Here is a 57671-nt window from a genome sequence, read left to right on the forward strand (position 1 = left end):
ACTTCAAAGCCTCCCACCTATCCTACACATGCTATTCCAAAATTCAATATCAAGCTGTAGTAAAGGTGCCGGGGTCTTTCCGTCTTTCCGCGGGTAAACGGTATCTTCACCGCTGCTTCAATTTCGCCGAGCTCTTCCAGGAGACAGCGCCCAAATCGTTACACCATTCGTGCAGGTCGGAACTTACCCGACAAGGAATTTCGCTACCTTAGGACCGTTATAGTTACGGCCGCCGTTTACCGGGGCTTCGGTTCAGAGCTTCGCCTTGCGGCTAACCCCTCCCCTTAACCTTCCGGCACCGGGCAGGTGTCAGACCCTATACATCGCCTCATCGGCTTGGCAGAGTCCTGTGTTTTTAGTAAACAGTCGCTTGGGCCTCTTCACTGCGGCCCCCTCCGCTCCACCCGCGAGGGGTTTCACTTCAGGGGCATCCCTTATTCCGAAGTTACGGGATAATTTTGCCGAGTTCCTTCCCGAGGAATCACTCGAGCACCTTAGGATACTCACCCCACCTACCTGTGTCGGTTTACGGTACGGTCACCCTACAGATTCACATAGAGGGTTTTCTTGGCAGCATGATTAGGGCCAGTTTATGTCCTAATGGACTCCCCATAACCTCTCAGGCTGCGGATTAAACCGCGGCTGTCCGGATTTACCTAGACAACCACCCTACTGGCTTAGACCGGCACTTCCAATCGCCGGCTGGCCTTTCACTTCTGCGTCACCCCATAGCTCAAACACCTGCAAAGTGGTACAGGAATATTAACCTGTTTCCCATCGCCTACGCCTTTTGGCCTCGGCTAAGGGGCCGACTAACCCTGAGCGGATTAACCTTCCTCAGGAAACCTTAGGTTTACGGTGAACGGGTTTCTCACCCGTTTTATCGCTACTCGTGCCGGCATTCTCACTTCTGGTTCGTCCACCGGTTCTTATCGAACCGACTTCAGCCTACGCCAGAACGCTCCCCTACCAATCCAGATCCCCCGCAGGGTATCTAGAGTCCACAGTTTCGGCACCAGGCTTGAGCCCCGCAAATTATCGGCGCGGAATCACTTGACTAGTGAGCAGTTACGCACTCTTTAAATGATGGCTGCTTCTAAGCCAACATCCTAGCTGTTTAGGCAATTCCACATCCTTTGATACACTTAGCCTGGATTTTGGGGCCTTAACTGATGATCTGGGTTGTTTCCCTCTCGGCCACGGAGCTTATCCCTCGTGGCCTCACTCCCGCGATACATGTGAGCGGCATTCGGAGTTTGACTGGGGTCGGTAACCTGGTGGGGCCCCTAACCCAATCAGTGCTCTACCTCCGCCACAAATTTACGCGAGGCTGCCCCTAAAGACATTTCGGGGAGAACCAGCTATCTCCGAGTTTGATTGGTCTTTCGCCCCTACCCACAGCTCATCCCCTAACTTTTCAACGTTAGTGGGTTCGGACCTCCACGCGTTTTTACACGCGCTTCATCCTGGCCATGGGTAGATCACTCGGCTTCGGGTCTACTAAATACGACTCAACGCCCTATTAGGACTCGCTTTCGCTTCGGCTCCGTGTCTTAGACACTTAACCTTGCCGCACTCAGTAACTCGCCGGCTCATTATGCAAAAGGCACGCCGTCAGCATTCCCGGATCCGAAGATCCAGTTCAGCCTCCGACAGCTTGTAGGCAGATGGTTTCAGGTACTTTTCACTCCCCGCCAGGGGTGCTTTTCACCTTTCCCTCACGGTACTGGTTCACTATCGGTCGTCAGAGAGTATTTAGCCTTGGGAGGTGGTCCTCCCAGATTCACACAGGGTTCCACGTGTCCCGTGCTACTCGAGAACTAATTAAGGAGCTACTTTTCTTTCACCTACAGGCCTATCACCTTCTTTGGGAGACCTTTCCAGGTCTTTCGATTAGAAAAGTAGTTTATAACTCCTTGTCGGATCCGCGTCCCCAACACAACTAGTCTCACAACCCCGCCGGCACAACGCACACGGGCTTTAACATGACGACGGTTTAGGCTCTTTCCCTTTCGCTCGCCGCTACTCAGGAAATCGAGATTTCTTTCTCTTCCTGGAGGTACTTAGATGTTTCAGTTCCCTCCGTTCGCCTCACCCAAACTATATATTCATCTGGGTGATGACGGGGTATGACCCCCGCCGGGTTGCCCCATTCGGAAATCTCCGGGTCAAAGCTTGTTTGCAGCTATCCGGAGCTTTTCGCAGCTTGCCACGTCCTTCATCGCCTTCTGACGCCAAGGCATCCTCCATCTGCCCTTAGTAGCTTGACCGAACTCCTAGATGCATGATATGGTCTTTGACCAAGCACACAGACCCAATAACATTGAATCTGTGACGCTCAGCAAAACCTCAGAGCAACTTAAGACAGATTGCAGTTGTCAAAGAACAAATATTGCTGCTTTTTTCGGGTTTCAGGCTGAAACCCAACAGCTAAATCCGAAAGAAAACCCACCACCCTCACAAGGTCATGATATTAATCTGTGGAGATAACCGGGCTCGAACCGGTAACCTCCGCCGTGCAAGGGCGGCGCTCTCCCAGTTGAGCTATATCCCCCTCAGATTACTAAATCATCTCGAGGCGGTGGGCCTAGGTAGAGTTGAACTACCGACCTCACGCTTATCAGGCGTGCGCTCTAACCAACTGAGCTATAGGCCCAATCATGCATCGGAAGAAAAGCATTACTGCTTTCCTTCGTCAACACCTGAGAAACGAAGGTCGAAAACAGAAGGGAAGGCGGCGATCCGACATCGGAACGACCTGAGAGTTGCCCCTTGGTTCCCTCTCAGAGGGACCTCGGATGCTAACACTCCCTAGAAAGGAGGTGATCCAGCCGCACCTTCCGGTACGGCTACCTTGTTACGACTTAGCCCCAATCACGAGTCTTACCTTCGGCACTTTCCTCCCTTACGGGTTGGGTAAGTGACTTCGGGTACTACCCACTTTCGTGGCTTGACGGGCGGTGTGTACAAGGCCCGGGAACATATTCACCGCTGCCTGCTGATCAGCGATTACTAGCGATTCCGGCTTCATGCAGTCGAGTTGCAGACTGCAATCCGAACTGGGGCCGGCTTTTTGGGATTGGCTCCACCTCGCGGCATTGCAACCCATTGTACCGGCCATTGTAGCACGTGTGTAGCCCGGGGCATAAGGACCATGAGGACTTGACGTCATCCCCGCCTTCCTCCGCCTTATCGGCGGCAGTCCCCTTAGAGTGCCCAGCTTTACCTGATGGCAACTAAGAGCGAGGGTTGCGCTCGTTGCGGGACTTAACCCAACATCTCACGACACGAGCTGACGACAGCCATGCAGCACCTGTGCACAGACCCCGAAGGGAAGAAATATTTCTAAATCTGTCCTGTACATGTCAAACCCCGGTAAGGTTCTTCGCGTTGCATCGAATTAAACCACATGCTCCACCGCTTGTGCGGGCCCCCGTCAATTCCTTTGAGTTTCAACCTTGCGATCGTACTCCCCAGGCGGAACACTTAATGCGTTAGCTGCGGCACAGGAGGGGTCGATGCCTCCCACACCTAGTGTTCACCGTTTACGGCTAGGACTACCAGGGTATCTAATCCTGTTTGCTCCCCTAGCTTTCGCGCCTCAGCGTCAGGAGCAGGCCAGAAACGCGCCTTCGCCACTGGTGTTCCTCCCGATATCAGTGCATTTCACCGCTACACCGGGAATTCCCGTTTCCTCTCCTGCCCTCAAGTCCGGCAGTTTGAAGCGCAGTTCCCTGGTTGAGCCAGGGGCTTTCACACCTCACTTGCCGAGCCGCCTACGCGCCCTTTACGCCCAGTGATTCCGAACAACGTTTGCTCCCCCCGTGTTACCGCGGCTGCTGGCACGGAGTTGGCCGGAGCTTCTTCTGCAGGTACCGTCAAACACTGGGGGTGTTAACCCCGGTGCATTTCTTCCCTACTGAAAGGGGTTTACAATCTAAAGATCTTCATCCCCCACGCGGCGTCGCTCGGTCAGGGTTGCCCCCATTGCCGAAGCCTCTCGACTGCTGCCTCCCGTAGGAGTCTGGGCCGTATCTCAGTCCCAGTGTGGCTGACCATCCTCTCAGACCAGCTACCCATCGTCGCCTTGGTAGGCCGTTACCCTGCCAACAAGCTAATGGGACGCGGGACCACCCTCAAGTGACAGCTTACAAGTAGAGGCCATCTTTGATGACTCGACCATGCGATCAAATCATATCATTCGGTATTAGCCCTCCGTTAGGAGGGTTATCCCCAACTCAAGGACAGGTTTCCCACGCGTTACTCACCCGTTCGCCGCTTTCCACAGACCCGAAGGTCCGCTTCACGCACGACTTGCATGCCTAATCCACGCCGCCAACGTTCGTTCTGAGCCAGGATCAAACTCTCCATGGCTATTAAACTCGACGATGCAACAACAACCCCTAAAAGAGGTCATCGTGCATCAAAGACTCAATTAGGTTTCAGGGCTCGAGTTACTCTCCCCAAAACCCACCGAGTCGGGCTCGCACGCCTTACCCTTCTGTTTTCAAAGAACAAAAATCGCGCAACACTGCGCGTCCTGCAAAATTTTATAAAAGACAATCCTCCCCGTCAACTTCCCTGCCGGAACGGGCAGATGAAGTTCCCGTGAGGCGTTGCTAACACTATGCAAACCCCGGATAAGAGTCAACACACTTTCTTCGACAAAAAGCAAAAAATCTTTAGCTTCACTTATTCTATTGAATAACAACAAGTTAGAATCAAAAATTCCTCGCTGATTGACCCTCAGCTCCTCTCATGGTTTGCTCTTTTCTATGAAAGCCTTCCTGATTTCAGCTGTGGCGACCCCTCTTCTCTTGGGGGCCATCCTCTTTGGATTATTCCAATGGGCGGGGGATGATCTCCCACGCCCCCAATCGTTCCGAGAAGTTGAGGCCAGTCTCAAAAGTCGGGTTTTGGATACCCATGGCCAATTAATTCGGGAATTTTACATCGAGGATCGCTCGCCGATTGCCCTTCCCCATGTTCCGAAGCCATTCCTTGATGCGATCATCGCGACGGAGGACCGCCAATTCAGCCGGCACTGGGGAATCGATCTTATCGGCATCCTTCGAGCCTTCAAGGCCGATGTCATGTCCGGCAGTTTCACACAGGGAGCCTCAACCCTGACACAGCAGTTGGCCCGCAATGTCTTTCTGACACATCAACGCACCGTACTCCGCAAGCTCCGCGAGGCTGTTCTGGCCATCCGCTTAGAAAGGGCTTTCGGCAAAGATGAAATCCTTGAGTTATATATTAACCAAGTCTATTTCGGCGAGGGCGCCCACGGAATTGAGGCGGCGGCCTATCGATTCTTTGGGATATCAGCAGCTGATCTCAACATTCCACAAAGCGCCCTCCTGGCGGGGATTCTCGCCGGCCCAAACGCCTTCTCACCTTTTCGCCATCCCGAAAAAGCCTTATCACGGCGCAATATAGTTCTTCGCCGGATGAGAAATATGGGTTCTCTTTCTGAAGAGAATTATCTGGTATATCGGGAGGAGCCCCTCGGATTGAACCCACCCGACCGGATCTCCCCCCTCGCACCCTATGCTACGGAGATGGTCCGCCAATATGTCATTCAGAATTACGGGCCGGAAGCCCTTTTTAGAGAGGGTTTAACAATTTGGACCACGATAGATCTTGATCTTCAGGCCGAAGCCGAAAAGAACGCGATTGAGCACATCGATTGGGTGCGAAAGACATATGGAAAACCCCAGCCTTTTACAAAAACTGGAGAGGATACCATCGGACTCGGTCCTCTTCAAGTTGCACTGGTGGCCATCGAGCCGCAGACCGGAAGCATACGAGCCCTGATCGGCGGGCGTGATTTCGCCGCCAGCCCCTTTAACCGGGCTATTCAGGGGATGGGATTCCAGCCCGGCTCCTCATTCAAACCCTTTGTTTTTGCCGCGGCGATGGAAAGAGGTTGGCATCCAAATGATTTCATTGTCGATGCACCGGTCGAATATGAAATTCCCGGTGCGTCTGGGAGTGAACGCTATTACAGTCCCAAAAACTTCAGTGAGACCTTCGCCGGACCCGTTGTTCTTCGGTACGCCCTGGCCAAATCCATAAATGTCGTCGCCGTACGCCTCCTTGAGGAAATCGGCGCGGATAATGTTATTGAAATGGCCCATCGCCTCGGCATTCGGAGCCGGCTGAATCCATTTCTCAGTCTCGCACTTGGCTCCTGCGTGGTCACGCCTATGGAATTGACGAACGCCTATGCGACACTGGCAAATCAGGGGATTCGAACTGAACCCTATATTATCGAGAAGATAGAAGATCGGTACGGTGCGACACTTGAGGATCATGAGCCCAAAAGCGAATCGGTCCTGGATGCACGCATCGCCTTCATCACGACGCATATGATGCAATCGGTCCTGGATTTTGGCACGGGTCAGATGGCACGCCAATATGGCTTCAACGCGCCGGCGGCCGGCAAGACAGGCACGACGGATGATTATACAGACGCCTGGTTCGTTGGTTTTACACCCTACATGGCTCTTGGAGTCTGGGTTGGTTATGACCGGAAAATCGCAATCGGTCACAAGGTGACCGGCGCGGTGGCCGCATTGCCCATTTGGGCTCGAACCATGTCGTTTGTGGCCGACCGCAAGGGGCCGACGCCCTTCGCGCCGCCCCGTGGCGTTTGCATTGTGAGAACCTGCATCGATTCAGGCCAGCTTGCGGGACCCAACTGCCCCCAACCGGTCGAGGATTGCTATCTCACAGGCATGGAACCCGTGGAGATCTGCGATCTCCATGGCCCGCAGGGAGTGGCAGAGAGCCAAAATGCGCCTCAGACATTTCGCGAGCAGGATCGCTGGAAACTCCACCGGGATCCCTGGTAAGAAGCCTCCCTGGATTCTTCAGATCTTGGAATGAAATGTTTTGGAAAAGCCCTCGGGAGTCACATACCCGGCGATGAGATGCGCCCTCTCGGACGGATCTGAAGATAAGGTTACTAATCGAGCCAATTCCTCCGGCACGGGCTTCTTTTCGGTTTCATAGTAAACTTCAAAGATGGGATCCCCCCTTTTTACCGGCTCACCGATGCTCTTCAGTATTCGTACGCCGACACCGGGAAAGATAGTATCATCCGCGCGGAGGCGGCCGCCACCCACACGCCCCAGAAATAATCCCATCTCCCTACCCTTAATCGCGGATACGTAACCGTCAGAATCGGCAAGAACCGTCATTGTTTCCGGTGATTGTGGGAGTTTTTGAAGAAGGGTTTTGGAATCTAATGTACAACCCTGAGCCCGGATCCACTTCTCAAAAACCTGTAAAGCCGCACCTGACTTCAATACATCCCGGATCCGGTTGCGTGCATCAGACATATCGTCCACCCGTCCCGTTTGTACAAGAAGAACACCGCCCAGAACCTCGACAAGTTCGCTCAGGTCAAATGGCATCTCCTCACCCATGAGCATGCGGATGGATTCTTCCACCTCGATGGCGTTACCCACCGTCCGCCCTAGAACGCCTTCCATGCGGCTCAAGACCGCAATGGATTTGAGTCCCAGCTTCTGCGCCGTTTTGACAAGCCGCTCCGCCAAATCTCTCGCCTTGGGGAGGGTCGTCATAAAAGCCCCTTCACCATATTTGACATCCAAGACGAGATATTGGAGGCCGGCCGCCGCCTTTTTGCTCAGAATGCTGCTCACAATAAGGGGTGGTGAGGCAACGGTCGCCGTGACATCCCGTAGGGCATAAAGCCGACGATCAGCGGGGACGAGTGAGGGTGTCTGCCCGGCGATAAAGAGACCCACTCTTTCCAGCTGACGGCCCATCTCCTCCTCGCTGAGGGCGACTCTATATCCAGGTATGGCCTGCAGCTTATCCAGGGTCCCGCCGGTATGGCCCAAACCCCTTCCGGAGATCATCGGGACTTTCAAACCCAGGGCCGCGAGCACAGGAGCAAGCACAAGAGAGATTTTATCTCCGATGCCGCCGGTGGAATGTTTATCAACGAAGGGTCCCGCGAAACCTTTCCAATCAAGCACATGGCCGCTTTCCATCATCGATCTGGACAAAGCCTCCGTCTCAGTGCTTGTCATTCCCTTGAGAAAAACAGCCATGAGGAAAGCAGTCATTTGATAATCGGTGATTTTATCAGAGAGGAAATCCGCCATGAAGAGGCCGATCGTCTCAGGTGTAAGTTCATTCCCGTCGCGTTTTTGTTCAATCACCAATCTTGGATCCACATGATGGACGGCGCGGGCACCCTCTTTAAAAGAGTTGTCATCGTTTGCCGCACCGGAGTCTTTCACAGCAGCCGGATCGGGCAATAATTCAGACAGCCGGACGCATTCAACCTCATTGGGATGTGAACCGAACATTGTGATATCGAGATCGTTCGTCACCTGCCGGAGGACTTCCCGGCAGGCGCCGCACGGGCTGACGGGGCTATTGCCGGAGGAAGCGAGGTAAAGATGTGTAAAATTCCTCAATCCCCGGCTCATCGCCCTAAAGACAGCCACCCGCTCGGCACAGAGTCCCAACCCAAAACTGGCATTCTCGACATTGCATCCCTCGGTGATGATTCCGTCCGCGGTAACCAGGCGAGCCGCGACATGAAAACCAGAATAGGGCGCATAAGCGTGATCCAACAATTGCCTTAATGCGGTGTAATGCTCTTTTGGGTTCGATTCCATATCTCCGTTCCCATTCATTCAGCCGGATCTTGCTCTGCGAGCTGAATTCACCTCGGTCAATTGATCTCGGTTTTCCAATCCTATCAATCTCACGGCCTTTACCAAAGCCATCTTGAGACAAGAAAATCATTTGTGGTAACGTCTGACTATGTCTGAAATAGAAGATAAGGGCAATGGCTACCATCTGATGGATTTGGTGCGCCGGCTAAGGGGCAAGGATGGGTGTCCGTGGGACCGGGATCAGACCCTCAGATCTTTGACACCTTATCTCTTGGAAGAAACCCACGAAGTGATGGAAGCCATTGAGATTGAGGATGACGAGAAGCTTCAAGAGGAATTGGGTGACCTTCTCTTTATCGTTCTCTTTTTTACCGCGATCGCAGAGGAAAAAAACGCCTTCTCCCTGCCTGATGTCATTCAAGGAATCCGTGAGAAAATTTTGGTTCGCCACCCGCACGTTTTTAAGAACCCCACACACCTGACCAACTCCGACGCGCATGCACAATGGGAACATATCAAGAGGACGCAACGCGCCGATAAGAAGAGGCCTCTTCTTCAGGCGGGCGCCGCGGGATTGCCGGCGCTTCTGCATGCCTTTCGGATCCAGGAAAAGGCCGCCTCTTTCGGATTTGATTGGGATGCGCTGGAACCTATCTTTAAAAAGATCCAAGAGGAACTTGATGAAGTCCGGGAGGCCATGGCCTCCGATCCCGAAGGGCCACGAACGGGGCAGGAGATTGGAGACCTACTTTTTTCAGTCGTTAATCTGGCCCGCCACCTGAAACAGGACCCGGAAAGATCCCTGAGAGGGACAGCGGATCGGTTTTGCGGCCGCTTTGACAAAATGAATTCCCTTATCCAAGCGGACGGCCTTCGGCTTGAAGAAGCATCACTCGATACACTCGATCAGTACTGGGAAAGAGTCAAATGGGCGGAAGAGTCCTGACCGGACTCAGGAATTGGAGATTTGATTCTTTCTTCCTACAATTCGTGAATATTATTAAACTCAATCTCCTCACGAATGATAAAAATAAAAATCCCAGCTCTCTTCTTTTCAGCCGAACAATGGAATCCCGGTGGTTGAAGCAGGACTTGAAGGCTATCACCTGTATTCAATCGGATCTCTTTTTCGTCCCATGATAATGTCACCGGCCCGGACTTGATATAAATACAGGCCAACCCCTCATTTTTCAGAAAATCCGCCATCCGATTCTCATTAGGGGGCAACTCAATATAATAAGCGGCCAGTCTACACCCATCTCTTTCCTCACCATATTTCCAAAGGGAATACCCTCCAATCCGGCCGGTGAGGAGTTGTTGGGACTCCAGCAAATGCTCTCCTCGATCCCTATTTTCCTGATCCCTTACAAGTTCGGCCAGAGGAAGACCGAGAGCGCCGGCAATCCTGGAAAGGGCTGGAATGGTCGGAGAGGACTTGCCACGTTCGATATCGCCGAGATAGGTCGCGGACAAACCAGTGCCCGTGCTGAGATTTCTGAGACTCCGTTTTTGTGTATGGCGGATTCTTCGAATCTTCTCTCCAATTGTCAAAGTCACTTTTTCTCTCCACTTTAATAACAATACACGGACCGAGTTGCCCAAAGGAGCTCCACAGTCCCACCTGACTTATTTGATAAGATGATCCTATCCCTCGTGCAGGCATGGAGTCCCATGCCCGTTGTGAGCTGGCGTCCATCACCATCCACCCAAGCCTGTATCTCTCCGTTTATAACGATGATGAGATCCTCTGTTGGAGGAACTTCGCCAGAGAGAATCCCCTCCGCCTTGAGATGGATCCGGTGAAGCTCGAGAGCTGAAAAGGACCAGATTTCACTCAAGCGCTCCAATGAAGCAAGGCCGTCTGGGGACTCCAGAATCCTCCGGTGGCCCGATGAATGAATGTGAGGGGAATCGAGGGGTGGAAGTTCCAGCAGGCAGGCTGTCGAAACTTGAAGGGCTTGCGCCAGCCGGTCGAGCAACTGTACCGTCGGTGCCGTTCTGGCTCGTTCGATCTCAGAAATGTGTGTGGCGCTGATACCGGAGATCTGCTCCACATCCTTGAGCACGAAACCGCGGGCTTCCCGAATCCGCCGGAGCTTCTGGCCCAAGAGACGACACATGGTTTTCGCCATCATGAATCTCCCTTATCACCTTCATGAAATCACAGTACCGGAGTTCATTGAGTTGTTGATTTGGTCAGCTTTTTTTAGGGAGGAGATTTGATCCCCCAGCAGTAGATAAAGGCCTTTGCCATGAGCCGGGCTGTAACATAATCTGCGGCGTGCGCGCCAGCTCTCGGACTGTGTTCCATAAAATCTAATCCGATGACGGTCCGGGTACGGCCGACGTGCCTTAAAATCCGAGTGATTTGACGCCAATCCAGCCCTCCCGGTTCCGGGGTCCCCGTCGAGGGAAGCAGTGAGGGGTCCAAGACATCCAGGTCGCAGGTGATATAAACCGGATCCCCGAGGATATCATCCAGCCGCCTCAGAGAGGCCCCCAAGTCTTCATGGATTTGACGGGCCCAGATGACCCGGCTCGACTCCAGACATTCCCTCTCTCCACGGCTGAGACTCCGGATCCCGACCTGAATAAAGGGGTAGATCTCCCTCACCCGGGCCATAACGCAAGCGTGGCTGAGATCCGACCCCTGATATGTTTCCCTTAGATCGGCATGAGCATCCAACTGAAGAACATGAATGTTTACGCCTGCACGCTTATATGCCCGCAACACTCCGACCGTGAGAGTATGCTCCCCTCCCAGCACCACCAGACGCCGATTTTTTCCCAAGAGCGCATAGCAGGCTTCCTCAACAACAGCCATCATCTGAGCCGGCCCGCTGACAACCGGCTCAATGGGCGGCAGGGTCGCGATGCTCAAATCGCCCAGATCGGCATCGGTCTCTTCATCATAAGATTCCAGTTGATAGGATGCCTGAAGGACGGCGCTGGGACCCCACCGAGTCCCGGGTTCATAACTGGTGGTGAGGTCGTAAGGTATTGGTAATATTAGAATTCTGGCTTCTTCAGGAGATAGGTCGAATCCCGCAAAGGAGGTGAGTCTAGGGCCCGTTTCGAACGACCGAGAGTCCACTATTGCCCCTCATGAATTGGTAAGATACTGCCGTTGATAGGATACGGGGTCAATTATAGGGCGCGCAAGGGGTATTCATCGGCACGCAGGGACCCTGAACTTGGCCCGGATTTCCAACATCCGGCCCGAGAATGGGGGTTGACTGTATTTCACGGGTGAGTCTAGCCTCTAGTTATGGAGTGATTGATGAGCCGACTCGATCGGCTGTTTTTGTTAGATACAAAATGGGAGTCCTTGTTGAAACAACCTAGACGAAAAGAGATCCTCGCTGGAATCACCGCCATGGCGGGTCTCCTCGGCCTTGCTCTCTTCTCCGTCGGGGGACCAATTCCCGTCTCAATCCCAAAGGCACAAGAAATTGCGATTTCGGAGAAAGCGCCCTGTTCCGAAGAATGGGAAGGAAGTCTTCCAATAAATGATGAGGAAATTATCCTCGGGATGACCTTTGTTCCGGTGACCATCACCGCCTATAGCTCCACCATAGATCAGACCGATAAGACACCGTGGCTCACCGCTTCACTCACACGGACACGCCCCGGTGTTTTGGCCCTCTCCCGCGACCTAATCAAGACATATGCACCGGATGCACCTTTTGATTATGGCGATCTGGTCCTGGTTTCCGGCGTCGGACTCTTCCGCGTCGAAGATACAATGAATGCCAGATGGGAAAATCGGGCTGATATTTGGTTTCCAACGAAATATCAGGCCCGGCGTTGGGGAAACCGCAAAGGACTTCTCGCCAAGATCAAAGGCCAATCCACATCCCCCCTGCTGGTGGCCAATGAAGCGCACCTCGCCACGATCCTGTATTCTCAGTAATTTGTTTGGCCCAGAAGCGCCGAGCTACCACAATTCATCACGTTCCAATGAGGCAAAGATCCTGCAGTAGCTGTCATACCGGCCGGCAAGTTCGGGTATTCCCGACCGGATGGCCCTGATAACCGCACACCCTGGTTCGCTCCGGTGCCGGCAATCCCTAAATTGACAATCCCTAATGAGGTCACGGAACTCCGGAAAATAGTGAGCGAGGTTTAATGGTTCCAGACCCCAGGGCCGGATATGCCGGAGCCCCGGTGTATCGAGCACGACACCTCCCGTTGGAAGATCCAGCCAATCGACCCGCGTTGTCGTGTGAACCCCACGGCCAGTGGAAGGGCTGATAGGAAGGGTTCGAAGACCGGCTTCGGGAACAAGCCGGTTCAGGAGCGTCGATTTGCCGACACCGGAAGGACCCACCAATAATGAAATTCGATTCCTGAGGACCGATCGGAGCTCTTCAATACCATCCCCCAATAACGCGGAGGTCCGGATGACTCTGTAACCCAACGGTTCATGAGGTATTAAAGGGGATGCGTCAGCCGCACCCACCAAATCCCATTTATTGACACAGATCGAGCCGGTTACCCCCGCCACCTCGCTGAAAAGAAGAAGACGGTCCAGGAGCCGCGAATTGAAGGGGGGTTCAGCAACGGAGACGACACAGATGACCGCGTCCACATTGGCCGCGATGATCTGCTTTATTGGTGGACGGAGGCTGCCGACCCGGGAAATTTCATTTTTGCGATCGAACAACTTGGAAAGGGTGGGTACGTTTTCATCGAGAATCAACTCCAGCCGGTCCCCGACGACGAAGGGTGTCGTCAATTGGCGGGGTCCCTTTTTAAAGCGGCCGGGAAGAGCCATCGTGTAATCCCGATCGGAGCGGATCGTGAACTTTTGCGAGTGAATGGCAATAACCACTCCCGTGATCCGTCTCTTCCGCTCTGAGGTCCCCTGTGGCATCTTTAGCTGAACACCTTCATTCTGAAGCTGGTTTCTTCCGGTGTCCGGGTTCATCACCGGCCCTGGCGATCCGCATGAGATGAAAGGATCCACCAATATCATCCAATATAAACCCAACCTTGGGAAACACCATGACCCCGCCTGAAGAAAAATGTGACGAAACGAGACCTCCCGTAGGTCGACTCGATTCGGGGGAGGCCGTTCAGCCGGATCTTGAGATGGAGGCGGAACAGCTTCCGGGGCCGGATGACGATGAGCTGCGGACGATGGCGGGATGGGTCCGCTGGGGTTGCACGCAGATCGATCCCGCGGATGCCGGGGAACGATTGGATCGTTATCTTGCCCGACGCTTCACGTACCGCTCCCGAACCGATTGGGCTCAGAAGATCCGGGAGGGAAGGATTCGAATCGATGAACGGATCATCCGACCCTCTTACCTGCTCAAGACAGGAGATATGCTGCAGTATCGTGCCCGGCTTTTACCTGAACCTGAAGTCGACGCCGATTGCCCTACAGTTTATGAAGACGACGCCCTTCTGGCCGTGAACAAATCTGGGAATATTCCGGTTCATCCAGCGGGACGGTACTTTCGCAATAGTCTCCTGCTCCAGCTGGAAGAGCACAAGTATGGGCGGGGGATTTTGCACATCGTCCATCGTTTGGATCGTGAAACAAGTGGCGTCATCCTTTTTACTAAATCGAGTGCTTGGGCGCGCGAGCTCTCCTTCCAATTTGAGAATCGCAAGATCGAAAAGACCTATTTGGCCGTTGTCTGGGGACATTTGGAAAACGAGCGGCTTATCGATCTTCCCCTGGGTCAAAACGGCCAATCAAAGGTTCGCAAGGCCGTGGGGATCGTTCCCGGAGGCCGTCCTTCCCGAACACAAGTCCGGCCGCTTTCCTACGGAGAAAAGGTGACCCTGGTCGAGGCCAGGCCGCTGACCGGCCGGCTTCACCAAATCCGGGTTCATCTTCGCGCCATCGGCCACCCGATTTTGGGTGATAAGTTATACGGGAAGGATGAGGAGTACTTCCTGAAGTTCCTCGGCGGAACACCCCTATCAGAGGAAGATTATGAAGATTTGGGGTTTCGACGGCAGGCTCTGCACGCCTGGAAAATATCGATTGAGCATCCTGTTTCGAAGGAGCTGCTTGAAATAACAGCCCCCCCAAATTCCGAATTGAAAGCATTATTCGAAAAATTCAAATTGGAATTTAAAGACGGGTCATCGTGAGCCGCTGATGGAGATGCTGCTCGTCAAGATGCTGGAGGAATCGTCGATGAACCTAATCCATCCTCTTCGAAGGGTTCCTTTGGTGAATCGGACTCACATGCGGCCGGGCCCAATCGCAAAGTCGACCTCAATGGAAAGTCGCCCTCAAAGCCATTACACCGACACACCCTACTGCAACCTAGGAAACAGAGCGCCCGTCCCCCCCACCGCCGGAATACGTTTTCATGACCTCGGCATAGCGAATAAGGGTGGAATCAACCTCCCCGAAGACCGTCTTAGGTTCCCACGATCCGTCCGGGTTTTGACTTCCGGCCGGAATGCCAGTGAGGATTTCAATTCCTTCCTCAATCGTGCTGATGGCATAGACATGAAAACGCCCCTCGCGGATGACCTCAACCAGCTCTTCTTTCAACATGAGATCCTTAATATTCAGTTTGGGGATTAGAACGCCCTGTGTACCCGTCAATCCCTTTGCCTTGCAGATATGATAGAAACCCTCAATCTTTTCATTCACACCACCGATCGGCTGAATTTCACCATGCTGATTCACTGAACCGGTGACAGCACAATCCTGGCGGATGGGGAACCCGGAGAGACTACTGAGGAGGGCATAGATTTCAGTACTGGAAGCGCTGTCCCCATCAATGCCCGAGTAGGATTGTTCAAAACAGATACTCGCAGCCAATGTCAACGGCTTGCTCTGCGCAAAACGATGGCGGAAAAATCCTTCAAGAATCAAAACACCCTTGTCATGAATCCGGCCTGATAGATCGACTTCGCGCTCAATACTGACGATCCCCCCCTGCCCGACACTGGTCTTGGTTGTGATCCGGGTCGGTCTTCCAAAGGCATAGTCTCCGAGGTCGAATACAGAAAGGCCGTTCACCTGCCCGACCTTGCATCCCTCCGTATCCCCGAGAATCGTCCCCTCCTCCATCATTTCCTGCAGTTGATCTTCGATTTTTTGAGAACGGTAGTCGCGCTCTTGAATCGCCTTCTCCACATGGGAGCCGCTGATGACCGGTACTTTCTCGTCGCCCGCCCAGAAATTGGCCTCCCGGTGTACATCCGCTACGAGACTGAAATATGTCGTGATTTTATTCTGGCGGCCGGCCCGGCGGACACCGTATTCAACGAGAGCCGCCACACCCGAGGCGTCCATTTGGCGCAGTCCTTCCTTTCTGGCCAACGTGCAGACAAAGCCGGCGTAGCGGTGGACATTCTCTTCTTCGCGCGGCATGATTGAATTGAACTCGGCTTTAACTTTGAAAATCTTGCGGAAATCTTCATCCATGGAGTAGAGAATATTATAACTATAGGAATCTCCGATCATGAGAACCTTGACATCTATATCGATTGGTTCGGGTTTTAAAGCATTTGCCGAGACAAGGTAGAAGGGATCATAGGTCTGGATATCCACCTTATTGTGCTTCAGCGTTCTTTTTAGGGCGGCCCAAACACCCGGTTCCACGATCATATCCAGCAGATTGAGAATGAGACACCCGCCGTTCGCGCGAAGGATGCTGCCTGTCTTTATCCGCGTAAAATCGCTGCTCCAAAAACCGGGTTTTTCCATAACCCTCTCTATCGTGCCAAAGAGATTTCGGTAGTTCGGGCTTGTTTCAAAGATAGCCGGTAGTCCCTTGGTATGTGAATTATCCACAACTACATTGACGCGGTAGGCCCGGAATTTATCATCATTGCCCCTTTGATTTGCTTTGGGCTCCTCTTCCCCCTGATTCGTCAATTCCTCAAGGTTGTCGAGAATCTCTTCCCGCACTTGCTCCAAATATTCCCTCACCTTTTCATTGTCAAACTCACGCTTCATATCATCCAATCCATCGTTGATGATAGGACTGGCGAATTCCTTTTGAGTCTTCAACAATTCATTGCGAAGTTCCTTTTTGATATCCCTTGTCTTGCGGAGTGTTTCCTCAAGTTCCGATGCGAGCTCCTTGTATTTTTCTTTTAACCGGTCGAATTCCTCTTGCTTGAACTGCCCCTGGTGCGTCATGGAATCCAGTCGTTCCATTGTGACGGCTTCTTCGGCGATGACCGGCGCAATCTCTGGTTTTGAATAGGGGCCGATCTGAACTTGCACAAGCGCAAAATTTTCAGCCTGGATTTTTTCCTCAAAAGAACGGATAATCGTCTTCTCGCGTTCCTTGTACTCTTCCACAATCGCTTTTGTTCGCTCTTTGAACCGATCACTTTCAAAGATCTGCGCCAGATTGGGCCTAAGCTGGCTGACCAGGTCGTCCATTCCCCGCCGAAGCGCTACACCTTTCCCCGCCGGCAATATGACAGCCGTTGGGTTATCCGGGTCATTGAAGTTATTCAAGTAGCAGATATCCGGCGGGGTGGGTCCTTCCTTTCCGACTTTCTGCAGAAGACGTCGGATCGCTGTTGTTTTTCCGGTTCCAGGAGGACCTGCTACATAAATATTATACCCCTTGGATCGAAGATTCAGCCCCAGAACAACCGCTTTGACCGCCCGATCCTGCCCGATGATTTCCTTTTTCTCTTCAAGCTCCTCAGTTGTGGAAAAACCAAGAGTCGATGGATTGCATTGCCACCGGACCTCTTCCGGTTTAAGAGCCAAATCCTCTGGACGGATCATCCCTCTCTCCTCCTATTCCTGAGAAAATCATTTAACGCTGTTTTGGCATCGGTCGAAGCGCGGCGTTCACCAATGATCAATGCGCACGGCATTGAATAGATCCCGGCTCGAAAGGTTCGCGGCTGGCTTCCCGGCACAACGACGGCTCTAGGTGGTACGAAACCCCGCATCGTTTTCGGTTCCTTCCCTCGAACATCGACAATCGGCGTCGACGCTGTCAGCACAACTCCGGCCCCGAGAACGGCCTCCCTACCAATTCGGACCCCTTCCACCAGCACACAGCGGGAACCTAGAAAGACACCGTCCTCAATGATGACCGGATCAGCTTGTATCGGTTCAAGGACGCCGCCAATACCTACCCCTCCGGAAACATGAACATAACGGCCCACTTGAGCGCAGCTTCCCACGGTGGCCCACGTATCGATCATCGATCCGGTTCCGACATAAGCCCCGATATTGACATACCCTGGCATCAGGACGACATCCGGCTCGAGATGAGCGCCGTACCGTACCGTTCCCGGCGGCGCCACGCGGACCCCCGCCTTCTCCAAATCGGTCTTTAGAGGTATCTTATCGCGAAACGTAAAAGGCCCCAGTTCGATCTGCTCCACTTCCTGGTGTAGAAAATAGAGGAGGATCGCTTCTTTGACCCAATGATTGACGATCCATCCCCGGCCACGGGGTGACGCTACCCGTATCTTACCGGCGTCCAATAGTGCGATTGTTTCACGGACAGCCTGTATTACATTCCGGCCTCGTCTTTGCTTCGGCTGTTCCCAGGCTCTCTCGATGATTTCTTTTAATGCGGATCGTTTCAGACTCATCTCCTGTCTTCACCCCATCTTTATCGATATTGCTATCGTTATCGCTACTGTTATTCTTTTTTCCTATCCTCCATTGATCAGCCGCGTTTCGGCGGAAATTCAGTAATCGCACCCGGCCGATTCCAGAAATCGCCTTAATAGACGGGCCGACTCATCGAGATTCGCCAGCGGAATCTGCTCATCCTTCCTGTGACAATACTCCGGCAGCCCGGGACCGAAATTTAATGCAGGAATCCCCGCCGCCGAAAAACGCGCCACATCAGTCCATCCCTGCTTTGCGCGTCGTGGGACATCGACAATATCCAGGAATTCCCGCAGTGTGGGCGCTCCGGTATCAATCCGGCCGGGGGGCGCCATATCTATTACATTCCACTCGGCTTCCTCGGGCAGGGTCGAAGAGAATTCTTCTAACACCGAATCTTCATCGCGGTCGGGGGCATACCGGATGTTGACATTCGCCTTTAACAATCCTGGGATAACATTTCGGGCCGTCCCTGATTGAAGGATTGTAATCGCCATCGTTTCTACGAAGGTCAATCCTTCTACAATCCTGTCCCGGGAGGGCCGCAGGCTCATTTCCCGGATCCAATCCACTGCCGCCGTCACAGCGCTCCTCCCCATCCACGGTCTAGCACTATGACAGGTCTCTCCCCTGAAAAGGACTTCAATATTCATTGTTCCCAGACAACCGAGTTCAATGGCGTTCGCCGTGGGTTCGAGAAGAATCGCAAGAGAGGCATCCTTGAGGTGCGGCAGTTCGTTCATGAGCCGACCCAATCCATTCTGCTCAAAAGGCCCTTCCTCACCAGTGTAATAGACAAGGGCCAGTCGCACGGGGAGAGAGCGGATATCCAGGGTCAGGCCGAGATGAGTCATCACCGCTAATCCCGACTTCATATCACTTGAACCCAGGCCGTAAAGGGTCCCGCCGATAATCTTTGGACCGATAGCCCCTTGGGGCGCGACGGTATCAACATGCCCCGCCAAAATCACAAGCGGCCGCCTGGCCTCTTTCTCACCCTCTACCCCGGATGAAACGACCAGACCGCCCGATGTTTTTTGCAGGGACCAGACACCGGCTTTGCCCGGGGACAGTGAAGCGAACCGCTCCTCAAGATTCCTTAATATCGCCGCTTCCTCGCCGGTGGCGCTGGGAATGGCAATGAGTTGCCCCAGAAGGGTTGCAAGCTGGTTCATACAGGCAACTGTGCCGTACAGTCGGAGTCGGTTTCAAGGAAGAATGGTTCCAAGGAATCGAATCCAGCGCCGAGCCTGATGTTCCCGATCATAAAAACGGAAATCTTCGCGCCGCGGTCCTCGAAGCAAATCGCCGCGGATCCAGTCATTATAGAGATTTAACAGGCAGTTCCGGATCGCGACAGCATCGTCGGGGTGAGCGATATGACAGCCATCTGAGCGTCCTGCCAGATGGGTCGTTGTGCCTGGGGGACACAGCAGCAGAACCGGACGCTCCGCGGCGAGAACTTCATAGAATTTCCCTGGAGTATGGTGATTAACTCCACCTAACTCACCCTCCAAGACCAGATTGACTGTGCTCTTCCTGAGAAGTCCCACGCTGACCCGGTGTGGAAGGTACCCCTTGGCATCTATCCGCCCGGCGAGATACCCGCCAGGAGAGAGGTGACTCAAGGCCGGTTCCACGCTGCCGGCTAGACAGAGCCGGAAACGGGCGGGATCGATCTTGCCCTCTTTCAGAAGATCCTCCAAAACAGTGAACAGGGTTCGTGGATTGCGCCAACTGAAGAATCCTCCGGTATAGGTCAACGTGAACTGCGAAGAATCTCCATTGGAAGCTGTTATGGCTGGAAAGTCATCACAGTCATAGCCATTGGGGACCCAGAGTCGTGGGATCGATTTCGGAAGAATCGGATCGAGTTGCCTCAGAACAGCCCGATGAGCCGCCACAACGCCGGAGGCGTGCGAGAGGAGCTTGCGCTCAAGGGTGGGATTCATCCACCGGCTCAATCCCTTGGGCGTTCTTGGCAGATACGTTTTTGTCCATGGATCTCGGTAGTCGATCACCAAGGGCCGCCCGGAGATGGTGGATAAGAGCCATCCGACAATAAGGGGGGTCCAGGGCGGCCCCGTCACCAGAATAAGATCGGGGCGGAACCGCCGGCAAAGAGACCAGCCCCGCCAGAATCCAGTCAGCCCCCAACCCGCGTAACTATCAGGAAAACTTAGAAAATGGCTCAGCCACTGGATGCCAACGAGAATCCGATTGATAAATGGGATCTTCCGGGCCGGCTTCCATTGCTGTCGAAGTCGGCGGATGTGCGGCCAAAGACTAGGATCGGGCGCCTCTTCACGCATTAGATCTTTGGGGATTTCCTCCAATAGAGATGAATCTTCCAGAGAGACACCTTTTGAGGCGGCGGAGAGAAGGGCGATTGGAATTCCCTGTCGCATCCAATACTTCACAGTCTTGGCGGATCGTTGAACTCCACCACCCCCCTGCGGGGGAAAACGGTAAGCTATAAAAAGAATCCGCGGTGGGGACGCATCCTTCCCTGAAGATCGGGTGCCCCTTGGCAACCATCGGTCGAGGAAGCGAGGTTTCATCCGGTCGGGTAGCATCTCATCACCGGTGGCAAGTAGTGTTATAAATGTTAAACTGATAAAAACGAAGCTGACGATTCCATCAAGGGCGAGCACGGATAATAGATCACCGCCGGGGATCCATTTCATGAGAAAGAGCGAGAAAATGCCGGCCCCGGTCAGAGGTAAGATCCCTACTCCCAGTCCCCGTCGAAGATAATGCGCGAAGGGGAGATCGATTAGGCGGCAAGCATAGACGGGGAGTATGAAGAAACGGACAATCAGCATCGGAACCGCCGTGCCCAACGCCACACCGTAAAGCCCCCATGTTTGAACCCACCACAGGCTCAATCCAAGATTCACCACGCCCTCAACCAACGTCAGCCGGGAAAGAAATTTATGCCGGCTTGTGCCATAGAGGATGGAAGCAATCGGTGTTTGACTGGAGGAAAACAAATAGGCCGGTAGCAGTAGCAGAAGAACAAATCCCGATTCTTCAAATCCTTCTCCGACCCAAAGGCGGAAGAGCCTGTTTCCCGATATCGCGAGCAAAAGACAGGTCCACGCGCTGAGCAGAGTCGTTCCACGGGTGCCAAGAATCAACAGACGCTGGAGCTTTGCCTTCCCGCCTATCGTATCGGTCCGGCTGAAAGCAGGGGTCAGAACACGGGTTACTCCGAGTACCAATCGGGATAGATATTGTAGCGGCCTATTGCCGATATTAAAGATCGTGATAGCCTGCGGGGGCATGAACGAAGCAATGACGATCGAGTCGGTGTATAACCTCAAGCGATCTCCGGCCTGAGCGAGAAAGGTGTGGATTCCATAGTTAAATATTTCTCGGATCCTGTGCCGGCGGGCCATTCGAAATGAGATCCGGATACCTGGGACCTTGCGCAGAACCACACCGGCGACACAGATCTTCTCCACTCCGGTGACGACTAATAGCACCCAGGCCATTGCGACCAAGCCGCCGCCCGAGAGTAGGGCGATGAGGAAAAAGAGATTCCGTATCGTTGCGAAGGTGATTCCCAAAATGTTCGAGAGATCAAACCTTTCCGCTGCGCTGAGAACACCTTCGAGAAGACGGCCGGGAAAACTAACCGCAAGGGAGGCACCGACAAGAATGATCAGCATCGGTGTGTCGGGATGCTTGGCCGCGGCGAAACCTTCGACGTTCGGGAGGATAAGGGCGAGCAGGGCGCTGATGACGAGAGCGGCGATACCGGTGCCTGTATAGAGGGCGAAGGCGGTATTGAGCGTCTCATTCGCCATGCGGATGTCTTTGAGAGCCAGATCACGGGAAACATAGCGGACAACCGCCGAGCGGACGCCAAGATCGAGAAGACCATAATAGCCCACAAGAGAATGAATCAAGAGCCAGATTCCATAATTGCCCTTTCCCAGAAACTTAATAAAGAGGGGGGTCATAACGAGCCCCAAGAAAACCCCCCAAACCAGGTGAACCCAGTTTGATGCAACGTTTTTGAGAAAAGCCTTACGTTTCATGGAATCCTGATAAAAAGTGACTTGGCCGGCAGCCGGCCAATGCTGCGCTTCATTGTTTAGTTTATTGTATAGATCGGCTTTGCCCTTATCCCCAGGCTAAGCCTGTCACTCCGCTTGACACTCAATTTTGCACTCAACGAGAGAATCTACCTTACTTCGGGGATCAGGGCGATCTTCGAACGCCTACCGCCAGAAAAGCCCCCTGGCGACATCTTCCGCTCCTTCCATCCCGCGGGGAAGGCTTTCTTGAACGCACTCCTTCAATAAGTTATCGACTTTCTACAACCTCCCCTTGAAGGAGATCGACCATAAGGCGAGACATGGGCATCCATGGATCCAAGTTTGGGTCGATAAGCGGATCGACCGATGGCGGCCACAGCCCCCATGAGAAAGGGCCTGATGAGAGTTGAATTTTTCTCCCCTATTTTCTCTCTTCGGGGATCTTGCCCCGAAGGACGGCTTGTCATAAGCTGTGATCCGTGGACCTAAAATCCACGACCGTAGGCGTGTAGCTCAACTGGCAGAGCAACGGTCTCCAAAACCGTAGGTTGGGGGTTCGATTCCTCCCACGCCTGCAGAAACCCCATCTTTAGCTTGGTGGGGTTTTTTTTGGTCTCGCTTTTACCGGATCCGCGGCTCGGACCAGACACCCTTCGCAAAAACGTGTTGACAGTGCGGCTCAATCCCCGTATTTGTAGAATTGTCTTGGAGTTAGCCAAAGGAGGAGATCCGCCGAATGTTTGAGAGTCGACTCAAACTTCCGTCCACAGTCGCCTTTATTCTTGCCGGGGGACGCGTGGGTGAGTTATCCGTATTGACGCTCTCACGCCCGATGGCCGCCGTCCCCTTCGGGGGTATTTACCGCATCATCGATTTCGCCCTCTCCAATCTGATGCATGCCGGGGTTTCGCAGATTGGAATCATCCCTCAATACCTGCCGTCCTCCCTCATCGATCATGTGGGTATCGGCGCAAATTGGGATCTCACCGGTCCGGGCCGAGGTGCAAAAATCCTCCCGCCCCACCTTGGTCCGAATGCATCACACTGGTATGAAGGTGGCGCCGATGCCGTGCGTCAGAACCTTAATTATGTTAAAGACATTGATCCCGAATTGGTTCTGATCATTTCCGGCGATCATGTCTATCAGATGGATTACAGGCGTTTGATCGAGTTTCATCTCGAACATGATTCTGATGTTACAATCGCTTTTCGGCCGATGGGATCACAAACCGATCGCCGCTTCGGTTACGGAGTTTTAGGCTCGGACGGGCGGCTTGAAGATTATCAAGAGAAGCCCCATGTTCTTCCCTCAGACCTTGCCAGCCTGACCGTCTATCTTTTCCGGCGTTCCGTCCTTGAAAAGGTTCTGGAAGAGGCACCGCCCGGTGAGCAGACCTTTGGACAACATGTTCTTCCCCGGATGCTGGGGACCTATAGAATGTATGGCTGGATGTTCCAGGGGTACTGGGGCTATTGTCGGACACCCTCGGCCTACTTTCGATCCAATATGGATGTTTTGAGTGGTATTGCCGATCCGGAAGCCTGGCAAATCAGGACCAACCTCTATGATCAGGGCTTGGGAAAAATGCCGCCGGTCTCCATTAATGCCTCGGCCAAGATCCAAAACAGCCTTGTTTCACCCGGATGCGTTATCAGCGGCGAGGTTCAAGATTCCATACTCAGCCCGGGGGTCTGTATTGAGAAAGGGGCCTTGGTAAACAACTGCCTTCTCTTTCACAATACAGTTGTGATGTCCGGCGCCGTCATCCATACATCCATCATCGATAAAAAGAGTCTCATCGAGCCCAACGCAGAAATCGGTGCACCCCTGCCGGCCATGGAGAGGCTGAGGGATAAAGACCTGGTTATTCTCGGAAAAGACGCCATTGTGGAGAAAGGCGTCAGGCTGCCGCCGGGTGAGAGAATGGCCGGCGGGCCGCACATGAAAAAGAAAGCCACAGAGAAATGAGCGCGACTGAGAAGCAAAGATCCAATTGGCGGACGGTCGATGTCCGGGATACATTGGCACTTCTCCTGGCCGGTGGTGTTGGAAGCCGTCTCAATGTCTTGGTTCGCCGGAGGGCTAAACCGGCGGTTCCTTTCGGGGGCATTTATCGAATTGTAGATTTTACATTATCGAATATTCAGAAATCCGGAATCGAGCGTGTGGGTATACTGACTCAATATTTGCCCTACAGCCTCAGCGATCATGTGGGACGCGGCGAGGCCTGGGGGCTCACAGGGCGTCATCGTGAGGCCCGGATACTACCACCGCATACCGGCACCAGCCATTCGGATTGGTATAAGGGAACCGCAGACGCCGTTTATCGAAATCTATCCTACATCCGTCGTCACAATCCCTCCCTTGTTGTCATTGTATCCGGGGATCACATCTATTCCATGGATTACACGCCGATGCTCGAGTATCACCTCGACCGCGGAGCCGCCGCGACCTTGGCTATCCAGAAATTCCCGCTCGAGGAATGCTCTTCTTTCGGCACGGTGCTTCTAAACGATGACATGTCGGTGCGGGGATTCGATGAAAAACCGGCCGTACCCAGAAGCCCCTGGATATCGCTTGGCATCTATGTCTTCCGCAGGGATATCTTGGAAGCCCGATTGGAAGAAGTGACCGGCGCCGGCGGTGGTGTCGATTTTGCCCGGCACATCTTTGCCAATATGCTGGAACGGGGAGACCGTCTTATCGCCTATCCATTTCAGGATTATTGGCAGGATGTGGGAACCCTGCAGGCCTATTTCGACGCCCACATGGATCTTATCAGCGATCGCCCCAGAATCGATCTCGCCAAATGGGGCGTCCGGACAAACCTGGAAGCAAAACGCTACGGCGATAGAGGGCCGGCCTACTGCGCCTCCACCGCAGACATCCACCGCGTGCGTATCGGCCGGGGCTCCCGGATTTATGGGCAAGTCGAATCATCCGTCCTCTCCTCCGGTGTCGTCATTGAGGATGGCGCCGAGGTCAAAGAGTGCGTTATTTTCCATGACACGCGCATCGGACAGGGCGCAAAGCTTCACCGGGTTATTATCGACAAAAACGTCACGGTGGGGCGGAGAGCACAGATCGGTTGTGACATCGGCAGAGACCAATCCAATGTTAAATATCCGGATCAACTGAATTCAGGCCTCACCGTCATCGGCAAAGGGGCCGTTATCCCACCGGAAATGAGTATCGGGAAGAATGTCTGTATCGGCCCGGAGATGGATTTGACATCCCTGGACCGAGAGACCCTTGAAAACGGAGAGACAATAGAAGAAAAAGAGGGCTGATATGCCTGGTCAACGATGGCTCCTACCCGCAATGTTGGTTGGTATTATTCTTGGAGCCATTGGGGGATGGTACTTCGGTCCTCAGATGGTTTCACTCGCCTGGCTCGGCCAAATTTTTCTCGATGCCCTCAAGATGCTTATCGTTCCACTTATTATCACCTCAATGATCACGGGGATTTCTCAACTCGGTGATATCCGCAAGGTCGGCCGTACCGGTGGTACGGTTCTCATTTACTATTTCGCGACGACCGGTTTGGCCGTCCTGCTGGGCATCATTCTCGTTAACATCATTCAACCCGGGCATGTGGGCGAATGGGCCGGCGGCGAAGTTCCCGAAGCCGTCCGGGGCAAAGAGGGCATGGGTTTGGTTGTGATTCTACGGAGTTTCATTTCTCCGAACATTGTACAATCAATGGTGAATATGGATATTCTCCCGCTCATTATTTTCTCACTCTTTTTCGGCGCGCTCTTGACAACGATTGAGGCGCAGAAACGGGACACCGTGATCAGCTTCTTCGATGGAGCCAATCAGGCCATCATGAAGATGGTTCATCTCATCATGTGGCTTGCGCCGATCGGGGTCTTCAGCCTTATCGGCTCCCGGCTGGGTGAAGCGGGAGGAGGATCGGGTTTCCTCACGGAATTTTCAAGACTCGGGCGGTACTCTCTCACCGTTATCGTCGGACTTCTTATTCATGGTGGCATCGTACTTCCCCTGATTCTCTACTTTTTCGCAAAGCGCAATCCCTTCCACTACTTTATCGGCATGGCCCGGGCCTTGAGCACGGCATTCTCCACGGCGTCAAGTTCCGCCACCCTTCCGGTCACCTTGGATTGCACAGAATTAAACAATCGCGTTTCCCGCCGATCATCCCTCTTCGTGTTACCGATCGGAGCCACGATAAATATGGACGGAACCGCCCTCTATGAATCGGTCGCCGCCATTTTTATCGCACAGGCCACCGGTCACCACCTTGGATTCGGCGAGCAAGCGATCATTTTTGTAACGGCGACACTTGCCGCTGTAGGCGCCGCCGGCATTCCACAGGCAGGATTGGTTACCATGGTGATTGTGTTGCGCGCCGTCGGTCTCCCCCTTGAAGGGATCGGTATGATCCTCGCGATCGATTGGTTCTTGGACCGGTGCCGGACAACCGTCAACGTCTGGGGGGATGCCGTGGGCGCGGCCGTGGTGGATCATTTGGAGCCGACGCCGCTTCCGGAGGGTTCATCCCCGCCACAGTGTTAAAGGAGATTTCCATGGAGAGGAAAAGGTTCCGGCTCCCAGACGGACCGCATCGGCAGATGAGATCCCGGGGATCCTTATCGAAACCCCGGTTCTTTATCATTCTCGGACTGGCCGGATGGCTTTGGTTGCAAGCCGCGGCGGCCTTGGATCCTCCTGTCCTCACATCGATTGAAGACCGTCCGAATGATGCCGGGACAGGCCTCATCCTGCATTGGAGCCCAAGCACTGAAGATAATCCAACCCTCCAAATCATCTTTGAGCGGCGCCATGCGGATGGAGTACTGGATACCCTCGAGGCCATCCCCGGTGTCGATCCAAGAGCCGGTGGGGAAATTCCAAGTTCCACAATCGATGAACGGGGTCTGGAACCGGGACAGATGGTTAGTTATCGGATGGGCTGGTTTGAGGGGGAAGACACCCTTTGGTCAGCCTGGAGTGATCCGATCGCGCCACAAATTCAATGGGTCAACGGGGAACGCGCCTCAGTTGCTGTGGCGTTGGTTCTCTTTGCCGGTATTCTCATCTGGTTTGTCTTGAGCGCGCGCAGGGGACGCACCTTCTTTATCCGGAAGATACCCGGTCTGGAGGCGGTAGAGGAAGCGGTCGGCCGGGCGACCGAGATGGGGCGCCCTATTCTCTACTCCCCCGGCCTTGATCCGATGGATGAGGTTGCGACGGTGGCCTCGATTAACATTCTCGGCCAAGTGGCTCGCAAGGCGGCCGAGTATGACACGCGCCTCATGGTGCCGAACCGCGACCCGATCGTCATGGCCGTGGCGCAAGAAGTGGTCAGGGACGCCTATACGGAAGCCGGCAGACCGGATGCATACAATGCCGATGATATCTATTACACCACATACAGCCAATTCGGATATGCCGCCGCCGTATGCGGAACGATGATGCGGGAGAAACCGGCCACAAATTTCTTCATCGGCCGGTTTTATGCGGAGAGCCTTATCCTGGCCGAAACGGGCAACGCAACCGGTGCCATTCAGATCGCGGGCACTGATGCGGATGCCCAGCTGCCCTTTTTTATCACCTCGTGTGATTATACATTGATCGGGGAGGAACTCTACGCGGGTAGTGTTTATCTTTCCCGCGAGCCCCTTCTGCTGGGAGCATTAAAAGGACAAGACGCGGCGAAGGCTCTTATCATCATTATCATTATCATTTTCAGTCTTCTTCAAATCTTTGGTATCGATCTCAGACGCTTTCTGGGATAGAAATTATCGGTCTTTGATTTTTGGCACGGCCATAATGGAGAGCGGAACAGAATGAAACGCACCGGACCCGTCATCTTTGGTTTTCTTATTGGAATGGTTATGCTCCTGCAATATTTCAGCCCCCACCCAACTCTTCTCAGCACCTACAATCTTATCTTGGATTGGAAACAGGTCGTCTTCGGAATGACATTGATACTCGGAATTGTGAGTCTTGTTCGTTTTCACAGTACAAAAATCCGGAGAAAACAAGACGGATGGTTGTACAGCATCGTGACATTGGCCGGGTTGGTCGCGATGAGCGGCTCATCGCTTGTCTGGGGAACCGAGCGTGGTTTTTATCCTTGGGCATTTGATAATATCCAAGCCCCGATGCAGGCCACCATGTTCGCCCTGCTCGCCTTCTACGTCGCCTCAGCATCGTACCGGGCTTTCCGGGTTCGGTCACTGCATGCCGGTTTGCTTCTGTTGGCTGGTGTCATCGTCATGCTGGGGCGCGTCCCGTTGGGCGAGCTCATCGGTATCACCATCAAGGGACAACACTACGCCCTCCCACAGCTCTCGACCTGGATCCTTGATGTTCCCAACCTCGCCGCCAAGCGGGGAATCCTGATCGGCGTCGGATTGGGCATGGTCGCCACCGCTCTGAAAATTCTGCTGGGGATTGAGCGGAGTTACTTGGGGAAAGGAGCCTGATATGCGTGAACTGGATACATCAGCTCCGATCGCCAAGCGCACCATTTGGACCCGGCTTATGGCGGTGGATCGCAGAATTATCTTTTTGGCGGTGGCTTTGTCTGTCGCCCTCCCCCTGATCTATCCCATCGGTCTCCCCGTTAAAACAGCGAACGAAAGCCGTGCCTACTTCAAGGAAATGGATCAGCTCAATGCCGGAGATGTCATCATGTTCAGCTTTGATTATGAGCCGGATACGATGGCGGAACTCGACCCGATGAGTTTGACAACCTGGCGGCATGCTTTTCGGAAGGATCTCAAAATCATCGCGTTGACGATGTACGCCGGTGGAACAGGAGTCGCCGAACGGATCATGCGCCAAGTGGCTGGAGAGTACGGTAAAGTCTATGGGGAGGATTATATCTTCCTCGGTTACAACCCCGATTGGTCGGGCACCATGCTTCGGCTGGGGGAATCGATCAAAGCAACCTATCCAACCGATCAATACGGCACCCCATCCGAGTCATTTCCCATTCTTCAACATGTCGACAGATACGGGCACATTAAGTTGCTCGTTTCAGTATCGGCCAGCGCCCTCTCGGAATACTGGGCCATCTGGGCTGGCGGAAAGTACGGTCAGCGGATGATTTCCGGAAATACGGCGGTGCAGGCCGTTCTCATCTACCCGTACTTCCAGACAGATCAAATCTCCGGATTTTTGGGCGGATTGAAAGGGGCCGCGGAATATGAGTCTTTGGTGGGTATCAAGGGCGAAGGGACAAGAGGTATGGATGCCCAATCGACCGCGCATGCCCTCATGGTTCTGTTCATTCTTCTCGGAAATGTTGGCTACGTCATGAATCGGAGGAGGCGGACTCAATGAGCGTCGACCCGGGAGTTTGGATCGCGGCCATACTGACCCTGGCTATATTCTCTTTTTTGTACAAGGACAATCCCGTCTACAAATTCGCCGAACATCTTCTGGTCGGAGTTTCAGCCGGATACTATCTGACACAATACACCTTTTCGGCGGTTTATAAAAAACTCATCGTTCCGGTCTTTTTGAACGGAGAGTGGATTTTAATCTTTGGCGGCCTTCTCGGTCTATTGATGTTTTTCAGGATGAACCGCAAAACGGAATGGATCAGCCGGTACGCTATCGCCTTCTATGTCGTCGCCTGGTCCGGTTATGTCATCCCCTCCATTCTTCAGGCCCGCGTACTGGTTCAAGCTCAGGGCACCATTCCGGTCACCACCGGCTCAATCTTCTCGATTATCAATGCATGGCTCATCATGATCGGCGTACTTTGTATACTGATCTACTTCTACTTCAGTATGGAACATAAAGGCGTTCTGTTGCCGGTATCGCAGGTAGGAATCTTTTTTTTGATGCTAGGTTTCGGAGCCAGTTTCGGTTATACAATTATGGGCCGGATCACGCTTCTCATCGGCAGATTCCAATTTTTGATGGGAGACTGGCTGGGTATTATCGAGAAGCTTTAAGGCCGATGGCATCCAGAGAGGCGCGGTGATACGCCAAATGCCCTCTTTGTCATGCCGTGAGACCCAAAAAGCCCGGCGGCCGTACCGGCCGCCGGGCTTTTTGTTCAACCTCGATGCAATTTCCAATACGCGATAGAGGCCGCGCCCTTCGTTCTCTATCGAACGACCATCAAGCGCGTCGCAGCCTCTTGATCCCCAAGCCGGACCCGGGCCCAGTAAAATCCAGCGGCGACCGGGCGCCCATCGTCATCTCTCGCATCCCAGCTTAGAGATCCCCACCCCTGATTAACCGTTCCCTTAAACAAACGGGCGATGTGCCGGCCGGAAACATCAACAACGGAGACGTCCATCCTGGCGGATGAGGGGATGTAATACGGGATTCTTGTGCTGCTCACCATTGGATTTGGAGAAGGCAGCCCAAGACGCAGCGTTTTAGAGGCCGATAGCTCATCCGGCAAACCGGAAGATTCACCGACGGTGAAGGAAGCGGCCTGCATATAGAGACCGCGTTCTGAAGAGTCTTCGGCATAGGCCCGCCACCAATAGGTTCCTTGAGCGAGCGGTGTGGAGACGATCCAAGCTGTCGTGCCGGCGCCCTCGCTGATTCCATCCATCGAAACGGCAAGATCCGTCAGCAATTCGTCATGATAAATGGCGAACGCATAGGTCAGGGGATCGCCGTCAGGATCGATGCTATTGTAAACTTCCAGAGTCGGCTGCGGCGGATGATTCTGACTTCCGTCGGCCGGCGCGGCCAGAAGCGGCGCCGACGGCGGCGTATTGCCGTCACCCTCAAAAATCATAACATCATCGAGACCGGCCTCGATGATATCGCCCGAAATATTGTTATCCCTCGCCTGGACCCGGATCCTCATCTGGGAAGTCAGAGGAATCTCGGAGCCGAGATCGGCACTGAATTCGATCCAGTTGGCTTGATGCGTAATATCACCGACAAAGACCAGATTTACAGGATAGGTGGCGCCTCCATCATTGGAGAGATCAATGCGGAAAAAATCGCCCGAGTCATCGCCGTAATCCCGTTGGCCGTGGAAATAATTCAATCGAACCTGGGCTTCGGTCACCGCTGAGAGATTCCAGATGGGAGATTGAGACGCGGATGTTCCACCGTCGACATCATCCGTTCCTTCGGATGAATTCTGCCCGGTAATCCATGCATAGACGCCCGGATCGGGTGTGGTATCATCTTCCGGTTGAAACCCGGTCCCGTTGGGATCGACACGGACAAAGGCCCCGGTTTCAGCGGTGTGGGAAGGGTCTTGACTCCATCCCCCCTCATCGGTTTCAAAATCCGCCAGATACAGAACCGGCGGCAACCCCACCCTTTCCGTGGCCCTCTCGATAATATCGAGACCGGGTTGTCCGGTAATACGGATCTCGAAGTCAACCGCATGTCCGCCCGGTGCATCAGCGTGAACCGTGATATTGCATGGATCCCCGGCGCCGACCACGATCTCGCCGGGGTCCATCAGGCCAAAAACCGACAAGGCGTCATTCAGCTGAATATAAGGATCATCCGTCTTCAAAGTAACTTGTACATTATCGGCGCCGACCAGGACGCCGACGCTCTCCAATGTCAGCACCAGATCAGCGGTTTCCCCGGGATCCAGCCGGCCATTCCCGTCGCCTCCGATGACCGCAATATCTGTAAGCCGGATATAGGCCCCTGCGACCTGCGTCAGATACAGATTGGAATAAAGATTTTCATTAATTAAAGGCACGCGCTCAGCCTCTGTCGGCCAGAAACCGCTGCCCCCCACCTCGGTTGTAAAGGAATATATTTTATTCTTAAGGGTTTGCTCCCCATAGGCCCAATCAAAGGTGGTGCCCGCGGCGGAATATCCGATCGTCTCGCCGGGTTGGCCGACTATATAGCCATTCTCAGAGGCCATTTCCATCCCCATGGCTTCAAAAAGGTCATCCTCCGGACATTCAGCGGCCGTATATCCCCAGGGATGGAGTATCGCCGCGGCGACGGAGTGGTAGGAATTTTGAGTCACGAAGTTGTGATCGATCATGAAATTCATCATCGCCTGGATTTCCGGCTCACTTCCGGCGTAGGGTCCTTTATACGTGTCATCGCAGGGGTCGGGACTGGTCCCGGCGCCGCCCCATTCATAGGTATAGTTACGATTCGGATCGACGCCGTAGCATCCCCCCCCGTTGACGCGGCGGTTTTTGCGCCACATGCCGCCGCCGTTTGGAGCGATCTGCTCGTTATAAAGGAATCCATCCGGGTTCACGACGGGGATGAACCAAATTTGACGGTTATCGACAAGAAAAGCCGCCAGCGGATCGGTTTCATAATGTTCACAGAGGTACCGGGCATAATGGAGGACGATTTCGACCGTCATGATTTCGCGGGCATGATGGAGCCCGTCGAACAAAACCTCAGGTTCATCCTCTTCGAGATCTGGGTTATCGGAGACCTTTATCGCCCAGATATCATTCCCTTCCCAGGTTGTGCCGATACTGATGGGTGCCGTCGTCAAATCAGGATATTCATTGTGCAAGTTGTTTATCTCGGTAACCGCCTCGCTATATGTGTGAAACTCGCCGAAATTATCCCGGCCTTCAAATCTCGCGGCGTAATAACTCTGAAGATCCTCGATCTCTACATCTATCTTGTATCCCTGCCGAACCATCTCCTCTATAACAGAGGAACGGGCAACGATCACAAGCGCGTCCCCTTCATTTCTAATAATCTCCAGATCGAAGGATGATATGTCCATGAGATCAATCCCGGGAACTGTCAAGTCGAGGCGGGCTTGATTGTAGATCTCATCTGCTGCTGCGGCGGATCCCAAGACAACACAGAGGATCAGGAAACCGAGACTGATGAACCGAGGCATGGGTGTCTCCTTTTCGCAAAGGTACAAAGGAATGGAATTAATGGCCCCTCCATATGAAACCGATTCCACACCTATTTTAAGGGGTCCCGGCGATATCCGCCATGCTAGAAATGCCTCTATGTGATGAGCATTTTCATACAAACCCGATCTCGGTGGGGGATCGAAGAGGGGCTCATCATAAGGGATTCCGGCTAACTTTTTACCAATCATAGGTTTACGGCCTGCTGAGCCATTTGGAGAAAATTATCTATCTTGTTGCCGGAGCGCGGATTAGGGATTGACTCCGGGGATGGATCGCGGTATTCTAGGTTTGTTGTGAAGTTCACGGGGAATTTGACCCAATCAAGGGGATTCCTCGTGGTCTTTGTGTATGTTGTTTTCAGGGCCAGGGAAAAGCTCCCTGGCAATGTTGGGTAAGGAGACAAGGTCATGCGCCAAATAATTTGCGGACTCATCATCATTGGATGTGTTTTCGTGAGCTCCAGTGCCTCCGCCGGGTTTACCACATGGTTCCCTTCGCCAAATGAACCGGATCTCGACGAGATCCTTGACAACCTCTATGGTTTGTCAAACGTGGTGCGGGTTGCCGATACGGGTGGGCTCACAGACCAGATCTGGTTTAACAGCAATGCCGCGGTCAGTGTCGAGGCCAAATTCTCCTCTCGGGACCACACCTTCGGCTATTACCAGGGGCTGACCGGTTGGAGCTTCAATCCGCTCTTCACGGTCTCCGGCTCGGGGTATCTGTCGGGTGTAACGGGCGGCTTCACCCCAGCGCAATCTGGGAATCCCTTCCGGTTCGCCGATAAGACCGGCTGGGTGCCGGCATGGAGTTCACTGGAATTGCAGAACCTCGATTTCATGGATCACATGGTTACCTACCAGATCACCGGCGATGACCCGACAAAATCAAATACGGTCGGAAGTTATGTCCTCGCTTGGGAAGACGGCTCCTGGTTCGGTGACCGTGACTACAATGATCTCATCGTCGAGGTCAGCGGGGTTGGGCTCGGGGGATGCAGCCCTGTACCTGAACCGGCGACACTCACTCTTTTGGGAATGGGGCTCGTTGGTTTTACCGGATGGAGCCTCAGGAGACGGAAGAAGTAGTCCAGCCTCCATATCTATTTTCTGGAAGCCCTGGGTCAAATGACCCAGGGCTTTTTGCTCTTCCAGACCAAGTATTTGCGCCGTAACAGTCTGTTTATCAATTAATTATATGATCGTAAACATATATATACGTATTCACTCCTGCCGACAATATGTGTAATGAATACTTGACACGCCCTTCTTGAATGGGTTATTCTCTTAGAGAGAAAAGAACCGTCCAGTGACCCACTGGAATCGACATCTATAAAGGCCTGTTTTCCACAGGGCAATATCGCCGGCCGCCCCGTCAGGCCAAAGGAGTGAGTGTATGGAACGCAAGATTGTGATTGTGGCAGCTCTCAGCCTAATGCTCATGACAACGAGCGTCTGGGCCGGATTCACAACATGGCTCCCCGCCCCCAATGAACCAAATCTGGATGAGATCCTCGACAATCTCTATGGACTCTCAAACTTGGTGCGGGTGGAAGACACAGGCGATAATGGTACAGATATCCTCTGGCCGAATTCGGGGGCAACGGTGAATGCGAGAGCAAAATTCACGACAGATCGAATGGCCTTTGGTTATCTTCCTGGAAGCTCAGGAACCGCCTATGAAAACCTTTTTACTGCCCGGAGCTATGGTTATCTATCGGGCTTGACGGCGGCAGTTTCTCCCACCCTCTCGGGTAATGTTTTTAGATTTGCAATGCGCCCCAGAACCGATCTTATCTGGAGTTCGAATCCATTTGATAATGACGGAGGGATGGATCAGATGATTACCTTCCGCATTACGGGCAGTGGCGGAGAAAAGAATAATCAGATCGGATCCTATGTCCTGGCTTGGGAACAAGACTCCTGGTTGGGCGACCGGGATTATAATGATCTGATCGTTGAAGTATCCGGTGTCTCCCCGGTACCGGAACCAGCCACTCTGACCCTCTTTGGGCTTGGATTGGCAGGTTTTGCCGGTTGGCGTGTGAGGCGTCGCAAACAACAACCCTAATTGCAGGCTTTAAATGATGCCAGACGCGCTTCGGAGGAAAACCGGAGCGCGCTTGCTATTGCTTCGAAAATGGCATCTGCCGTTCATAGGGCATTCTCGGACACAGCCTATTTTGACCCCGCTGCTTCAATCTCCTGCAAAGCCAGTTGAACCGCAACCTCCAATTGCTGATCCACACCCCGCTGAAGGGCATCAGGTCTGTTCTCTACGACGATATCGGGAGTACAGCCCACCCTTTCCATATTGGATCCGTCGAGCTTGCTGATCCACCCCCGTCCGGGAAGGCGCAGCCGGGAACCGTCGATCAGGGTTGTGGCCCCCGTTGAAATCACACCACCATAGGTTTGCTGGCCGACGACCTTCCCTCGTCCAAGCGTTCGAATCGACCACGAAAAGATCTCTGCGTTGGAGAAACTGAACTCATTGCACAAAACAACAAGAGGTTTTGTCCAAGCGGATAAAACTCGGCGCCCCTGGGGATATCCGGGACCTCCTTCGCGTGAATAGGTTGTCGCGTGGTCCCCAGCCAGAAGAATAGTCAAGAGCATATCGGTAATCCATCCGCCGACATTGTCCCGGACATCGATAATCAATCCATCCTTGCCGTGAGCCTCGGCATACAAATCCCGCTCGAGGACCTCCAGATCTTCAACACTCATCGCGCCGATATGGATATAGGCCACCCGGCTTCCACCAGCTTCTCCAACATACCGCCGGCGATCCTCCATTTCCTCCTTGTAAAGGCTCGAACGGAACTCTCGAAAGGAATCCGGCCGGATAACGACTTCCTCCTCCCCACCGGCCGACCGCGCCACGACAAGCAGCGTCTTTTTCTGGGTCGTTCCTTCCAACTTCTTCCAGATATTATCGCCGGGTCTAATATCCTCCCCGTTTATTGAGAGAATCATATCCCCCGGAAAAAGCCGGCTTGATCTGCGATCCGCCGGTGTTTCAGGAACGACATGAAGAATTTTATAACCGGGTCCCTCATAATCCGGATCAAAAATGACGCCCAAGCTCCCGGTTTCTACCCCGGTACCATTTTGCGAGTTGGGATAGATTTGGAGGTGGGATCCGTTAAGCTCTCCCAGCATCATACGAATAATATCGAAAAGATCTTCAGAAGTAGATGCATCCAGCGCCCAAGGCTTGTACTTTTCTCTGGCCGCTGACCAATCAGCACCGTGAAAATCCGGATCGTAGAAAACATCCCGCAGACGCCGCCAAGCTTCATCAAACAACTGGGCGCGCTCCGCCCTGATATTCACGGTCATATTGCCATTGTATGGAAAACTCTTCGGGTCACCACCGGATGAAGAGATGGAGGCGATGCCACCGCCCTCCTTCAAGTAGTAGATTTGCTGCTTTTCCGGCCCCCACTGCAAATTTCTCGGATTCTGACCCCCACTGGTCAATCGTTTCTTGTCTGTTCCATCCCATGAGATTTTCCAGAGATCGTTTTCACCCCCTGAATCCGATGTGAAGAAAAACGACCGGCCATCTTTCGAGACCAGGACACGACTCTCTTCCGAGGGGAAACGAGTCACCCTATGAAGCCGCTTGTGAATTCCTTTAAAATCAATCCTGATCTCCGGTGTTTCTCTTTTTTCCTTTTTATCTTTTTTGTTTTCCCGCTCCTCACCGCTATCAGCCCCGTTACCTTCTATGATCTTTTTTAAATCCTCCTCATCAAGAATGTCTTCTTTTGATTTTTCTTCATCTTCCCGGGATAACCAGACATACCAAATATCAGCTTGGTTTGTATAATCCCGTCTCGAAGAGAAGGCGATGATTCTTCCATCGGGCGACCAGGTTGCGGACCCGTCATTATCGGGATGCTGGCTGATATTGTAAGGGCCTTCTTTGCCATCAGCCGCGACAATCCATACATCTTCATTATCCTCATTATCATCACGGGAGAAGACGAACCATTTGCCGTCAGGGGACCACTCATATTCAAGAGTGGACCAGCCTTCAACGATGGTTTTTTGATTTGATCCATCCTTCCTCATCGTCATCAATGTGCCATTTCCGTGAATATAGGCGATCCATTCACCATCCGGTGATGGCTTGGGATCCCACTTCTCCTCAGCGCCGGACGTCAATCGTTTGATCTCCCGATGCAAAGAGCGGGCTAAACGCGGATCCAGCTCATCCGTCGATCTCATAAGATAGATATCCCGGCAACCCGCTTCATCCGAAACAAAGATGATCCCCTCGGAATCAGGGGTCCATTGAATCTGATAGTCTCTCGCGGGACTATTCGTCAGCCGGAGAGACCAGGGTTCTTCCTCTCCGCTCTTCATTGCGAAGATATCTCCTCTATAAACAAACGCTATTTGTCTCCCATCAGGGGAGATGACAAACTCCTCCGCGTTCGACGATACATTAAGTCTCAGTTCATCAGGCTCCACACGGTCCGATGGGATAGCAATGTTCAAGCGCCGGGGCTCTTCCGGCTCTTGACTCCAGCTGGAAGATCCTGGGGGTGGAAATTCGGCGGGAACAGGTAATGTATAGATACCGTCTTCATATTCAAAGGCCGCCAGGCTGCCGTTATCGGCAAGCCTGGGAAAGCGAAGCCGCCCTTCCTGAAAGCGGGTCAAAAAGAGACGATCCCCACTCGAAATCGATAGGATCTTCAGGTTGGAAATACCCTTTGACTCACTCAGGTATAAGATGTGCTCCCCGTCGGGAAACCATGCGGGATGGGCGTTGATCCCCGGCTCTTCCCCTTCCGGAGCCGTCATTGTCAGGTTATGAAACTGATCCGTTCCTATCTCATGAAGCCAGATTCTGTATCTGGCGTTCCCTTCATAGCCCCGCCGCCACCACGAAACAGAACCCCGGACATAGGCAAATTTAGTGGCATCGGGGGAAAGAACTCCCTGCTCCCCTCCAGTGGAGAGGAAGGGGAAGGGCGTACCACCTTCAAGAGAGATCTGATAAAGAGCCCGATTCCATCCATCCCGCAAATCCCTCCGGGTCTCGATGATGAGATCCTTCCCATCCGGCGTCCAGTCAGTGGGAATATCGGATCCGGAATGATAGGTGAGCTGCCGGAGCGCCCCGGATTCAACCGGTATGACAAAGATATCCTCGTTTCCGTTGCGGTTCGAGGCGAAAGCGATCAACGTTCCGTCGGGGGACCAGAGAGGATAGGCGTCGTACGCGGGATGAGCCGTCACACGCCGGGCCACCCCCCCCTCGGCCGGAACAATCCAAATATCACCTTGGTAGCAAAAAGCGATTTGCGACCCATCCGGGCTGGGTGCTGGATGCCGCGGAAAGCGAACTTGGGCCGAGGCCGCTGTGGAGAGACAGAGAATTAAAAGGAATGAAACCCACCGCACAGAATTCATGAATCACTCCCCATTTTCATAATTATGAACGCCGGGCCGCATGTCCCCGCGTCAGCAAACTGACAAGAATGAGGACAATCAAGCTGAGTGCCAATGCCGGCAACACCGGTTCAATGTTCATCTTCTCCAGATGCTGAAGCGATCGGGCGGCCTGATTCCTATCTGCATTCTCAAACCATTGTGCAAGATTCCCACCGGTAATGAGGCTCTTCCAGAGGACGGCTGTCAGAACTCCCGTGATCATCGATGCAACAGCGCCGGAACGCGTCGCCCCCTTCCAGAAAAACGCGGCCAGGATTACAGGTGTGATGCCGGCTCCATAAATTGTATAAGCGAATAAGGCGACACTGAAGAAGCGGTCCGACAGAAAGGCCAGGCCCAAAGCCAGGCCGCCGAGAAGGACGACCACAGCACGGCCCACAAAAACCGAGTGGCGGGGCGGGTGCTGGCGAGCGAGAAAACGCTCATAGACATCCCTTACCAGACTGGTTGACGGCGCCAAAAGATAGGAGTCGGCTGTGGAAACGACGACCGCCACGACCGTGGCGGCCAATAAGGCCCCGAGTAAAGGGGGCAGGCCGTAGAAAGCCGTTTGGACGATAATATGGCCCGGGATATCCGGAGCAGGAATGAGACCTTTTACCACGAGGGATTTGCCAATCAGCGCCGTAAGGATAATGCCGAATTCCAAGATGAGAACCCCGGCAAACATCCCAATGGCCGAGCGCCGCGCCGCTTGTGGATCCCGTGCTGAGAAAAACCGCTGGTACATATTGGCGTCGCCGATAATCAGCAACAGCGATGGCAGAAGGACGGAAAGGAGCTGCATCGTGCTATATGTGCCGAAAAGGGATCGGGATTGAGGATCGATCGATGACAAAACGCCTTCGAATCCGCCGGCTCGTATCAATAGTATGGGTAAGGCCGTAAAGATCCCAATTACCATGAGAATGCCGTTGGCTAGATCGGTATAAGCAACGGAGAACATCCCGGCCAGGGCCGTATAGAGAATGACAAAAGCCGCCACCCCAACAACGGCGCTATGATGGCCGATGTGCGGAAAGATGATCTCTACAACCGCCGCGCCGGCCCGATACTGGTAGGAAACGATAATCACATAGGCCATCAGCAATGTGAGGGTTCCCAGGATGCGCGTGATGACGCCGAAACGCTCCTCGAGTATGTCTTGGATCGTGAATTGACCGCTACGCCGGATGCGCGCGGCAAGAAAGTAGAGGACGATGATTCCGACACCGCCTGAGACAGGCAGGAGAAACGCCGGTACACCGACTCTGAAGGTCTCCTCCGCATTCCCAAAGATGCTCCCGGTACCAATCCAAGTCGCCAAAAGGGTTCCCACAAGGACGGGGACAGAGAGGCGGCGGCCGGCCAGACTGAAATCGGCATGCGTGCGAATCGATTTGGCCTTGCGGGCGCCAACAACAATAAGCGCGATGAGATAAATTACGAGGAATGCGGCGTGGATGTGGAAAGATTCTGCCAAGATTCCAGTCCTGTTGGGAATGCGGCCCTCTGGTCCTCGGTGGTCCACCCGCTGGATCTCAATGGGCGAACTATCGCTCCGATGAAGTAGAACCCATTTTCGGCCCGCTGTCCACGAGGAAGCGCAGTCTGGCATGAGGGGATCCATGACTCAAGGCGAGGGCGCACAGGGGCGAGGGCGCACAGGGGCGAACCCGCCCATCGCAGGGTTCCTCCGGCCAGACTGGAGGTGGAGGGAAAGAATAAACCCGGAACAGCCCCATGCCATCCCGGATTCATCAGGGTCAGAAGAAAAATTCCTGTCACTCAGATTTTTTAAGAAGCGACGAAAAATCCTTGAGTTGATCGAGCCCGCTATCCCGGAACCCGTAATGAGACGCTTTGCCGGGCGCCTGTTCGAATCCCACGACATTTTCAACCGCCGCGACATCAACCAGCGGTATGGAAAGACCATAGGTTTCATTCAGGGCTTCAATGAAGGCATTGGCAATGAGAGCCTGCCCCTTCTCACTGGAATGTATCCCATCAAGGCTGTAGGCGCTCATCGTGTTTTGAAAGGGAATCCCTGTTTGCGAATTCACCAGCCATGGGAAAATCGCGTTGGGAAAAGCGAAGTTCTCCGGTATCGGTTCTCCGGGCAGTTGCGATAGAATCGTGTGGACATCAGCCATGGCCCATCCGCGCGCCTCTGTTTCGGCCGCGATGATTGAGTTGAAACCGTCAACGGATTCTCTTATGAGGGCGGCCTCTTCACCTGTCAATGTTAAAGCTGCGGAAAGAGTGTCCTGGCTGGCGCCGCTGGAATCCGGAAGATAATCCGGCGTCAATCGCGCCGTGAGAAGGATGTATTCTACATCGTCCCCATCACCGTCCAAATCCTCCTCCATATTCCAGCGGATGGTGGAGGAATCGATCATCGTCCCAAGTGGCATTGTTGTGAAATAGGGTAGGTTGCAGAAGTCGGGAAGATTACCGACGACGACGATGGGAGCCTCCATTGACTCCACCTCATCCAAAACCATGAGAAACAAACCGGACCATAGAGAGGCCGGGGTGATATTGATTCCGCTCTCCGGCTCTCCCGACATCGCACCGGCCAGAATATGATTTTGTCCGGTCCAGAGTGTCAGCACTTGCGGGGAAAGGGCCCTCACCTGGTCTATCGCCGTTTGACCGCCCGGGGGCAGACCGGCATTGCGAAGGATTAAATCAAAGAAACTGTTTGTTTGAGATTGACTACTGGCGGCATCGGTCGCTTGGAGAAGATCCAGTGTCGTGGCTCCGGGAACGCCGAGGTTATCGTAGGGCACGGGATATGTCGCATTGAGAAGAAGAGCCGCTGGATTCACAACATTATCCGCCACTATCAATCCCTGCCCATTGACATAGAGGGCGCCATGCCCCGGCGTGGAACCAATTCCAGGAGAATTCACGAGCGGCATTTGCAGGGAGCCTCCACCCGCTTGGATTGAAATGAGATTCGGGAAACTGGCGATCTGCCCGGCTTGAATCAACCCGCCATTAATAAATCCCGCCGAGAAGTTATTTCCCAGTGCACTGATCCGGATTGCATCAGCATTCGTTACGACTTCAGGCGCGGCAGGATTGTCGGGACTGCATCCCATGCTTGCCAGACAAAGCGCCGCCAAGGCGCCAGTCAAAATAGAAAACACGCTGCGCATCATCGTCCCTCCTGCTAGAAGTGGTAAGTTAAGCCTAGTGTCGGTATATGTGCGATATTTTTATAGACACCATCAAAGCCGTCATAATTGAAGCCTTCGCCATTCACAACCGTTGATCTCTCCTCAAAGGTAACCAACATATATCCAGCCGTGATTTCCATTTTATGCATCGTATATGTTAATCCAAGGCTGTAATCCCAACGGTTGGCGTCGGCCAGGAGGGGGCTGACGCTTCCTATAGGTTGAGGATTATTGTCATATGCCAATCCCCCCATGAAGCGGAAGGACTCTGATATAATATATTCAGCACCGAATCGCCATTCCTGGCCGTCTTGGTAGTCCTCACGCAGTATTGTATTGAGTGCTGGATTTGAGAATTCGAGCTCCACTTTGTCGAAGGTATGCCAGCCGAACCATACAAAATCGGCCATCAGCGCCAAGCGGTCCGCCGGCATATACCTCATCCCAATAGACAGAATCGCCGGGTACTTCAGATCACCCCCCACCTTCTGTTTCCGGCCGAGTTGGTTCAATTGAGCGGCGACGGATAAATCCAATGGCTCGATTCCGGTCGGCAGATGCTTGAGGTCCCCATCCTGATCTTCGAAGGTATTCGTTACGCCGCCTTTGAAATTGACGCCAAAACTAAACCTTTCACTGGGGCGGATCATGAGAGCCGCCGCGGGGGCGACGGAAAGTCCGCTCGTGCCCTCCAGATCGACCTTGATAACATTGTAAGCTGTGCCGTCGGTTCCAAAACTCTGCGTTAATATCTTTTCCAATTTAAGGGTGCTGACGACAAAATGGACTCCGGCGGAGAAGGCAATGGAAGAGTGAGGCCGGAAGGTTATAACAGGACTGATGTAATAACTGCGAATCTGGGAATTCGTGCTCAGTGTCCGCCCGGGAAATGTCTCGGGATCATCCCAATCCACACCTAATCCGAAGGGAGTAAAAAAACCAACACCACCCGACCACCGCTCATTATGGCGATAACTCATATAGAGACCGGTCGGCATATAGATTCTGTCAGCTGTCTGAGACTCCACATCGCCCGGATAAAGACCCACTGTCGCACCGGAGGCCCGGGTGAACTTTGAAATCGGCGCAATAGGCGAGACATTCGCTGAAACAGCAATCCCCCTATTCAGCCATCCGATACCGGCCGGATTGTAAAACAGGGCCGTCGGGTCATCCGCGGTCGCTGTGAAAGCCCCACCCAATGAGGTGGCCCGGCTTCCCATTTCATAAATATTAAATCCGCCGGCATGGGAATCGTTCCACATCCCCAGAGCCAATAAGATAGAGCCCAAGATCAGGATCCGCTTCAAAACGACCTCCTTCAGCCTAGTAACGGTCGATGTCACCCCAACCTCTACCCAACAGATCTCTTCTAGATCTATCCACCGATAACCATCTTCCACTCGGATTGAGCTGGACCACAAAGATAAGCTGCTCCAGTTGGCGGCAAGGGCCATCGACCGGCATCCGATTTTTAGTCGATCTCCCTGTGGCATTTCTGAATTTCAGCCAATTCCTCTTCCCGCAAGACGCGGCGCAGAAATTTCAGGATGCCGCTCTTGGGCAACGTCTCTCTAAAATCAATAAGTCTTGGAACCTTGTAGGCCGCCAATTGCTTCTTGCAATAACTGATAATCTCTTCTTCGGTGACTGTCTCGCCGGGTTTGAGAACGACAAAAGATTTGACCGTTTCGCCGCGTTTCGGATCCGGAACCCCGATGGTGCAGGCCTCAGTTATAGCAGGATGTTCCATGAGGATGCTGTCGATTTCATCCGGATAGATATTGTAGCCGCTGGCGAGAATCATGTCTTTCTTGCGACCCACAATTGTCACAAAACCATCCTCATCCATCATGGCCAAATCGCCTGTGTGAAGCCAGCCGTTCCTCAAAGCCTGGGCTGTCTCTTCCGGGTTGTTATAATACCCTTGCATGATTTGGGGTCCCCGGACAATAAGTTCCCCCTCTTCACCGGGAGCACATTCCCCGATTCCATTATTCGTATCAACAATTTTCGCGTCAGTGCCTGGAACAGGGATCCCGATACTCCCGGCCTTTCGCTTTCCACCCAATGGATTTGCGTGCGTCAAGGGCGACGCCTCGGTAAGTCCGTAACCTTCGACGAGCTTCCCACCGGTCAATTCTTCAAACCGCTGAAGCGTATCAATCGGAAGAGGCGCACCCCCGGCAAAGCTCCACTTGAGGCTTCTGACATCCTTCCTACTAATCTTTGAATAGGAATTGATCGCTTTAAAAATGGCTGGGACCGCCGGGAAGAGCGTGACCCTGTGTTTTTTAATATTCTTGATAATAATGGGAATGTCTCTGGGATTCGGCATAACGACCATTGTGGCCCCGGCAAAGATGGGAAGCAGCAGAGCGACGGTGAATCCGAAAATGTGAAACTGAGGCAGCACCGATAGAAAGACCTCGCCTCCATCCTTAAGCCCCGGAAACCAAAAATGCATTTGCTGAACATTATATGAGAGGTTTCCGTGGGTTAGAATAGCTCCCTTGGATCGCCCTGTCGTTCCCCCCGTATATTGAAGCAAAGCGGCATCATCCATGCGGATGACCGGGCGCGGCGGGCAAGCCGGGCTCCATCGAATGAGCGATTTAAAACTATGGAATTCAGGGCCGCGCGGCATCCTGGTCAGCAGCGAGGGTCTTCGGCGCCGAAGTTTTAGCGCCGCCAGCGGGCGGACAGGAAAGGAGAGATAATCGGGTATGGAAGCCACGATATAGTGCCGTATCGTAAGATTATTGTGAATCTGAGCTATATGCCGATTGTACAAAAAATCAGTCGTGATAACGACCGTGCATTCCGCATCCGTCCATTGTTCCTCGAGTTCACGCGAAACATTGAGAGGATTGGTCATCACAACCTGGGCTCCGAGAGAGAGCACCGCCATAACCGAGATAGCTGTCTGCGGGAGATTGGGAAGATGTATCGCAACGCGGGAGTCCCTGACGACTCCGAGAGCCGTCAGGGCCGTTGCCAGCCGGTCCACATGGTCTTTAAGCCTGCCGTACGTTAGATTCTGATTGAGAAAAATCGTCGCCGGACGGGACGGGAAGCGGGAAGCAGCGCGTTCCAGAAAAGATGGCAGCGGCAATTCTTCAAAATCCGGGCGGATCGGAACACCCTTATCGTAGAATCTATACCAGCTCTTCTCAGGCATCCTTCGACCGCGCTGGAGCGGTTAATCCTTCATTCCATTGAAGGCTTCCAATTCCAGAGTATAATGATTCATCACGCTGAGAAGACCCACCAGCTTCAATAGGGTGAGAACACGATTGGACGCGCCAACGAGACACATCCGCCCACCAGCGTTTGTGACGGATGTATAACTAGCGGCCAAGATCCCAACACCGGCGCTTGTCACATGCTCACATTTCTCAAGATTGATGATCAGACAGGAGCCGCCGCGGCGAACATCTTGGCGCAGAGTATCCAGAAAATCGAAGCAGTCTTTTCGATCGGTGAGAACACCTGATAAGCGATATACAACCGCCTCGGGATCTTCATGCTCTATCCTCTCGACTTCCAATTTCTCCCAGGATGACATCGTTGACCCCTCCCCGCAGTCTCTCAGGCATCGGTGTTTACGCTTGTAACATTCTATCGCATCCTAAATTCAAGTCAAACTCAGACTGGCACGAATCTTAGCATCTTGTTTTTTACAGAGCAATTCCGAACCCCCACCTATGAACTTGTCAGAATCCCGGGACTTTGTGAGGACACTGCGGGAAGAAAATACATGGTCCTTTTTATCATCAGCCGATAATCTTTGGCTTGCATTGTTGGTTGGTTTCTATTTTATGCTTATTCTGTAAACTTGAATTCAGCAGATTTGGGTTGCTCAGAGGAAGATCTCCCAAATACGAAAAAAGAATTCTGAATGAGGACTATGACCATGGAAAACACAATGGATACCCTTGTCAAATTCGCGACGACCTCAGGATTAAGGGTCATCGGCGCGATCCTCATCTTCATTGCCGGTCGCATCTTTGCCGGTATGGCCAGAAGACTTGTGCACAAGACTCTGACCCGCACCGAAACCGATCCCACCCTGATCTCTTTTCTCTGCACGCTGACCTATGCGGCCATTCTTGTCTTCACGGTTCTGGCGATCCTTGCGAAATTCGGAATCCAGACCGCATCCTTCGTCGCCGTCCTCGGCGCCGCTGGTTTCGCCGTAGGGTTCGCGTTGCAAGGATCTCTTGGAAATTTCGCCGCCGGTATCATGCTGCTCATCTTCCGTCCTTTCAAGACCGGAGACTTCATTGAAGCGGCGGGAACGGCTGGAACAGTCAAGGATGTTCAATTGTTCAATACCGTTCTTGCAACACCGGACAATGTGAAAATCATCATTCCCAACGGAAAACTCTACGGCGATATTATCAAGAATTATTCAGCCTTTGATATAAGACGCGTCGATCTTGTGATTGGAATCGGATATGGTTCATCCATTCAGGCGGCGTTTGATGCCGTAACCGGGTTGATCAAAGCCGACAGCCGGATCCTCAAAGATCCTGAGCATCAGATCGCCGTCACCGAGCTTGCCGATTCATCCGTCAATCTGGTTATTCGAACCTGGGTGAATAAGGTCGATTATTGGAACGTGAAATTCGATCTGCAGCGTTCCATCAAAGAGACATTCGACGAGAAGGGGATAGAGATTCCTTTCCCTCAAAGAGTTGTTCATATGGTGTCGTCATAAAGGAGGCTATTGAATGAAGTCTATTTTCAGGGTCTGTCAGAAGGGATTCCGCATCTTCGGCCTCGTTCTCTTAGTCGCCGCCGCGGGGTTGCAGAACACCCAGGCCGAGGAGAAGGAAATCGAGGTCGGTAAATGGTATCCCACGCTCGAGAGCGGCATCACCATGACTCAGAGCTCCTACAGCGACAATTGGTCGGGGGGCGACGAAGGCTCGATCGTGTGGACATTTATCACCAATGCCACGCTCGAGAATCAACTCAATCCAAAGACCAATTGGAACAATGAGCTGAAGCTCGCCTATGGGCAGACCCTTCAGCAATCGATGCGGGACAATGGGGAGAAGAAATGGGATCGGCCTGAGAAGTCAACAGATCTCCTCAGTTTCGAAACGATCTTTCGTTTCACCATGGGTTGGGCGGTCGATCCCTTTATTTCAGGCAGGTTCGAGAGCCAGTTCCAGGATGCGTCCGATCCGTGCGGAAGAACTCTTGCCTTGAACCCATTGAAGTTCAAGGAGTCGGTCGGTTTTGCCAGGCACTTCATCAATGAAGAGGAGCGCTCCTTATTGAGCCGTTTCGGTTTTGCGCTGCGCCAAAACTCCCGCAAACTCTTTGTCCAAGCCTGTTCTAATGCCCCCTCCCTCTCTAATGAAACAAAATCGGAAACATCAATGGACGGCGGTATTGAATGGGTCACCGACTACAATACGAAGATCCTGGAGAACCGCGTCTCTTGGACCTCCAAGTTGACGCTCTATCAGCCGATCTTCTACTCGGGGAATGATAAATTCGACGATTTATCAGTCGAGATGCTGGAAGCGGCCGGTCTAGCTTCAGATATCGGTGATTTCACCACGGTGATCGACGCTGATTGGGAAAATGTTTTCACCACTCAGATCACGAAACTGATTTCCGTGAATCTCTACATGAGATGGATCTACGACAAGTATGACAACTCCGTTCCTCCTGTCTTGACGGATGACGGCGGGCTGAAGAATCCGGCGGATATCAAAGCTGCGGTCAGAAAATCCGGGCAATTCAAGGAAACTCTGGCGCTGGGGCTGACATATAGATTCTTCTAGAAGCTGGTCCTGTGACTCCGCCGGCCGTTCTAAGAAAAGCCGCCGCCCTTCGCGGCGGCTTTTCTTGGACTCTAAATCGGTTCGGCTCTGTGTTATCCTGCCAGGAAAGCATCCATCCGATCTTGCGGGAAAGGGAAGGAGAGATGCGGATCTTATTGATTTTGATCATTCTCATCCTACAACCGGCTCTTGATCTGGCCGCCGCGCCACCGCGCACCTATACATCCAGCCCTTCCCATCTGTTGGGTGGAGAGCGCCTCGACGACGAATTGATATACCACCACAATGATACTTTTGAAGAAGCCTTTTCGGGATGCTGCGGATGGACTCAACGACCCTACTTTGGCGCATGGGGAGAGGCTTATGATCTGGGTCCGGGTACGATTCAATGCGCCGTCTATTGGATTACAACAACACTCAATCAATATCAGGGTGAGCTGGCGGATTGCTACATCTGGGAGGGCGGCATAGACACGGCAACGGGAAACATTCTGGCGCTTGTGCCGGGCGTCGCCTTTGAAAATATCCCGATCTGGCCGGAAATTGGGCGCAACGATGTCGAATTCAACCTCCACGTCGAGGGTGAAGTCACCGTTGGTTATTGGGGGGTCTGGCCCGACGCACCTCATGGCTTTTATTGCGCCGTGGATATGGACGGCCCGGGCGGGCATCCGCTCTGCAATGTCGCCCCCAGCCTCACCGAAGAATCAGGATGGCAGGATCCCCATGATTATTTCTACCCGGAGCAGCCGATACAATCAATGGGCATTGGTTTAACATTCTCCGCCGATCTCAACCCCGCCCTTTTTCATACATGGGGAGCTATCAAGGCCTTGAGATAGCCGCCTTCAGAATCACTCTATAAAATGGAAAGCCCTCCGGCAATAGCGCCGAAGGACTTTAACAAGAATGGCGGGGCCGACGGGAATCGAACCCGCGACCTCTGGCTTGACAGGCCAGCGTTCTAACCGGTCTGAACTACGACCCCGCACGGAGCGGAGGCTGTCATCTTGGATTCAAAGACTCGACGGCCGATTGATGCAGACCGTCCCGGGACAGCCAGAAGCCAACCCTAGCAAGCAGGCCCCTGCCCTGTCAAGAACCCATATCCCGGGGTGTTAGCCGGGAGGGCCCGACGATTTCCGATTTCTGCGACCGTCATAGATCTGCTGGATATCTATATCCTTGTAGTAATGCCGCAGGATTTGGAGGTAATTGTATCCTTGGCGGGACATCTCCATGGCCCCGGTCTGGCACAGCCCCACACCATGTCCAAACCCACCGCCTTCAAGGACCATGAAACACCGGCCTTTCTCCTCCTTTTTCCTGAGCGCGCCGATGAAGGAGGAGCGCAACGGGGCGCCATTCGTTCGGCGGAGGACCCATCGAACCTCATCACCCCGAACGATATAGCGGCCACTCTGGGTCCAGACCCCCAATTCGGCGACACGCCCCGAAGGCGTCCGGCTGAGGATGGTCATCTTCTCGACGGGACCGGGGTCCTTTCCCTTGAGCTTGTCCTGACTGCGCCAGAGGTTTTTTCGGACAACCTCATACAACTCATGGCAATCCCAGACCTCCTCCCACCGGTAGTAGGGGGCCTTGGAGCAGAAATCCTCCCCATTCTGACTATCCTTCCGGGCCCGGAGATAGGGGAAATCCCCCCCTTTCGGCCAGACCGCAGAAGCCGAAGCCGTCTTGCCGGCGCAGGTGGAGCTATAATTGGCGCGGATGATCCGGCCCTTATAGAGCGCCACAATCCCCCATGTGGATTCCACGGCTTCATTCGCCCTGGGATCCTCCCCATCCATCCCCAGATAGACCTGATCCGCCTCGCTGGGAAGCAGGTCAAAAGGCCCCTCCCGCCGTTGAGCCATTTGATAGAGGGTATAGCTGCGGGCGGCGACGGCCTGGGCCTTGAGCGCATCGAACCCCTTCTCGCCGGGCCGGCCCAGTTCCGCCGGCAACACCCCTTTCAAGTAGGATTCGAGCCCCACGGCATTGATAATTCTGAGCGTTCCCCCCTCAATCGATTCGAGGATGAACTCACCCCGGTACTTCGCACCATCCAAGCACAATGGTGTCCGGGGATCCTCGGGATAAATATAGACCTTTTCCTTAAAAAGTCCCCGTGACAGCCCCGCATCATCGGATGCCTGTATCTGATGCCCATGAATTGTAAAAGTCCATCTTTCACCCGGATAGCCTCTTGTCGGGCGCCTGTGCGTCCCCCAACGCCCGACACGAAAGGTTCCGGCGCAGGAAATAGAGATCTTGCGGGCTGTTTCAGAGAGAGCGATATAAACAACCGGCTCGGCGTGCGGAATATCGCCACCTAATGTACAATGAGGCACACACTGGAAGAGGCCGCAAAGCAGCAGAAGACGGGCTCGATACCCAAGCACATGGATCTCTTGTAACGCCATCCGGATTCCCGCGAATCTTGGAGTCTGCATCATGGAATGTACACCCCGAGGATTTGGGCTGACCGGGCCCCGGTGACTTGTGGCAGGTGGGCGCGGTTGCCGCAGACCGCCTCACTCCCCAGCCAAGCAAAGAGCCCGGCTTCTTTGCTGTCTGCCGTCATTCCCTTCTCTAGAAACGGAACGAGCTTCAATCCCAAGGACAATCCTTCCTTTCGGAGGACCGCGACAAGGGCCGGGTTGCGGGCTCCACCACCACTGATCACGAGACGCCGTGGATGATAGCGGTCAGGAATTTCTTCTCTCAGCGCTGCCGCGACGGATCGTGCGATGAGAAGAATCCCGGTCGCCAAATGATCGGAGAGAGAACGCCGCGGACCATCACATCTTATGAATCGCCGGATAAATTCAGGGCCGAAATCCTCCCGCCCCGTCGAACGAGGGGGCGGCTTGTGATAGAAGGGGTGCTGCAGCAGCGTGCGAACAACTTCTTCACGGGAACGCCCATCACGGGATAACCGCCCCCCCCGGTCGTAGGGTAGACCGCCCAGCAACCGGCAAAGACCATCCAAGAGAAGATTGCAGGGCCCGATATCGAATCCGATGACCTCTTCCGGACGGCCCCCCGCCGGCACCATCGTTAGATTTGTAATACCCCCAAGATTCAGCGCGACCGTATCTTCAGGGCAATCTTTGAAAAGAAGATAGTCGAAGGCAGGGGTCAAGGGAGCGCCTTGTCCACCGGCCGCGATATCGGCCGCGCGGAAGTCGGCAACCACCGGCAAATCCGCGGCGACCGCGATCGAATGAGGATGGCCAAGTTGCAGAGTCGCGGCTGTCCCCGGTCGATGACCAGGAGTATGCCAAACCGTCTGTCCATGCGAAGCGACAAGATGAACCGTCAGGGAATGCCGCCGCGCCCACTGAATCATTGTCCGCGCCGACCGGCCCATAAACCGACCCAAGGCCATATCGGTCTGAACAAGATCCTCGGTAAGGACCGAGTTACGCTTGGTTGGATCGGTCAGCCGGTTGAGAAGAGAGTGGATTTGGTTTTTAAGATCCGGGGGAAAAGGGACGGATCGGAAGCGCAGGGACCGGATTTTGGAAGACCATCCATCTCCCCGCACTTCCAATAAAATGAGATCCAGGCCATCGGCCGAAGTTCCGGAATTAAGCCCGACAACCCTTCGAACCCGAGCACGGGCTGCTTTCTGTAAACGATCCATGAGATTCAGCCACCGGCCGACCGCCGGGAAAGATTCGGTCGATCCTGCTTATTGGCTGGCACCCGAAATACGGAAGACAACTCCAAGGCGGACATCGAACATGTGATAGGGATCGATACCATGGAAAAGGTCATCCGTCGTGACGTGGTGATAAACCACGGCGGTTGTCAATGCCACCTTGTCACTCTTCTTCCATACAAGATGAGCCCCGCTATTCAAGCCGAGAACTGTGTCGGATTTCTCAAGTCCGAGGTCGCTCCATTCCCAGTTCAGGGCATAGGCTCCAATTCCGAAGGAAAACCACATCGAAGTATTCCGGTGCTTCTTCTGGCACCAGGGAGCCTTCATAAAAACTTGACCGATCCAGGGAACGACGGTGAAGTCAGTGGCCGGTCCAAGACAGCAGAGCTCTTCATTTCTCACACCGGGATCATGCCACGGCTCATCCCCATGTCTGGCCCGGTCACTATGCTTCCGCATGCCCATCTCAACCCCGATGGCCCAGTTGGGCGAGACCGGTTGGATGTATCCCAGCGCCCATCCCGCGGCGGGTTTATAGAGCTCCTCGAGATCATCGGCGAAACCAACCCACATGAAGTCTCCGTAGAGGCTCCCATCCCGCAAACCACCAGCCCATGTTGCCTGAACCCCGAGCAGAAGTGATAGAATCACTGTTGTCAGCCCTAAGGTCCTGATTATCCTTGTGCCTTTCATTCGTACCTCCTGAAGGATCTTCTAGACCAGCAGCAGGCTATCATGGGATCGAATTCCCTTCAACAAAAGCCTCTCTCTTCTTTGCCGAAGCTTGCCGGCGTCGACCTGTCAAAGGGCAACAACTTAATCTATGAATTCGATTCCGGAATCGGCCGGGAATCGACACCCGATTCCTCCAAGGCTCTGCGCAAAAATCCATCATGCCGGGCGAGCAGCTGATGCGCCCGCCGGCGGGTCACCCCAGCCCGACCCATAAGAATCGCCACCTTGACGCTCCCCCCGGCCGACTTGAGGAGTTGCCCCGCTTGAGGCCGGGAAACCCCCGTTGTCTGCTGAACAAGACGGAGGGATCGCTCCCTCAACTTCAAGCTCCGGGCCTGCAAATCGACCATGAGGTTTCCAAAGACGCGCCCGGCCAAGACCATGGCCGTTGTGGTAATGAGATTGAGGATGATTTTTTGCGCCGTTCCCGACTTCATCCGTGTCGAGCCGGCGATAATTTCGGGGCCGACCCTGGGACGGATCACCAGATCGACCTCAGCCTCTTCAGGCCCAGGAGGATTGCAGTGAAGGAGCACGGTCCGCGCTCCCCGGCGGCGGGCCTCTGAGAGGGCGGCCAAAACAAAGGGAGTCCGGCGGCTGGCGGCCAGCCCCACCACGATATCCGTCATTCCTGTCTCGAGACGGCGGATTTCCCTTCGAGCCGGAGCCCGTTCATCTTCGACGCCCTCCCGGGAGCGGACGAGGGTCCCTCTCCCCCCGGCAATCACGCCTACAACTTGGCCCACGGGCACACCGAAGGTTGGAGGGCATTCGGCAGCCTCCAGAACACCGAGGCGGCCACTTGTCCCTGCGCCCACAAAAATCAACCGCCCACCGCTCCGGAAGGCGGAAGCAGCCCACTCCGCCAGTGTCGCAATCTCAGGGAGAACCCCCTCCACGACGGCCGGTACGGTCGACATCTCCACATGAATCCGCTCCACAATCTCCCGGGCTGATAAAAGATCCAAATCCTGGTGCTCGGGATGAACCGATTCCGTGACCAATTCGGCCAGTAGATCGGCGACTGGCTTCCGCGGCTGGTTCGCTCGCCTTCTTTGGGCCATGCTGGTTGATCCTTTCGCACTTGATTTATGAGGAATACTTGTTGTAGTTTAGACTCAGTCTCAGGTTCAGCTAGAGTCCCTGAGTTCCGATGATTATATACACAGCCAAAGGGAACCGATATGTCTTCTGATGAAACCGCCATTTTGGCGCAATTCCGAGAATTCCTGGCGACGCGAAGCCTCCGGATGACGAAAGAGCGGGAATCGCTCGTTAGGGAAATCCTTCGCGCCCCCCGGCACTTTGAAGCGGAACAGCTGATCCAACGACTGCGCCGCAGCCGGCGCCGTGTCAGCCGGGCCACCGTCTACCGGACGCTGATGCTCCTGGAGGAATGCGGCATCCTTCGCAAGTCGACATTCGGCCATGATCGCAGCTTTTACGAAGCTGTTCTCAATGAGGGACATCATGATCACCTCATCTGTCTGAGCTGTGGATCCATTGAGGAGTTCCAATCGCCTCAAATCGAAGCCAACCAAACAAGGATCTGCCAAGACAGAGGGTTTGAGCTCATCGACCATGTCCATGAGATGTACGGCCTTTGCCCCAAATGCTTGATTAAATCTGAATCCCAGGCACAGGCGTGAAGAAATCGATTGAATCAAAATCCCCCAATCCGCCTGAATCGACCCATTCCCTTCTTCTGGTGGGGCAATCCAATGTTGGCAAGAGCGCCATCTTTGGCGCCTTGACGAACCGTTATGTCGCGGTCTCAAACTATCCCGGTACAACGGTGGAGGTCACTCAGGGAGTCGCAAAGTTTAAGGACCGGGATGCGACCATCCTGGACACACCGGGAACGAACTCATTGCTTCCGATGAGTAATGATGAACGAGTGACACGGGATATCCTCATGACCCATCCTACGGCGGATATCATCCAGGTCGGCGACGGCAAGAACCTTTCCAGAACCCTTCATTTGACATTAGAGCTGGCCGAGGCGGGCCGATCGATCGTGCTCGTCCTGAATATGCTCGATGAAGCCCGGGCGCGGGGGATCCGGATCGATACGCAAAAGCTGCATCAACAAGTGGGATGTCCCGTTGTCGCCACCGTGGCGATACGACGCCAGGGGTTCCGGCAGCTGATTTCAACGCAACCCGCACCGGCCCACGCTGTGACGGCGATCCAATACCCCCTGGTCATCGAGCATGCCATCGCTGATTTGGAAGACCTCTTGCCGTCTGATACGGGACTGACGCCTCGGGCCCTCGCCCTTCTCATTCTTCAGAGCGACGAGTCTCTGGCCGATTGGCTGCGCGAGAAACTGTCCCTGGAGATTTTGGGACGTTTGGAAGGGATCCGCGCCGTAACGGAACGCAAGGCCGGACGGCCTCTCAGCGAAATAATCTTTAACGCCCGAAATGAGAGAGTGGCCGCGATCCTGGACAAGTGTTTTCAACAAACGGTCCAGCGAACCTCTGGATGGAGCCGCCGTCTCGGAGGTTGGTCGAGTCATCCCGTCAAGGGTCTCTTCATCCTCGCCCTCATACTTTATTTTTCCTTTTGGTTCGTCGGTTTGCTGGGGGCCGGAACCCTGGTTGATCTCATGGAAACCGGGCTCTTTGGCCAAGCCATCAGCCCCCTCGCCATCAAGGCCACCGACAGCATCTTACCCTTCCCGCATCAGCATGATGTTGAGGAGACCGGTTGGGAATTAAAAATCCCCCTGACCCCACAAACCTCGCTTCCGCTTGGAGTGGGTCATAAGACGGAAGCTCTACAGCCGACTTATACAATAACGGGCGAATTAACGAACCTTCAAAAATCCTTCCAGATTCTACACGATTTTCTCGTGGGACCTTTCGGCCTTTTCACCATGGCGCTGGCTTATGGATTTGCAATTATCCTTCCGATTGTGGGCACCTTCTTCCTGCTCTTCAGCCTCATGGAGGACTCCGGCTATCTTCCCCGATTGGCCGTCATGGTCAATTCACTCTTCCGCAAGATGGGGCTCAACGGCCGCGCGGTCCTTCCCCTTGTCTTGGGACTCGGCTGCGATACAATGGCCACAATGTCGACCCGGATCCTGTCAACGAGCAAGCAGCGTATCATCACAACACTTCTTCTGGCCCTGGTTATTCCCTGCTCCGCTCAACTGGGCGTCCTTCTGGCCATGATCAGCCGCCTGACGATTTACGGGGCGCTGATCTGGACCGCTACCCTGCTGGGAATTCTTTTCGGCGTGGGACACCTCGCTTCCAAGATCATCCCGGGACCCCCGGCTGATTTTCTGATGGAAATCCCGCCGTTGAGACGGCCGGTTCTTTCCAATGTCTTCCAAAAAACCGGAGCCCGCATCATCTGGTATCTCAGAGAGGTCATTCCTCTCTTTATTCTTGGGACATTTATCCTCTTTCTTTTTGATAAATTCCAACTTCTGGGCTGGCTTCATCGAATGGGGGCTCCTGTTGTAGAGGGAGTCCTTGGACTTCCCCGGGAAACAACGGAAGCCTTTCTTATCGGATTTCTCCGGCGGGATTACGGAGCGGTCTTTCTCCTTGATGCGGCGACAGGACCCGATGCGATACTCAATACAGCACAGGTTCTCACCAGCATGATTGTCATAACCCTGTTTGTTCCATGTATTGCGAATGTTTTCATGATAATAAAGGAATTCGGATTTCGCGTCGCTCTCATCATGATGGCCTTTATTTTCCCCTTCGCTTTTCTCGTGGGGGGAATCATACAACGTCTGGTCGGGTGGCTGGGAATCCCGGTCTGAGTCCCGGTCGAATAAAGAGAGAGATTAATGACAACAGAAAAGAACAACCCGGAAGAGAACGCGGGGGAACAAAACAACCGGAACGGATTACACCACCATGCCGGCAGAAGGGAAACATTCCGGCGGGAAGAACGATTGGATGAGGGATTGGAGTGTCTTTATGTCCTTCGCGAAAACAGACTCTGCGGGAAAGAGGATTTTCTCAAAAGGTGTTCAGAACCTGATCCAGAGCAGCTCCTGAAGGATCTTTCGGAAGAGAAGTACCTTACGATCGAAGCTGGATCCATCACCCTCACGCCGGCCGGTGAAAAGAGGGCGCGGAATATCCTCAGACGGCACCGGCTCGCGGAGACCCTCTTTCAGGATTTCCTATGTATGAGTGAAAGGGATATGGAAACAGGAGCTTGTGCTTTTGAGCATCTGCTGACGGAGGAGGCTGTCCAGCGGGTTTGTACATTTCTTGGCCACCCCTCACAATGCCCGCACGGCCGGCCAATCCCTCCCGGCGATTGCTGTCGCATCTTCAACGGCGCCAAGGATGAATCCTCGTTTGTCATTCCTCTGGCAAATTTAAATGTAGGTCAGTGGGGGAAAATAGTCTTTATGAGTCCTGGGCCGAGAAAGAGAATCGCACATCTCAGTCAATACGGCATTGTCCCACAGGCCGTGATACAACTATTCCAGCAGCGCCCTTCTCTCTTGATTCGCATAGGCCAAACGGATTTGGCTATTGATGAGGATATCGCCAAGCAGATCTTCGTTCAACCCTGTACAACACCGCCCATTGAGGGAGAGGAACCTCAGGCGACGCGGGGTTGGGGGTTCCGGCGCCGGCTTCGCCGACGCGGCCGGTAACGCTGAGGTCCCGGTAGTTCAATCTCCAAGCGTTTGAGTCGGTACCGCAATTGCCCCCGCCCCATCTTCAGCTGCCGGGCCGCCTCGGAAATATTGCCCCCCACTTTAAGAAGCGCCGTGTTTAAAACCGCTCGTTCAATATCGTCCCAGGCCACCGGCTCATTCGGGAGTTCTACCCTTAGTCCCCCTCCCAGAGTGGCCGGATGGGCGGGATCAAAACCGAATGCGGCCGCAGGGAGAGCGGCTGGGGGGAGATGGGCGCCCTCTTCATTTCGTGCAACATGCCGGACAAGATCGATCGGAAGATGTTCCAGATCCAGTATGGGAATCTCTTTGTGGAGAAGAACACAGCGCTCGATCACATTTTCCAATTCCCGCACATTTCCAGGCCATGGATATCGTACAAGTGTTTCCAGGGCGCGTTCTGAGAGTCCCGTGATGCGCGCGCCGAGGCGCCGGACATTGAGCTTGGTGAAATGCTCCACTAGAAGAGATATATCGGAACGGCGCTCGACAAGTGAGGGGATTCGTAATGTTAAAACATTGAGCCGGTGATAAAGATCCTCCCGGAACAGACCCCGCCGGACATCGCTTTCAAGATCCCTATGGGTAGCGGCGACCAGCCTCACATCGACCTGAATCTCCTGCAGCCCCTGCACTCTCCTGAAGGAGCGCTGGTCGAGAAATTTTAGAATCCGCACCTGCAGCGTGGGCTCCAGCTCGCCGATTTCGTCAAGGAAGACGGTGCCGCCGTTCGCCAATTCCAAGAGACCCGGCTTCTGATGCGTTGCTCCCGTAAAGGCGCCCTTCTCATGACCAAAAAGCTCCGATTCCAGAAGGGCGACCGGCAGCGAACCACAATTGATATCGAGGAAGGGGCCGCCCGATCTCGGGCTCTCTTCATGAATCGCGCGGGCAAAGAGCTGTTTTCCGGTCCCTGTGTTGCCGCGGATCAAGACCGTCGTCTGCGAGCTGGCGCCGGCCTTTCGAGCTGTTTCCAATACTTCCAAGAAGGCCGGGTCCTCCCCGATCAGATTCTTAAAACTCGATTCCGAACGGGGGG

Annotated in this window: 39 protein-coding genes, 4 tRNA genes, 2 rRNA genes and 1 pseudogene (1 of these 46 running past the window's edge); 20 read left to right on the forward strand and 26 right to left on the reverse strand. The window is 53.8% G+C overall.

The genetic code is table 11. The annotated features are described in order from the left end of the window. The 4 genes from KJ970_16495 to KJ970_16510 all read right to left on the reverse strand — a co-directional run. Positions 1–2270, reverse strand: a 23S ribosomal RNA gene (locus KJ970_16495); the annotation flags it as partial. A 211-nt stretch (positions 2271–2481) separates the two neighbouring features. Beyond that, positions 2482–2554, reverse strand: a tRNA-Ala gene (locus tag KJ970_16500). 28 nt (positions 2555–2582) lie between these two features. Continuing rightward, positions 2583–2656: transfer RNA gene (locus KJ970_16505), tRNA-Ile, on the reverse strand. Positions 2657–2815: 159 nt separating this feature from the next. Continuing rightward, positions 2816–4374: ribosomal RNA gene (locus KJ970_16510) — 16S ribosomal RNA — on the reverse strand. Between the two features lie 401 nt (positions 4375–4775). Here KJ970_16510 and KJ970_16515 point away from each other — a divergent pair. Further along, a complete protein-coding gene (locus tag KJ970_16515; protein MBU2692521.1) occupies positions 4776–6857 on the forward strand; it encodes a PBP1A family penicillin-binding protein in 2082 nt (693 codons plus the stop codon). A gap of 18 nt (positions 6858–6875) precedes the next feature. Here the strand turns inward: KJ970_16515 and KJ970_16520 are convergent, their stop codons facing one another. Beyond that, positions 6876–8663 (reverse strand): thymidine phosphorylase, encoded by a 1788-nt coding sequence (locus KJ970_16520; GenBank protein ID MBU2692522.1) that lies wholly within the window; start codon positions 8661–8663, stop codon positions 6876–6878. A gap of 148 nt (positions 8664–8811) precedes the next feature. Here KJ970_16520 and mazG point away from each other — a divergent pair, with 148 nt between their 5' ends. Continuing rightward, positions 8812–9609, forward strand: a complete 798-nt coding sequence (mazG, locus tag KJ970_16525) for a nucleoside triphosphate pyrophosphohydrolase (GenBank protein ID MBU2692523.1) — start codon at positions 8812–8814, stop codon at positions 9607–9609. 35 nt (positions 9610–9644) lie between these two features. Here mazG and KJ970_16530 read toward each other — a convergent pair whose 3' ends face one another. From KJ970_16530 to speB, 3 genes are all read right to left on the reverse strand, one after another. Next, positions 9645–10220, reverse strand: a complete 576-nt coding sequence (locus KJ970_16530; GenBank protein ID MBU2692524.1) for an XRE family transcriptional regulator — start codon at positions 10218–10220, stop codon at positions 9645–9647. A gap of 14 nt (positions 10221–10234) precedes the next feature. Next, positions 10235–10798 (reverse strand): helix-turn-helix domain-containing protein, encoded by a 564-nt coding sequence (locus KJ970_16535; GenBank protein ID MBU2692525.1) that lies wholly within the window; start codon positions 10796–10798, stop codon positions 10235–10237. Between the two features lie 71 nt (positions 10799–10869). Beyond that, entirely contained in the window at positions 10870–11757 is an 888-nt protein-coding gene (speB, locus tag KJ970_16540) for an agmatinase (GenBank protein ID MBU2692526.1), read from the reverse strand. Between the two features lie 237 nt (positions 11758–11994). Between speB and KJ970_16545 the strand changes: the two genes are divergently transcribed. Next, positions 11995–12576 carry a 3D domain-containing protein gene (locus KJ970_16545; protein ID MBU2692527.1) on the forward strand — a complete coding sequence of 194 codons (582 nt, stop codon included), beginning with the start codon at positions 11995–11997 and terminating at the stop codon, positions 12574–12576. 24 nt (positions 12577–12600) lie between these two features. On the opposite strand, the gene rsgA is transcribed toward KJ970_16545, so the two are convergent. After that, positions 12601–13593, reverse strand: a complete 993-nt coding sequence (rsgA, locus tag KJ970_16550) for a ribosome small subunit-dependent GTPase A (GenBank protein MBU2692528.1) — start codon at positions 13591–13593, stop codon at positions 12601–12603. A 77-nt stretch (positions 13594–13670) separates the two neighbouring features. Between rsgA and KJ970_16555 the strand changes: the two genes are divergently transcribed. Next, positions 13671–14774, forward strand: a complete 1104-nt coding sequence (locus KJ970_16555) for an RluA family pseudouridine synthase (GenBank protein MBU2692529.1) — start codon at positions 13671–13673, stop codon at positions 14772–14774. A gap of 178 nt (positions 14775–14952) precedes the next feature. Here KJ970_16555 and KJ970_16560 read toward each other — a convergent pair whose 3' ends face one another. The 4 genes from KJ970_16560 to KJ970_16575 all read right to left on the reverse strand — a co-directional run bounded on the left by KJ970_16560 (position 14953) and on the right by KJ970_16575 (position 22286). Beyond that, the gene (locus KJ970_16560; protein MBU2692530.1) at positions 14953–17394 is read right to left on the reverse strand and encodes an AAA family ATPase; all 2442 of its coding nucleotides are present in this window, start codon (positions 17392–17394) and stop codon (positions 14953–14955) included. Next, the gene (locus KJ970_16565; GenBank protein MBU2692531.1) at positions 17391–18218 is read right to left on the reverse strand and encodes a 2,3,4,5-tetrahydropyridine-2,6-dicarboxylate N-succinyltransferase; all 828 of its coding nucleotides are present in this window, start codon (positions 18216–18218) and stop codon (positions 17391–17393) included. The genes KJ970_16560 and KJ970_16565 overlap by 4 nt, the downstream gene beginning before the upstream one ends. Before the next feature lie 99 nt (positions 18219–18317). Next, positions 18318–19415 carry a succinyl-diaminopimelate desuccinylase gene (gene dapE / locus KJ970_16570; protein ID MBU2692532.1) on the reverse strand — a complete coding sequence of 366 codons (1098 nt, stop codon included), beginning with the start codon at positions 19413–19415 and terminating at the stop codon, positions 18318–18320. A gap of 33 nt (positions 19416–19448) precedes the next feature. Further along, complete coding sequence (locus tag KJ970_16575; protein MBU2692533.1) at positions 19449–22286, reverse strand: oligosaccharide flippase family protein; 2838 nt, start codon at positions 22284–22286, stop codon at positions 19449–19451. Between the two features lie 502 nt (positions 22287–22788). Between KJ970_16575 and KJ970_16580 the strand changes: the two genes are divergently transcribed. From KJ970_16580 to KJ970_16615, 8 genes are all read left to right on the forward strand, one after another. Continuing rightward, a tRNA-Trp gene (locus KJ970_16580) sits at positions 22789–22861 on the forward strand. Positions 22862–23022: 161 nt separating this feature from the next. After that, positions 23023–24255, forward strand: coding sequence for a glucose-1-phosphate adenylyltransferase (locus KJ970_16585; protein ID MBU2692534.1), 1233 nt, complete (start codon positions 23023–23025; stop codon positions 24253–24255). Further along, positions 24252–25577 carry a glucose-1-phosphate adenylyltransferase gene (locus tag KJ970_16590; protein MBU2692535.1) on the forward strand — a complete coding sequence of 442 codons (1326 nt, stop codon included), beginning with the start codon at positions 24252–24254 and terminating at the stop codon, positions 25575–25577. The genes KJ970_16585 and KJ970_16590 overlap by 4 nt, the downstream gene beginning before the upstream one ends. 1 nt (position 25578) lies before the next feature. Then, a complete protein-coding gene (locus tag KJ970_16595) occupies positions 25579–26826 on the forward strand; it encodes a dicarboxylate/amino acid:cation symporter (GenBank protein MBU2692536.1) in 1248 nt (415 codons plus the stop codon). Between the two features lie 11 nt (positions 26827–26837). Next, a complete protein-coding gene (locus tag KJ970_16600) occupies positions 26838–28049 on the forward strand; it encodes a hypothetical protein (protein ID MBU2692537.1) in 1212 nt (403 codons plus the stop codon). Between the two features lie 51 nt (positions 28050–28100). Beyond that, on the forward strand, positions 28101–28742 hold the full coding sequence (locus KJ970_16605) for a hypothetical protein (protein ID MBU2692538.1): 642 nt from the start codon (positions 28101–28103) through the stop codon (positions 28740–28742). Position 28743: 1 nt separating this feature from the next. Beyond that, positions 28744–29604: a hypothetical protein gene (locus KJ970_16610; GenBank protein MBU2692539.1), complete on the forward strand. Its 861-nt coding sequence runs from the start codon at positions 28744–28746 to the stop codon at positions 29602–29604. Further along, positions 29601–30224, forward strand: coding sequence for a hypothetical protein (locus tag KJ970_16615; protein MBU2692540.1), 624 nt, complete (start codon positions 29601–29603; stop codon positions 30222–30224). The genes KJ970_16610 and KJ970_16615 overlap by 4 nt, the downstream gene beginning before the upstream one ends. 155 nt (positions 30225–30379) lie before the next feature. Here the strand turns inward: KJ970_16615 and KJ970_16620 are convergent, their stop codons facing one another. Next, on the reverse strand, positions 30380–33094 hold the full coding sequence (locus KJ970_16620) for a hypothetical protein (protein MBU2692541.1): 2715 nt from the start codon (positions 33092–33094) through the stop codon (positions 30380–30382). 429 nt (positions 33095–33523) lie between these two features. Here KJ970_16620 and KJ970_16625 point away from each other — a divergent pair, with 429 nt between their 5' ends. Then, positions 33524–34204 carry a PEP-CTERM sorting domain-containing protein gene (locus tag KJ970_16625; GenBank protein MBU2692542.1) on the forward strand — a complete coding sequence of 227 codons (681 nt, stop codon included), beginning with the start codon at positions 33524–33526 and terminating at the stop codon, positions 34202–34204. Between the two features lie 883 nt (positions 34205–35087). Continuing rightward, a pseudogene (locus KJ970_16630) lies at positions 35088–35186 on the forward strand (PEP-CTERM sorting domain-containing protein). Between the two features lie 107 nt (positions 35187–35293). Here the strand turns inward: KJ970_16630 and KJ970_16635 are convergent. The 6 genes from KJ970_16635 to KJ970_16660 all read right to left on the reverse strand — a co-directional run bounded on the left by KJ970_16635 (position 35294) and on the right by KJ970_16660 (position 45322). Next, positions 35294–38548: a hypothetical protein gene (locus tag KJ970_16635; GenBank protein MBU2692543.1), complete on the reverse strand. Its 3255-nt coding sequence runs from the start codon at positions 38546–38548 to the stop codon at positions 35294–35296. 22 nt (positions 38549–38570) lie between these two features. Further along, complete coding sequence (locus KJ970_16640; protein MBU2692544.1) at positions 38571–40052, reverse strand: sodium:solute symporter family protein; 1482 nt, start codon at positions 40050–40052, stop codon at positions 38571–38573. Between the two features lie 301 nt (positions 40053–40353). Continuing rightward, entirely contained in the window at positions 40354–41736 is a 1383-nt protein-coding gene (locus tag KJ970_16645) for a hypothetical protein (protein ID MBU2692545.1), read from the reverse strand. A gap of 11 nt (positions 41737–41747) precedes the next feature. Continuing rightward, positions 41748–43064 (reverse strand): outer membrane protein transport protein, encoded by a 1317-nt coding sequence (locus KJ970_16650; GenBank protein MBU2692546.1) that lies wholly within the window; start codon positions 43062–43064, stop codon positions 41748–41750. A 164-nt stretch (positions 43065–43228) separates the two neighbouring features. Further along, positions 43229–44935, reverse strand: a complete 1707-nt coding sequence (locus KJ970_16655; GenBank protein ID MBU2692547.1) for a long-chain fatty acid--CoA ligase — start codon at positions 44933–44935, stop codon at positions 43229–43231. Positions 44936–44956: 21 nt separating this feature from the next. Beyond that, positions 44957–45322, reverse strand: coding sequence for an STAS domain-containing protein (locus KJ970_16660; GenBank protein MBU2692548.1), 366 nt, complete (start codon positions 45320–45322; stop codon positions 44957–44959). A 348-nt stretch (positions 45323–45670) separates the two neighbouring features. Between KJ970_16660 and KJ970_16665 the strand changes: the two genes are divergently transcribed. The 3 genes from KJ970_16665 (at position 45671) to KJ970_16675 (ending at position 48400) form a co-directional block, all read left to right on the forward strand. Continuing rightward, positions 45671–46477 carry a mechanosensitive ion channel gene (locus KJ970_16665; GenBank protein ID MBU2692549.1) on the forward strand — a complete coding sequence of 269 codons (807 nt, stop codon included), beginning with the start codon at positions 45671–45673 and terminating at the stop codon, positions 46475–46477. Positions 46478–46490: 13 nt separating this feature from the next. After that, positions 46491–47558 (forward strand): DUF3078 domain-containing protein, encoded by a 1068-nt coding sequence (locus KJ970_16670; GenBank protein MBU2692550.1) that lies wholly within the window; start codon positions 46491–46493, stop codon positions 47556–47558. 143 nt (positions 47559–47701) lie between these two features. Continuing rightward, complete coding sequence (locus tag KJ970_16675; protein ID MBU2692551.1) at positions 47702–48400, forward strand: hypothetical protein; 699 nt, start codon at positions 47702–47704, stop codon at positions 48398–48400. A gap of 68 nt (positions 48401–48468) precedes the next feature. Here KJ970_16675 and KJ970_16680 read toward each other — a convergent pair. The 5 genes from KJ970_16680 to murQ form a co-directional block, all read right to left on the reverse strand. After that, positions 48469–48546 (reverse strand) — tRNA-Asp (locus KJ970_16680). A gap of 130 nt (positions 48547–48676) precedes the next feature. Beyond that, positions 48677–50017: a SpoIID/LytB domain-containing protein gene (locus KJ970_16685; GenBank protein MBU2692552.1), complete on the reverse strand. Its 1341-nt coding sequence runs from the start codon at positions 50015–50017 to the stop codon at positions 48677–48679. Next, the gene (locus tag KJ970_16690; protein ID MBU2692553.1) at positions 50014–51210 is read right to left on the reverse strand and encodes an anhydro-N-acetylmuramic acid kinase; all 1197 of its coding nucleotides are present in this window, start codon (positions 51208–51210) and stop codon (positions 50014–50016) included. The genes KJ970_16685 and KJ970_16690 overlap by 4 nt, the downstream gene beginning before the upstream one ends. Before the next feature lie 48 nt (positions 51211–51258). After that, positions 51259–51924 carry a hypothetical protein gene (locus KJ970_16695; GenBank protein ID MBU2692554.1) on the reverse strand — a complete coding sequence of 222 codons (666 nt, stop codon included), beginning with the start codon at positions 51922–51924 and terminating at the stop codon, positions 51259–51261. A gap of 128 nt (positions 51925–52052) precedes the next feature. After that, positions 52053–53030 (reverse strand): N-acetylmuramic acid 6-phosphate etherase, encoded by a 978-nt coding sequence (murQ, locus tag KJ970_16700; protein ID MBU2692555.1) that lies wholly within the window; start codon positions 53028–53030, stop codon positions 52053–52055. Between the two features lie 120 nt (positions 53031–53150). On the opposite strand from murQ, the gene KJ970_16705 reads away from it, so the two are divergent. The 3 genes from KJ970_16705 to KJ970_16715 are packed head-to-tail and all read left to right on the forward strand — an operon-like array spanning position 53151 to position 56608. Further along, positions 53151–53615, forward strand: coding sequence for a transcriptional repressor (locus KJ970_16705; protein ID MBU2692556.1), 465 nt, complete (start codon positions 53151–53153; stop codon positions 53613–53615). Continuing rightward, the gene (locus tag KJ970_16710; protein ID MBU2692557.1) at positions 53612–55753 is read left to right on the forward strand and encodes a ferrous iron transporter B; all 2142 of its coding nucleotides are present in this window, start codon (positions 53612–53614) and stop codon (positions 55751–55753) included. Before KJ970_16705 ends, KJ970_16710 begins: the two co-directional genes overlap by 4 nt. A 27-nt stretch (positions 55754–55780) precedes the next feature. Continuing rightward, entirely contained in the window at positions 55781–56608 is an 828-nt protein-coding gene (locus KJ970_16715; protein ID MBU2692558.1) for a metal-dependent transcriptional regulator, read from the forward strand. Here KJ970_16715 and KJ970_16720 read toward each other — a convergent pair. Beyond that, positions 56554–57671, reverse strand: partial view of a sigma-54 dependent transcriptional regulator gene (locus tag KJ970_16720; GenBank protein MBU2692559.1) — the 3' portion only. The gene runs 382 nt beyond the window's last position; the window shows 1118 of its 1500 coding nt (coding positions 383–1500); the start codon falls outside the window, past its right edge — the gene reads right to left on this strand; its stop codon occupies positions 56554–56556. The two genes, KJ970_16715 and KJ970_16720, sit on opposite strands and share 55 nt — an antisense overlap.

Source organism: Candidatus Eisenbacteria bacterium (genome assembly GCA_018831195.1).
Taxonomy (GTDB): Bacteria; Eisenbacteria; RBG-16-71-46; order CAIMUX01; family JAHJDP01; genus JAHJDP01.

Excerpts from the sequence above, each read along its gene's own strand:
- KJ970_16645 (MBU2692545.1), bottom strand. The coding sequence starts at position 41,736 with ATGATGCGCAGCGTGTTTTCTATTTTGACTGGCGCCTTGGCGGCGCTT.
- rsgA (MBU2692528.1), bottom strand. The coding sequence starts at position 13,593 with ATGAACCCGGACACCGGAAGAAACCAGCTTCAGAATGAAGGTGTTCAG.
- KJ970_16605 (MBU2692538.1), top strand. The coding sequence starts at position 28,101 with ATGAAACGCACCGGACCCGTCATCTTTGGTTTTCTTATTGGAATGGTT.
- KJ970_16635 (MBU2692543.1), bottom strand. The coding sequence starts at position 38,548 with ATGAATTCTGTGCGGTGGGTTTCATTCCTTTTAATTCTCTGTCTCTCC.
- KJ970_16695 (MBU2692554.1), bottom strand. The coding sequence starts at position 51,924 with ATGAAAGGCACAAGGATAATCAGGACCTTAGGGCTGACAACAGTGATT.
- KJ970_16560 (MBU2692530.1), bottom strand. The coding sequence starts at position 17,394 with ATGATCCGTCCAGAGGATTTGGCTCTTAAACCGGAAGAGGTCCGGTGG.
- KJ970_16665 (MBU2692549.1), top strand. The coding sequence starts at position 45,671 with ATGGAAAACACAATGGATACCCTTGTCAAATTCGCGACGACCTCAGGA.
- KJ970_16590 (MBU2692535.1), top strand. The coding sequence starts at position 24,252 with ATGAGCGCGACTGAGAAGCAAAGATCCAATTGGCGGACGGTCGATGTC.
- KJ970_16595 (MBU2692536.1), top strand. The coding sequence starts at position 25,579 with ATGCCTGGTCAACGATGGCTCCTACCCGCAATGTTGGTTGGTATTATT.
- KJ970_16625 (MBU2692542.1), top strand. The coding sequence starts at position 33,524 with ATGCGCCAAATAATTTGCGGACTCATCATCATTGGATGTGTTTTCGTG.
- murQ (MBU2692555.1), bottom strand. The coding sequence starts at position 53,030 with ATGGCCCAAAGAAGGCGAGCGAACCAGCCGCGGAAGCCAGTCGCCGAT.
- KJ970_16600 (MBU2692537.1), top strand. The coding sequence starts at position 26,838 with ATGGAGAGGAAAAGGTTCCGGCTCCCAGACGGACCGCATCGGCAGATG.
- dapE (MBU2692532.1), bottom strand. The coding sequence starts at position 19,415 with ATGAACCAGCTTGCAACCCTTCTGGGGCAACTCATTGCCATTCCCAGC.
- KJ970_16685 (MBU2692552.1), bottom strand. The coding sequence starts at position 50,017 with ATGATGCAGACTCCAAGATTCGCGGGAATCCGGATGGCGTTACAAGAG.
- KJ970_16670 (MBU2692550.1), top strand. The coding sequence starts at position 46,491 with ATGAAGTCTATTTTCAGGGTCTGTCAGAAGGGATTCCGCATCTTCGGC.
- KJ970_16520 (MBU2692522.1), bottom strand. The coding sequence starts at position 8,663 with ATGGAATCGAACCCAAAAGAGCATTACACCGCATTAAGGCAATTGTTG.
- KJ970_16535 (MBU2692525.1), bottom strand. The coding sequence starts at position 10,798 with ATGATGGCGAAAACCATGTGTCGTCTCTTGGGCCAGAAGCTCCGGCGG.
- KJ970_16610 (MBU2692539.1), top strand. The coding sequence starts at position 28,744 with ATGCGTGAACTGGATACATCAGCTCCGATCGCCAAGCGCACCATTTGG.
- KJ970_16705 (MBU2692556.1), top strand. The coding sequence starts at position 53,151 with ATGTCTTCTGATGAAACCGCCATTTTGGCGCAATTCCGAGAATTCCTG.
- KJ970_16620 (MBU2692541.1), bottom strand. The coding sequence starts at position 33,094 with ATGCCTCGGTTCATCAGTCTCGGTTTCCTGATCCTCTGTGTTGTCTTG.
- KJ970_16585 (MBU2692534.1), top strand. The coding sequence starts at position 23,023 with ATGTTTGAGAGTCGACTCAAACTTCCGTCCACAGTCGCCTTTATTCTT.
- KJ970_16715 (MBU2692558.1), top strand. The coding sequence starts at position 55,781 with ATGACAACAGAAAAGAACAACCCGGAAGAGAACGCGGGGGAACAAAAC.
- KJ970_16555 (MBU2692529.1), top strand. The coding sequence starts at position 13,671 with ATGACCCCGCCTGAAGAAAAATGTGACGAAACGAGACCTCCCGTAGGT.
- KJ970_16615 (MBU2692540.1), top strand. The coding sequence starts at position 29,601 with ATGAGCGTCGACCCGGGAGTTTGGATCGCGGCCATACTGACCCTGGCT.
- KJ970_16655 (MBU2692547.1), bottom strand. The coding sequence starts at position 44,935 with ATGCCTGAGAAGAGCTGGTATAGATTCTACGATAAGGGTGTTCCGATC.
- KJ970_16515 (MBU2692521.1), top strand. The coding sequence starts at position 4,776 with ATGAAAGCCTTCCTGATTTCAGCTGTGGCGACCCCTCTTCTCTTGGGG.
- KJ970_16675 (MBU2692551.1), top strand. The coding sequence starts at position 47,702 with ATGCGGATCTTATTGATTTTGATCATTCTCATCCTACAACCGGCTCTT.
- KJ970_16660 (MBU2692548.1), bottom strand. The coding sequence starts at position 45,322 with ATGTCATCCTGGGAGAAATTGGAAGTCGAGAGGATAGAGCATGAAGAT.
- KJ970_16565 (MBU2692531.1), bottom strand. The coding sequence starts at position 18,218 with ATGAGTCTGAAACGATCCGCATTAAAAGAAATCATCGAGAGAGCCTGG.
- KJ970_16690 (MBU2692553.1), bottom strand. The coding sequence starts at position 51,210 with ATGGATCGTTTACAGAAAGCAGCCCGTGCTCGGGTTCGAAGGGTTGTC.
- mazG (MBU2692523.1), top strand. The coding sequence starts at position 8,812 with ATGTCTGAAATAGAAGATAAGGGCAATGGCTACCATCTGATGGATTTG.
- KJ970_16575 (MBU2692533.1), bottom strand. The coding sequence starts at position 22,286 with ATGAAACGTAAGGCTTTTCTCAAAAACGTTGCATCAAACTGGGTTCAC.